We start from the raw sequence: 57,433 nt of genomic DNA on the forward strand, positions 1-57,433 counted from the left end.
CTGGTTTCGGCCACGCAGGTCAACGATGCGCCGACGGGGGCACCGGTGATCAGCGATACCACGCCGACCCAGAACCAGCTGCTGACGGCCTCGCGGGGTACGGTGGCGGACGTCGATGGCACGACGACCTCGGTGTTCGGCTTCCAGTGGCAGTCGTCGAACAACGGCACCACCTGGGGCAACATCGGTGGTGCCACGACGGCCACTTTCACGCCGGGAACGGCGCAGGTCGGGCTGTTCCTGCGGGTGGTCACCAGCTACGTCGATGACAGTGGCTTCAACAACTCGGTGGCGTCGCTGGCGACGGCGCGGGTCGGTGGCATCTTCAACGGCGGGCCTGGCAATGACACGCTGACCGGTGCGGCCGGTGACGACCTGATCAGTGGCGGGGCCGGCAACGACACGCTGAGTGGCGGCGCGGGCAACGACGTGCTCGATGGTGGGGCCGGCAACGACACCATGTCCGGCGGCTTGGGCGATGACACCTTCGTGGTCAGCAATCCCGGCGACGTGGTGAACGAGCAGAACGGACAGGGCACTGACCTGGTCTGGACGACCCTGGCGAGCTACACCCTGACCGCCAACGTCGAGAACCTGGTCTATGGCGGAAGCGGCAACTTCGCCGGCAACGGCAACGTCCTGGCCAACACCATTACCGGTGGCGTCGGCAACGACACCCTGATGGGCGGCGCCGGCGCCGACAACCTGGTGGGTGGGGCCGGCAACGACACGCTGGATGGTGGTTCGGGCAACGATACCCTGGCCGGTGGTCTGGGTGACGACACCTTCGTGGTCAGCGATGCGGGCGACGTGGTGGTCGAGCAGAACGGGCAGGGCACCGACCTGGTGTGGACAACGCTGACCACCTTCACCCTGGGTGTGAACGTCGAGAACCTGAGTTATGGCGGTGCCGCGAGCTTCACCGGTAATGGCAACGCCGTGACCAACGTGATCCGGGGCGGCAACGGTAACAACGTGCTGCAAGGCGGTGCCGGTAACGACATGCTCGTGGGTGGCCTCGGGAACGACACCTTGGGTGGCGGTTCCGGCAACGACACCATGATCGGTGGACAGGGGGACGACATCTACGTGGTGACGGAAGCCGGGGATGTGGTCATGGAGCTGGCGAACCAGGGCGCCGACACGGTGTGGACGAACCTGGCGAGCTACACCCTGGCGGCGAACGTCGAGACCTTGCTGTCGGGAGGCGCCGGCAACTTCAGCGGCACCGGCAATGCCTTGGCGAACACCATCAACGGCGGTGCGGGTAACGACACGCTCAACGGTGGTGCGGGTAACGACACGCTGAGTGGCGGCGCGGGCAACGACACCTTCGTGTTCGGCGGGAACTTCGGCCAGGATCGCGTCCTCAGCTTCGATGCCAACCCGGTGGGTGGCCAGGACCTGCTGAACGTGGCGTCCCTGGGCATCACCGCGGCAAACTTCGCAGCCAACGTGGTGATCACCGATGTCGGGGCGGATACCCGGGTGGCGATCGGCGCCAACAGCATCACTCTGGTGGGTGTGACGGATGCCACCAGCGTGACTTCGGCGGACTTCATCGTCAGCTGAGGAGGCAGCCAGCGCGCACGAAGCGGTAACGAAGAAGGGGTGAAGCACTCAGTGCTTCACCCCTTTTTTCATGGGATGAGGAATCGTCACTTCGTCTGCTTGATATTTCAAACAGCCGGTGCGTATTTTGTACAAGCCGCCGTCCAGAGCGGCCGTAGTGCACAAGGACAACAATCATGACTACCAAAGTCCGCAGCCCGCTCGCCGAGCGTCTGGCCGGGGTTGAAGAAATCGAGTGCGTCACTCCCGACCTGAATGGCGTGATGCGCGGCAAGGTGATGACGGGGGAGGGCTTCCTCTCGGGGCGGCGTTTGCAACTGGCGCGAGGCGTGTTGCTGCAATGCATCATGGGCGGCTATCCGCCGGCCCGCTTCTATGGCAGCGACGATGGTGACTTGGCCTTGGTCGCCGAGCCGAGCCAGGTGCATTGTCTGCCCTGGAGCGAGCGTTCGCGGGCCCTGGCCATCTGCGACGCCCAGGAGTTGGATGGCCGTCCGTCCGGGCTGTCGACCCGCGGTCTGCTGCGAAAGGTGGTGGAGCGCTATGCGACCTACGGCTGGAAGCCCGTGGTGGCGACCGAGCTGGAGTTCTTCGTCTTTGCTCCCAATCCCGATCCGACCCAGACCTTCCTGCCGCCGATAGGCCTGGATGGTCGTCGCGAGGATGGCTGCTCGGCTTTCAGTGTGTCGTCCAACAACGGTTTGCGGCCGTTCTTCGAAGAGGTGTATCGCGGCATGGAAGCCTTCGGCATGCCTCGCGACACCTTCATGCACGAAATGGGCGTCAGCCAGTTCGAGATCAATTTCCTGCATGGCGATCCGTTGCTCCTGGCGGACCAGACTTTCCTGTTCAAGCACCTGCTGAAGGAAGTCGCGCTCAAGCACGGTATCCAGGTGGTGTGCATGGCCAAGCCGTTGCCGCACACGCCGGGTAGTTCAATGCATATCCACCAGAGCGTGGTGACGCTCGACGGCGAGCAGAACATCTTCACTGACGCCAATGGCGAGGCGACCCCGGCCTTTGCCCACTTCATCGGCGGGCAGCAGGCGGCCATGGGAGATTTCACCGCGCTGTTCGCGCCCAACGTGAACTCCTACCAGCGTCTCTGTCACCCCTATGCTTCCCCCAACAACGCCTGCTGGTCCCATGACAACCGTGCAGCGGGCCTACGCATTCCGGCCAGCGCGCCGGTGGCGAGGAGGGTGGAGAACCGTCTGCCCGGCGCCGATGCGAATCCCTATCTGGCCATCGCCGCCAGCCTGGCGGCCGGGCTTTACGGGATGGAACGAAAGCTGCAACCGAGCGCTCCCATCCAGGGTGAATTCGAGGCTCCGGACGAGTTGTTGTTGCCCTGTACCCTGCACGCCGCTATCGAACGTCTGAAACGCAGCGATCTGGCACGTGAACTGTTCGGCAATGAGTTCATCGAAGGCTACATTGCTACGAAGACGATGGAGCTCTGCAGCTTCTTCGATGAGATCACTCCCTGGGAACGGCGCGTCCTCGCTGCCCAGGTCTGATCGCCCCAGGGCCGCCTTTCCGGGCGGCCCTCCCTGTACAAGAAGCCGCCTGGAGCGTCGATGCATCGGATCTGGAAGTCGTTTCGCGCACTGTATTTCGCCACCCTGCTCATGCTGATCGGCTCCGGCCTGCTCAGTACCTACCTCGGCCTTCGCCTCGCTGCGGACAAGGTGGATGGGCTCTGGGTCGGCGCCCTGATGGCGGCCAACTATTTCGGCCTGATCCTTGGCGGCAAGCTGGGGCACCGGCTGATTGCCCGGGTCGGGCATATCCGCGCCTACGTGGCCTGTGCCGGCGTGGTGACGGCGGCCGTGCTCGGGCATGGTCTGATCGACTTCCTGCCGGCCTGGCTGTTCATGCGGATGCTGGTGGGGCTGGGGATGATGTGCCAGTACATGGTGATCGAGAGCTGGCTCACCGAGCAGGCCGACGCCAGCCAGCGCGGGCAGGTGTTCGCCGGTTACATGGTCGCCTCCTACCTGGGCCTGGTGCTTGGGCAACTGGTGCTGGTCCTGCACCCGGGCCTCGGTCCGGAGCTGTTGATGCTCGTGGCGATGTGTTTCGCGCTGTGCCTGGTGCCCGTCGCGCTGACCCGCAAGTTGCACCCGGCGCCGCTGCATCCGGCACCGCTGGAACCGCGTTTCTTCATCAATCGTGTGCCGCAGTCCATGACCACCGTGCTGGTTTCCGGTCTGGTGATCGGTTCCTTCTACGGTCTGGCGCCGCTCTATGCCACCGCCCAAGGTCTGCCAATCAACCAGGTGGGCCTGTTCATGGGGAGCTGCATTCTGGCCGGGCTCCTCGTGCAGTGGCCGTTGGGCTGGCTGTCGGACCGCCATGATCGTGCGGTGCTGATTCGCACCACGGCAGCCTTGCTCGCGGTGTCGGCCTTGCCCCTGGCGATCATGCCCGCCGCGCCGCTGGAGGTGCTGTTCCCGGTCGGCTTCCTGGTCTGCCTGCTGCAGTTCAGCCTCTACCCACTCGCAGTGGCTTTCTCCAATGACCATATAGAAGCCGAGCGAAGGGTGTCGCTGACCGCCATGCTACTGATCACCTTCGGCGTGGGGGCGAGCATTGGTCCGCTGTTGACCGGCGCCCTGATGAAGCTGTTGGGGCCGAACATGCTCTACGCGTTCGTATGCTTCTGCGCCACCGTGTTGGTCCTTCGGGTTCGACCGGATGCGGTTACCGGGTTGCACCGCGTCGACGAGGCGCCGCTGCACCATGTGCCGACGCCCGACAACATGATCAGTTCTCCCTTGGTGGCAGCCCTCGACCCCCGCGTCGATGAAAAAGCGGTGCACGACCAGATGCAGAACGGCGAAGTTCCGCCGCCCGAGCCGTCGCCCGAGGAGATGCCGGAGCAACCGCAGCCCGATAAGTAGTGGCCCAACGCCACATCCCTTTTGCCCAATTATCGACGAGTGCGCCTACCCGAGCTTCAAGCCCAAGCCTGCCTTGGGACTTCAAGGAGGATCTGGTGATGTCGTTGAGCATATCCCTGCATCTGCTGGCCAGCGCTCCGCAGGCCGGCAAGCACCACCCCCGCCTGGTTCCGGAGTTGGGCGAGGAGGGGGTCAGCCAGTTGCATCGGCAATTGGTGGCACGCGTACTCAACCTACCGCCACTGGGCTTCAGTGAGCGGATCTTCTGGATCGAGGATGGGCCGGACGAGGCCCTTGAAGCCCTGGCCGAGGACAACGACTGGATGGTCGTCGGCCAGCCAGTGGGTGACCTGGGGGAGCGAATGCGGCGTATCGCTGCCCTGGGACTTTCCGAAAACGATGCAGTGGTACTCATCGGCCAGCATTGTCCGATGCTGGACGCCGATTACCTCTCGGCCGCCTGCGAGGCGTTGCATGAGCATCAGGCGGTTCTAGGGCCGACGGAAGATGGCCGCTATGGCCTGCTCGGTCTGCGACGTGTCGATCCGCGCCTTTTCGAAGCCATGCCCTGGGGCAGTGACCGGGTGCTGGCCTTGACCTGTGAGCGACTGCAACAACTGGATTGGCAGCATGGGCTGCTGCCGTCGCTCTGGGTAATGGACAGTCCCGAGCATTTACCGCGCCTGGGGCGACTGGGATTCAAGCTCGGGGTCGTCTGAGACAGAAAGGGCCGGACGTGGAAAGCAGCGACCGGCGATTGTGCCTTCCGAATGGCTGTGTCTGCATTAAGTGTTGCAAGTAGGTGCATTGCCCGTAGGAGCTGGCTTGCCAGCGAATGGCCCCGTTTCGCCAGCAAGCTAGCTCCTACAAGGCTCCTGGACCGATGGCCCATCTCTGGCAACAGCTAACGCAGACATAGCCTTCCGAATCGACTGCTAGAAGAGTTCGTCCTTCTCGAAGCGACGCGCTTCGCGCTGCAGTTGGTAGACGAAGCGTTCAACATTGCGCTGCACCAGCCCGCTCATGTTGTGGAAGCGGATGCCGGCAAAGCTCATGCCGAGCTTCTCGTCGAAATGCAGATGGCGCAGCTCCACGGGAGTGGTAATGGGGCCGATGGGCATCCTGGCGCTGAAGCGCTCATAGACCTGTCCGGCTTGCAGGCGACCGCTGAGGTCTCCTTCGAAGCGCAGCTTGCAGCCGGTGGCCGAGATATCCAGCATCACGCCCTTGATCGCCGACGACAGCTTGTCACCGTCCAGTTCGATGGGGACCAACTGGCTCTGTTTCAGGGGGGCGCGAAAGGCGTTACGGCGCTGGTGGTAAGTCACCTCGTCGGGCAGCGGGCACCAGTAGCAACGACCTCCCTCGAACTCGCCGATCGTGGCTGCTTGCTGGGCATCCCAGGCGATTCGCACGCCGTCGTGGAAGCCTTCGACACGGAAGGTTTCGCCATTCTTCAGAAAGCGTTCGCCGTCATTGGGGATCAATTCGTCGAGGGCGATCAGACCACGGTCGCGGTCCACTTCAATCAGGTAGCTCTGGAAGCGCTGGTTCCGGTCGTGGAAGGTGACGATCAGCGGGTCGTGATGCTGCTGCAACAGACGAAGGTTGGCCAGGATCTCTACCGGTGCCTTGAGCACCTTGGGGGGTTGAGGGCCGTTGACTTCGTGGAATGGGTTGGACACGGTCCAGGTCTCTCCGAACACAAACGCGGGTCACACAAAGAATAGTGGCATCGTGCCTCTATGTCTTTGTGCCTTTCTTGTAATGGCTTGTCAGGCCTGGCTGAGCGGGCGCTGCTGGCCGATTCTAGCGGCCGCACCGCGGCTGTCATAGAGGCTGGGCGTGTCACCGCCACGGAGGATGCCGAGCATATTGCCGATCGTCGCCCGATTGGCGCGGATCAGTCGGCCATTGCGCTCGTTGGTCGTCCTGCAGCGCTCCAGCAGCTCACCCAGTTCGTCACTGCGATCAAGCAGTTCCTGGCCCATCGGGGAGCGCTCGGCGAGTTGCTGCAAGCCGCTGCGATCAGCGCTCAGCTGCAGACTGGCCAGCAACTGGCTGCGCTGGCGGCCATGCTGGTCGAGTTGGGCAAGGAGGGGCTGCTTGTCGGCGAGGAGTTTTTCGAGGCGGACGAGGTCGCGCTCACCCAGAACCTGGAATTCTTCGTCCATCAGCTCAAGCAATCGCTTGGCGTGGCCGATATCGTCGGAGAACAGCTGAAGCAGGTTGGTGTCGTGCATACGCGCTCTGGGGCCTTAGCGTCCAAGTTCCCCAGCGCCGCCCGTGGACTAGCGCTGGGATTCGAAGTTCAGCAGCTTGCTGGCCACGCGCTTGCTGTCGACTTGATAAGAGCCGTCGGCAATGGCCTGCTTGAGCTTTTCCACGCGCTCCTTGTCCACAACGGGCAGGTCGCGCAGTTGTTCGCCGGCTTTCTGCAGCACTTGAGCTTCGCTGCTCAGCTGCACGGATTCGCCGCTTTTGGCAGCCGGAGCCTGCTCGCCGGTGTTCTGGGTCGATGCAGTCTGGCCGCTGGTGACGGTTTCGCTCTTGCCGGCCTGGGTGCTGCCGGTACGCCCCGAGTTGGCGGGCGTGGGACCGTTATTGAGCCGGTTGAAGTCGATAACCATGATGCTGAACCTCGGACGCTATTTGGACGCTTACCGTTTTATCGGCCCTGTCCGGGATAACTTTAGAAAATTCTTTCGTACCGGCTGAGTTTAGGAAATCAGCCCTGTCCGGCGCCAGCGGAATCATGCCTACATATCTACCTGAACCTGGCCGGGTCCCTTTACACGGGCCTTGATCACGCGGCCGGAACTCAGGTTGCGTACCCGTATCTGCTCACCCGGCGCGCCCTTGCTCATGGCTTCGCCCGGCATGCGCACATTGATGGCCGAGCCGACGGCGCTGATCACGACCTGGTCGCCCTTGCTCACTACTTCGGCCTGTTCCAGGTGCAACGGAGCCAGCACCTGGTCGGAAACCAGCGAGCGTGTGGTCTTCTGGCCGATGATCTGCCCCGGATCGCTCAGAAACCCCTGATTCAAGGTGCCGACGTCACGTTCGGCCAGGGCCACATCCTGATGAGTGATAGGGACGCCACGACGCAATGCCCGCGTAACCACCACCACTTCGCGATAGAGCTTCACCTGTGCGGGAACGAACACCGTCCAGGGCGAACTGCCTTCACAACTGACTCGCACCGTGACGCGTCCCAGCGGCTGGGCAGGGCTTTCCAGCTTGGCCGTCAAATCCCTGTCGCATTCAGCCAGTCGCAGGCGGGGATCGAGCCGGTTGACCTGGATTTCACTGCGACCCTGGATGTTGCCGCGCTGCAGATATTCTTCGACGGTGAACTCAAGAAAGCCTTCGGCCGTGCCGATAAGTACCTCAGGCGACGTCACAGTCGCACTCGACGCCGGACTGTAGCCGAGGCAGCACAAAGCGGGTAAAACAGCCGCAAGCGGTTTGCGGCGTTTTGCCATCAGGCGTCGGAAAAGCGTCATCATGGTGTTCATGCAAACTTAGAAGCAAGGCTCGTGCCGCCTGCTAGGCTGAAGCGGGCTCATCGACTTGTAATAGGAGTCTGGTCATGGCCGGTGTTTTGGATTCGGTTAACCAGCGTACTCAACTGGTCGGGCAGAACCGCCTGGAGCTGCTGCTGTTCCGTCTCGACGGGCCGCAGCTGTACGGGATCAACGTGTTCAAGGTGAAGGAGGTGCTGCAGTGCCCCCGCCTCACCCTGATGCCCAAGTCCAGTCCGGTCGTACGCGGGGTCGCCAATATCCGTGGGGGTACCATTCCGATTCTCGACCTGTCCATGGCGACCGGTCGCAGAGGCCTCGATGACCTGAAGAACAGCTTCGTCATCATCACGGAATACAACACCAAGGTGCAGGGTTTCCTGGTGCGCTCGGTGGAACGCATCGTCAACATGAACTGGGAGGAGATCCATCCGCCACCCAAGGGCACCGGTCGTGACCATTACCTGACGGCGGTCACCCGGGTCGACAAGCAGTTGGTGGAGATCATCGACGTCGAGAAGATCCTCGCTGAAGTGGCGCCTACCTCCGAGGTGGTGTCCGAAGGCGTGATCGACATCGACACCCAGAGCAAGGCTGTGAGCAAGCGGGTCCTGATCGTTGACGACTCCTCCGTCGCGCGTAAACAGGTGATCCGCTGCCTGGAAACCGTCGGCGTCGAGGTCAAGGCGTTGAACGACGGCCGCCAGGCCTACAACTACCTGCGCGAGTTGGTGGAGGAGGGCAAGGCGCCGGAACAGGAACTGCTGATGATCGTTTCCGACATCGAGATGCCGGAGATGGACGGCTATACCCTGACGGCGGAGATCCGCAACGATCCGCGCATGCAGAAGTTGCATATCCTCCTGCATACTTCGCTCTCGGGTGTGTTCAACCAGGCGATGGTGAAGAAGGTCGGGGCAGATGACTTCCTCGCCAAGTTCAAGCCGGATGACCTGGCCGCGCGAGTCGTGGAACGCATCAAGGTAACGGACGGGGGCTGATTCGGCCCCCTGACAAGGAAACAGATCGGTGAGGCGCCCTTAGTGTCTTCAGGCAATGTGGAGTTCGAGCAGTTCCGGGTGTTCCTGGAAAAGACCTGCGGCATCCTGCTGGGCAGCAACAAGCAGTATCTGGTCTCCAGTCGGCTGAACAAGCTGATGGAGCAGAACGGCATCAAGACGCTGGGTGAACTCACCCAGCGCATCCAGGGTTTTTCCCGTGGCGGCCTGCGCGAGCAGGTCATCGATGCCATGACCACCAACGAAACCCTGTGGTTTCGGGATACCTATCCCTTCGAAGTGCTGAAAAACCGGGTCCTGCCCGAGCTGATCAAGGCCAACCCGAACCTGCCGTTGCGCATCTGGTCGGCGGCCAGCTCGTCGGGACAGGAGCCTTTCTCCATTTCCATGACGATCGACGAGTACGAGAAGGTCAACCTCGGCCAGCTCAAGGCCGGCGCGCGCATCGTCGCCACGGACCTGTCCAGCTCGATGCTCACGGCCTGTCGCTCTGGCGAGTACGACAGCCTGGCCATGGGGCGCGGCCTCTCGCAGGACCGTCTGGTACGTTATTTCGACCCGAAAGGGCCGGGGCGCTGGGCGGTCAAGCCGGCCATCCGCAGCCGCGTGGAGTTTCGCCCGCTGAACCTGCTGGACAGCTACGCCGCCCTCGGCAAGTTCGACATCGTCTTCTGCCGCAACGTGCTGATCTACTTCTCCGCCGAAGTGAAGAAGGACATCCTCACCCGCATCCACGCCACCCTGAAACCGGGCGGCTACCTGTTCCTCGGTGCGTCCGAGGCGCTGAACGGCTTGCCGGACCTCTACCAGATGGTCCAGTGCAGCCCGGGGATCATCTACAAGGTGAAATGAAAGAGGGAGGCCAATGGCCTCCCTTTTATCAGTCACTCATGAAGGAGCCAGCTTGCTGGCGAACCGTAATTCGCGAGCAAGAACCAGGCGTCCCCCCTCTCCTACACCAGGGTCAGCTTCACGTTGATATTGCCGCGCGTGGCGTTGGAGTACGGGCAGACAATGTGCGCCTTGTCCACCAGCTCCTTGGCGACCTGCTTGTCCAGCCCGGGCAGTGAAATCTTCAGTTCGACTTCGATGCCGAAACCTGTCGGCAGGGTGCCGATGCCCACGGCGCCTTCTATAGAGGTGTCCTCGCTCAGCGTGATCTTTTCCTTGCCGGCGACGAACTTCATGGCGCCAAGGAAGCACGCCGAATAACCTGCGGCGAAAAGCTGCTCGGGGTTGGTGCCGTCGCCTCCGGGGCCACCCAGCTCCTTGGGCGTCGTCAGCTTCACATCCAGCACGCCATCCGAGGACACGGCGCGACCTTCACGACCACCATAGGCTTCGGCATGGGCGGTATACAGGGCTTTCTCGATGGGCATGGCGCGTCTCCGGTTAGAGGAAGAGACAAGCAAGCCTAGTCAAAGGATCGGATCTGCCCAGCGCCGTCCGACTGAAAAGGTTGTGTCTGCACCACCTGTAGGGGCGATTTCAATCGCCAAGCAGGCCGCAGGTCTGCCCGGCAGCGGCAGTTGCGCCAAGTGTTGTAGGAGCCGGCTTGCCAGCGAATGGCTCCTGTTCGCCAGCAAGCTGGCTCCTACAGGGAGGTCGCGGACATGGCGACTGAAAACGCGCCTCAGGCTGTCAGCCAGTCGATGAACAGGGCGAAGAGTTCGGCCTGGGAGCTGATTTCCAGCTTGGTATAGAGATTCTTGCGGTGCATGCGCACGGTTTCCGGGGAGATTTCCAGCACCTTGGCGCTGGATTTGGCCGAGTGTCCACGCAGCAGCAGGTGGGCGATCTCCCGTTCGCGTTCGGTCAGGCGGTCGCTGCCGAAGTTCATGAAGGCCTCGCGTATCTGCTGGTTCAGCGCCGCAGACGGTGCCGTGTGCATGGGCGCAGGTCCATGGCCATCAAGGCAGCGCATCAGTCCGCCGCGCTCGTCGAACTGGCGCATCAGTTCGCGCACCAGTGGGTGCGCAGTCCGTAGCAGCGCAAGTTCTTCCTGGCTGAAGCGTGCCCCACTGCGGCCCTGGTACACGCAGAGGGAAACCTTGCGCTGGCCACCCAGGTCGACGATGAAATGGGCGTCTTCCACCGAGCCGCATTTGAGGTAGTTGGTGCGGTAGTACTCGCTGCTGAAGAAGTCGTCCGGGGCGATTTCCGAAAGGTGGTAGAAGCCTTCGGCCAAGCCGTTCTCCATGGCCAGGCAGAAGGGGTCCAGCAGGTAGCCGCGAGCGTAGTAGCGCTCGATCAGCGCCTCGCGATACTCGGTGGGAATGCCGCACTGGTAGAGCGGTCGCGGGGCTAGTCCCTTGCACTCCAGGCCCAGCAGCACCGATTCGATGGGCACCAGGTTTCGCAGTGCGTCGATCAGGTGCTCGCAGAATGAAGGTTCCGCGACGCTGGCCATGGCCCGTGCCAGCCCTGCATGCCAGGCATGCAGGGTGGCGGGGGTGGTTTTGTCAGAAGCGGTCTCGGTCATGTCCGGCAGTCTACTGGCGTCGCCAGGTAGCGGCCAGACTCCCTCAACTGCCGGCATAGTCGCCACTTCGCGCGAGGTCGGCAGCGGTTTCCAGAATCGCCTCGCGCAGCGTGTCGACGATCTCGTCCACCTGGGCGCGGGTGATGGTCAGCGGCGGCGACATCACGTTCAGGTGCACGATGGGGCGCACCAGCAAGCCCCGTTTCTGCGCCCTCAGGTGAATCTGTTCGCCGATGTTCAGTTCATCGGGGAACAGGGTCTTGCTGGCCTTGTCGGCGACGAACTCGACGCAGGCCATCAGCTTCTTGCAGCGCACGCTGCCCACCAACGGCAGGTCCGCGAGCGTATGCAGGCGTTCCTCCAGGTAAGCCCCCACGTCGTCCACATGGGCCAACAGGTTTTCCCGCTGGATGATCTCGATGTTCTTCAGCGCGCTGACGCAGCTCACCGGGTGGCCGCTGTAGGTGAAGCCATGGCTGAAGCAGCGGCCCTTGCCCGGCTCGCCGATCACCTGCCAGATGCGCTCGGAGAAGATGCAGGCGCCCAGCGGCAGGTAGCCGGACGTCAGGCCCTTGGCAGTGGTGATGATGTCCGGGACCACGCCGAATACTTCTTCCGAGGCGAAGAAAGCGCCCAGGCGGCCGAAGGAGGTCACCACCTCGTCGGAGATATAGAGCACGTCATGGCGCTGGCAGACCTCCCACATGCGCTTGTGGTAGCCGGCCGGCGGGATGATCACGCCACCCGAACCCATGATCGGCTCGGCGAAGAAGGCACCCACCCGGTCCGCGCCCAGGGTGAGGATCTTGTCCTCGAACTCGTTGACCAGGAACTCCAGGAACTGCGCCTCGTCCATGCCCGCTGGCGCCCGGTAGGGGTTGGGGCAGGAGATGTGGTGGATGCGGTCCTTGAGGAAGTCGAACTCCGCCGGACGATCCGCCGCCTTGCCACCCAGGGACATGGTCAGGAAGGTGGAGCCGTGGTAGGCGTTGATACGGGTGATGACGTGTTTCTTTTCCGGCTTGCCACGGCAGTTCTGGTAGTACTGCACCAGGCGGTAGGCGGTATCCACGGCGGTGGAGCCACCGGTGGTGAGGAACACGTGGTCGAGGTCGCCCGGCGCCAGCTCCGCCAGCTTCTCGCAGAGTTCGATGGCCTTGACGTTGGCCATGTCGCAGAACGGGTTGGAGTAGGCCAGTTGGCGGACCTGGTCGGCGATGGCTTCGGCCATTTCCTCGCGGCCCAGGCCGATGTTGGTGCACCACATGCCGCCCACGGCGTCCAGGTAGCGATTGCCAGCGGTGTCGTAGATATAGGCACCGCTGCCGGCCGCGATGTTCAACGCGCCATTTTCCCGGTGGTCGTCGAAGACGTGGTAACCGTGCATGTAATGCGCCTTGTCGGCGGCCACCAGGCGCTCATCGTCGAACTGGGCGAAGAAGTCGGTGTTTGGGGTGTTCATGGTCGTTACCTTTCCGTACAGGGCAGTTCAAATCATTTGCCGGTCTTGACCGCATTCCAGGTGCGGGTGATCAGGCGCATGGCCTTCTGCGGCTGGGTTTTCTGGGTGAAGAGCCGGGCACGCGTCGTGTCGTCGGGGTAGATCGCCGGATCGTTGCGCACCTCGGCCGCTACCAGCGGTGTGGCAGCCTTGTTGCTGTTGGCGTAGCGGATGTAGTCGGTGACCTGGGCGATCACCTTGGGCTGCAGCATGTATTCGATGAACTTGTGCGCGTTCTCCACATGGGGCGCGTCCTTGGGGATGTAGAAGTCATCGAACCAGATCAGCGAACCTTCCTTGGGAATGAAGTAGTCCAGCTTCACTTTGGCGCCGGCTTCCGTGGCACGCGCCTGGGCGGTGGCGTAATCGCCGGACCAGGTCATGGCGATGCACTGGTCGCCGTTGGCCAGACCGTTGAGGTAGCTCATGGAGTCGAACTTGCGGATGTAGGGACGCACCTTCATCAGCAGGTCCTGGGCGGCCTTGAGGTCCTCGGGCTCCGCGCTGTTCGGATCACGCCCCAGGTATGCCAGCGCCAGCGGGAGCACATCAGTGGGGGAGTCGATCAGGGTCACGCCGCAGTCGGCGAAGCGCGACACGATCTCGGGGTCGAAGACCATCGCCAGGGAGCCGATTGGCGCATCAGGCATGCGCGCCTTGATCATGTCGACGTTGTAGGTGATGCCGTTGCTGCCCCAGGTGTAGGGCGCCGAATAGGTCACGCCCGGATCGAAGTGTTCCAGGCTGGCCAGGACCTGTGGGTCGAGGTTGCCCCAGCTGGGCAGGCGGCTCTTGTCCAGCGGCTGGAAAACCCCCGCCTTGAGCAGCGGCGGCACCAGGGCGGCGTTGAGCACCACCAGGTCGTAGCCGGAGCGGCCGGGCAGCAGCTTGCCCTGAACGGTCTCATAGGAGTCGAAGGTGTCGTAGACCACCTTGATCCCGGTGGCCTTTTCGAACTCGGCGAGGGTGTGCTCGCCCATGTAGTCCGACCAGTTGTACAGGCGCAGGGTGTTGCTGTCGTCCGCCGGGCTCAGGGCCGGCAACAGGATGAGCGTCGTGCCGAGTGCTGCGACCAGGGTCTTGTGCATATCGGTTCACCTCTATTGTTGTTATCGAATCGCCTCGCTACCTACTTTGTGCCCCTTGGGCGATAGCGGCCATAACCCGAACGGGTAGGTGGGGGCGGCGTCCTCCTGTACAGTCGTTCAGAACCTGTCCATGATCTGCTGCGCATCGCGAGAGCATGAACGGGCTCTACGAATCGCCGGACCACCACAGGAGCTTTCGGCATGACAACCCAGGATGTGCGCTACTCCCGCCTGGACCCCGAGTTGCGCAAGGCGCACCTGATCGAAGCGACCCTCATCTGCCTCAAGCGCCATGGTTTCCAGGGCGCCTCCATCCGCAAGATCTGCGCCGAGGCTGGCGTGTCGGTGGGGCTGATCAACCATCACTACGCGAGCAAGGATGAACTGGTCGCCGAGGCCTACCTGGCCGTCACCGGGCGGGTGATGAAGCTCCTGCGCGACGCCATCGACGATGCCCCTGCCAGCCCACGGCCGCGGCTGTCGGCATTCTTCCAGGCGTCCTTCAGCGCAGAACTGCTGGACCCCCAGTTGCTCGAAGCCTGGCTGGCCTTCTGGGGAGCGGTGAAGACCGCCCAGGCCATCAACCTGGCTCACGATCAGTCCTACGGCGAGTACCGGGCCATCCTGGCCAAGGTGCTCACCGAACTGGCACTCGAGGAAGGCTGGCAGGGTTTCGACGCCGAGCTTGCCGCGATCAGCCTCAGCGCCTTGCTCGATGGGCTCTGGCTGGAGTCCGGATTGAACCCGCACACCTTCACGCCAGCACAAGGTGCGCAAATCTGCGAAGCCTGGGTGGACGGTCTCCAGGCTGGCGGCATGCAGCGCTTCCTGCGTCCCGTCGGCGCCTGTTGATCGATCGTTCAGCGGGCGATAACCTCCAGCCACTCCAACAATAAGATCGCCCCGCCAAGCAGCGGCGGCGGAGGGCATTTGCAATGGCTCCCAGTGTGCTGATCGTCGACGACGATCCGCTGATCCGTGAACTGCTCCAGTCCTACCTCGCCCAGGAGGGCTACCAGGTACGATGCGCCAGCACCGCCGAACAGGCCGAAGCCTCGCTGGCGGAAAGCCCGGTCGACCTGGTGATGCTCGACATCCGCCTGCCGGGCAAGGACGGCCTGACCCTGACCCGCGAGCTGCGCGTGCGCTCGGAGGTCGGCATCATCCTCATCACCGGCCGCAACGACGAAGTCGATCGCATCGTTGGTCTTGAATGCGGCGCCGACGACTATGTAGTCAAACCCCTGAATCCCCGTGAGCTCGTGTCCCGCGCCAAGAATCTGGTGCGCCGTGTACGTCATGCCCAGCAACCGGTCGCCGCCGCCCCGTCCACCCAGCTCAAGCGTTTCGCCGGCTGGACGCTGGACAACGATCGGCGCCGCCTGATCGACCAGGACGGCAGCGAAACCCTGCTCACCCATGGCGAGTTCCAGTTGCTCAGCGTCTTCCTGCGCAATGCCGGGCACACCCTCAGCCGCGACCAGTTGATGGACCAGATCCGCAACCGCGAATGGCTGCCCAACGATCGTTCCATCGATGTGCTGGTAGGGCGACTTCGCCGAAAGCTGCGCGACGATCCGGCCGAGCCGCAGCTGATCATCACCATCCACGGCGCGGGTTATCTATTCACCGCCACGGCCAGCGCCGCCTGAGCCCATGGCGCGCGCCTGGCTGCTGGCCATCCTCCTGTTCTGCGGTGCTGCCCAGGCCGCGCCTGCGGTGCGCTACTGCGACTACCCGGTCTATCCGCCGATTTCCTGGAGTGACGGCAAGCAGGTACGCGGCCTGGCGCCGACCGTGGTCAAGGCGGTGTTCGCCAGACTCGGCCTGGACGTGGACGTGGTGGTGCTGGGCAACTGGAAACGCTGCCTGATGGATGCCGCACAAGGGCGGGTAGACGTGGTGCTGGCCTATCGAACGCCCGAGCGCCTGGCCGACCTGGCCTTCGCCGATGTGCCCGTGCTGCGCGAAGAAGTGGCGGTCTTCTACAACCGCAAGCACCCACTCCAGGTGGACAGGTTGGAAGACCTCAAGCGCTATCGTGGCGGCCTGTTGTTCGGTGAGAGCTATGGCGACGCCTTCGACCAGATCGTCGTCCGCGCCGGCAATATTGAATGGGTCTCCGATAGCCAGCAGAACTTCGGCAAGCTGATCCGTGGACGCATCGATTTCATCCCCTACGAACGGCGCACCGGCCTGTTGTACATCGAACACCTGCTTGGCGGTGCTGACATCCGGGCGCTGCCCCTGACCCTGGCCGTCGACCACCTGCGCCTGGCGGTGTCCCGGCAGTCCCCGCTCGCCGCGCGCATGGCGGAGATCGACGCCGAGTTGCAGCGCCTGGCCGACGGCGGCGAGATCGAGCGCTGGTTGGCCGAGAGCGAAGCCACCTATCGCGACATGGTCGCCCAGCCGGAGTCCCGGCCATGACTGCACCGAAACCTGCCAGCGGCCTGCTGCGCCGGCTGTTGCTGTTCATCCTGCTGTTCAGTCTGTGCTTTACCCTTGTCGCCAGCGCGGTACAGCTGCACCTGGAGTACCGCCGCGAGATGCGCGACATCGAGGCGCGACTGGAGCTGATCCGCGTCGGCTACCTGGCCAGCTTCGAACGCAGCCTCTGGGACCTCAACCAGGAGCAGTTGAAGATGCAGCTGCGCGGCCTGGCGGACTTTCCCGACATCGCCCGAGTGCGCCTGACCAGTGCCGATTTCGACCTGCAGGAAGGCGCCAGCGAGCCCGCCGGCCCGCTGCGCCGCGCGAGCTTTCCACTCTCCTACCAGCCCCCCAGCGGTGAACGGCGCCAGCTCGGTGAGCTGGAAGTCGCTGTTGACCTCGGGGCTGTCTACCAGCGCCTTTATGCCACCGGTCTTACCAGCCTTCTGTGGATGGGGATCTTCCTCTGCGGCCTTGCCGTGACCCTTTCCTGGCTGTTCCACCGCCTGGTCACCCGTCACCTGCAGGTGATGGCCGACTTCGCCCGCCGGGTCGGCGCCGGTGACTGGTACGAGGCGTTGCATCTGGATCGCCGGCCCGGCCGTGGCGCCGACGAGATCGATACGGTTGCCCAGGCCCTGGATGACATGCGCCGGGCCATCCTCGACGACATCCAGCGCCGCGAGGAAGACCGCGCCGCCTTGCAGGGCATGGTGGAGCGGCGCACTGCCAGCTTGCAGCGGGCCAAGGAAGACGCCGAGACCGCCAACCTGGCCAAATCGCGTTTCCTTGCCACCATGAGCCATGAGATCCGCACGCCGCTCAACGGCATCCTCGGCATGGCAGAACTGCTGCGGGGTGCTTCGCTGGATGAGCGCGACGGCAAACGCCTGGAGGCCCTATACAAGGCCGCCGAAGGCTTGCTGGCGATCCTCAACGAGGTGCTCTATTTCGCCCGCCTGGAAGAAGGGGAGGGCCGGCCCGAGCTGGTCGACTTTTCGCTGCCGGCGCTGTTGGATCAGGTGCTGACCTTGCTGGAACCGCGGGCCAGCGCCAACGGCACTATCCTGCGTACGCGCATCGACGCCCGGGTGCAGGGCCGCTGCTACGGTGCCGAGCAGTTCCTGCGTCAGGTGCTGAGCAACCTGCTGGCCAACGCGGTGAAGTTCACCGAAGAGGGGGAGATCCTCGTCGAGGTGCAATTGCTGGAAAGCCGGGATGCGGGACAACGCTTGCGCATCAGTGTCACCGACGACGGGATTGGCATCGCCCCGGAGCTGCAGACGAAGATTTTCGAGCGCTTCACCCAGGCCAGCGAGGCCGTGGCCCAGCGCTACGGCGGCACTGGCCTGGGGCTGGCCATCAGCAAGCGTCTGGTGGAGCTGATGGGCGGGCGGATCGGTGTCGAGAGCGTGGAAGGCGAGGGCAGCTGCTTCTGGTTCGAGCTGGAGCTGGCTGCCGCGCGAAACCTGCCTTCCGTTCCGAATGTCGTTCCGCAGCAAGAGCCACTGGATGTGCTGGTGGTGGAGGACGTCGCACTCAACCGCGAGGTGGTGTCCGGGCTGCTGGAGCGCGACGGCCATCGGGTCACCCTGGCCGAAGACGCTGAACCGGCGCTGCGGGTGTGCCGGCAGCGGCGCTTCGACCTGATCCTCCTCGACCTGCACCTTCCCGGCATGTCCGGCATCGACCTGTGCCGGCTGATCCGTGCCGATGAACAAGGCGCCAACCGCAGTAGCCGCATCCTTGCGTTCACCGCCAGCCTGCAGCCGGCGCTGGTTCGCAGTTGCCTGGATGCCGGCATGCAAGGTGCGCTGGCCAAACCGCTGAAACTCGATGACCTGCGCCGGGCACTGGCCGGGCAGGGGGGGACGCAGGATAGCGATGGCGCGGCCGAATTGCTGGACCGGCAATTGCTGGATACCCATCGTGGCCTGCTGGGCGAGCAGAAGGTCCAGGGGCTGCTGGTCATGTTGCGGCGCATGCTCGATGAACAGCGTGCGGGCCTGCTGGAAGCCCTGGTCGCCCAGGACTGCGCCGAAGTTGGACACCTCTCCCACCGCCTCGCCGGCAGCAGCGAATCCCTTGGCCTGCGGGCTTTGGCGACGTGCCTGCGGGAGCTGGAAACCCTGGCGCTGGTCGGTGATGCCAACGCCCTGCAGGCGCTGAAGCCGCGTCTGGAAGAACTGTTGGTGCGTTCGACGGAGGTGCTGGACGCACAGCTGCAAGGCGCTTCGTAGGAATCGAACAAATTCCTTACGACTTTTTACAACTTCGATCCCCACGTACAACGGGGTCTTACAAGTCCTTCCAATAATCGGTCCGAACCGCGTCCAACGCGGTCCTCGTGGCCTATTGGAGACAAGAATAATGACCCGCAAAGCCCACCTGTCCCGCCACCTCCATTTGGAGGTGCGTCATGTCTGAAGATCGCATCCAGCTCACTCGCGCGCTGAAAAGCCGCCACATTTTCATGCTGTCCCTCGGCGGCGTGATCGGCACCGGCCTGTTCATGGGCTCGGGCGTCACCATCAACCAGGGTGGCCCGGCCGGCGCCGTGCTGGCTTATCTGGTAGCCGGCGTGCTGATGTACCTGGTGATGGTCTGCCTCGGTGAGCTCTCGGTGCAGATGCCGGTATCCGGCTCCTTCCAGGCCCATGCCACCCGTTACATCGGTCCCGGTACCGGCTTCATGATCGGTTGGGTGTACTGGATGAGCTGGGCCACCACCGTCGGCCTGGAGTTCACCGCTGCCGGCATGCTCATGACCCGCTGGTTCCCCGATGTGCCCATCTGGTACTGGTCGGCACTGTTCGTGGTGGTGCTGTTCTCCCTCAACGCCCTGGCCACTCGTGCCTTCGGTGAGGCGGAGTACTGGTTCTCCGGAATCAAGGTGGCGGCCATCCTCGGCTTCATCATCGTTGGACTCCTGGCAATCTTCGGCGGCCTGCCGCTGGCCAGCGGTGAGCCGGCCCCGATGTTCTCCAACCTGATCGGCGACAGCCTGTTCCCCAACGGCCTTTCCGCGGTGTTCGCCGTGATGATGGCGGTGGTCTACGCGTTCCAGGGCTGCGAGATCATGGGCGTGGCCGCAGGTGAAACCGACCAGCCGGAAAAGAGCATCCCGCGCGCGGTGCGCAACGTGGTGTTTCGCGTGCTGATCTTCTATGTGCTCGCCATCGTCGTGCTGTCGGCCATCGTGCCCTGGCAACAAGCCGGCCTGATGGAAAGCCCCTTCGTCCAGGTCTTCGACATGGTGGGCATTCCCTTCGCCGCCGACCTGATGAACTTCGTCATCCTCACCGCCATCCTCTCGGTGGGTAACTCGGGTCTCTACGCTTCCACCCGCATTCTCTGGGCCATGTCCAAGACCGGGATGGCACCACGCAGCCTGACAACACTCAGCAAGCGCGGTGTACCGCTGCGTGCCCTGAGCATCACCCTCTGCTTCGCGCTGCTGTCGCTGCTGACCAGCGTGGTGGCCGCCGACACGCTGTTCATGGTGCTGATGGCCATCAGCGGCATGGCCGGCACCGTGACCTGGATCGTCATTGCCCTGGCCCAGTACCGCTTCCGTCGCGAGCACTACAAGGCGGGCGGTACCGTCCAGGACCTCAAGTACGCAGCGCCGTTGTACCCCTTCCTGCCGCTGGCTTGCATCCTGCTGTGCAGCTCGCTGTTCGTCTTCCTGGCACTGGACCCGACGCAGCGCCCGTCGCTCTACTGGGGCTTCGGCTTCGTCGGTGTCTGCTACGCCGTCTACTTCTTCCTGCAGTTCAAGCGTCAGCGCCAGGCGATGGTCGCACCTGCGGTGTAACACCAGCGCGAACGTCCGGGGGTCAGGCCTGCGGCCTGATTGGCGAATGAATTCGCCCCTACAGAAAGCGTGCAAGTCTTCAACTCCACACTGACTGCCCCCTCTCCCTTTGGGGCGAAGAGGCACGCCTTCGGAAGCACTGCTTTCGGTGCCGATGAGCGCCAGATCGCGAAGCGATCTGGCCGGGGCGCAGAGCGGGGTTGGGGTGAGGGTGGCCAATCCTCCGCTCGAGATTCTTGCCCGGCTTGCGTCGGTTCCGAGTTGTTCAAAGATGTAACAAGCGTCGTTTCCACTCCGCTTTCATTCGAATAAATTGCATTAAAAACAAGCACTTAAGTATGTGTTGCGGCGTTACATACCTCAAATGGGCAGGATTGCCGCCTTCCTGAACACTCGTTTAGGATCGCCCTTAATTCCTCATCACCAATCACAACAAGACGAGGGTTGCGATGACCACCTTGCTCAGCCAGGTCGAAGCCGGTGTCGCCCGGATCACCCTGAACCGCCCCCAACAGCGCAATGCGCTGGATATTCCCACCCTGAACGCCCTGCTCGAACTGCTAGCGGCCCATGAGGCCGATCCGGCCGTGCGCGTTGTGCTGCTGACCGGCGAAGGTCGCAGCTTCTGCGCGGGCGCAGACCTCGCCGAATGGGCTGAGGCCGAAGCGCGGGGTGAGCTGGAAACCTACGGCTGGACCGAAGCCGCCCACGCCCTGATGGGCCGGCTGCATGGCCTGGCAAAACCCACCATCGCCGTCATCAATGGCACGGCTGTCGGTGCGGGAATGGACCTGGCGCTGTGCTGCGATTTCCGCATTGCCGGCGCTTCGGCGCGCTTCAAGGCCGGTTACACCGGCATGGCCTACTCGCCGGACGCGGGGGCCAGTTGGCATCTGCCACGCCTGATCGGTGGCGAGCAGGCCAAGCGTTTGCTGTTCCTCGACGAACTCTGGAATGCCGAACGGGCCCTCTCCGCAGGACTGGTGGGTGAAGTCTGCGCTGACGAGCAACTGCAGGCCGTCGCAGGTGAGTTGGCTGCGCGCCTGGCTGTTGGTCCCACCTTCGCCTTTGCCCAGGCCAAGGCGCTGATTCGCGATGGCGCCAGCCGCAGCCTCGCCCAGCAACTGGAAGCCGAACAGGCCGCCGGGTTGCTCTGTGGCCGCAGCGAAGACGCCGCCGAAGCGCTGCGCGCCGTGGCCGAGAAACGTTCCCCTCAATTCAAAGGCCGCTAAGCGCGGGCAGGTGACTCCCATGGATTTCAAACTGACCCAGGAACAGGAAATGCTCGTCGAGGCGGTGAAGAGCTTCGTCGAGAAGGAACTGCTGCCCCATGAAGAGGAAGTGGACCGCGCCGATGCCGTGTCCCCGGAGCTGGCCGCGCAGATTCGCGGCAAGGCGCTGGCGGCCGGTTTCTATGCCTTCAACATGCCGGAAGAAGTCGGTGGCGGCGGGCTCGACTACCTGTCCCAGGCTTTGGTCGAGCGCGAGCTGTCCAAGGTGTCCTGGGCGCTGCACGTTTTCGTCGCGCGGCCCTCGAAAATCCTCATGGCCTGCAAGGGCGAGCAGATCGAGCAGTACCTGCTGCCCAGCATCCAGGGCGAGAAGATCGACTGTTTCGCCCTGACCGAACCGGGCGCCGGTTCCGACGCCAATTCCATCAAGACCCGCGCGGTGCGCGATGGCGATGATTTCGTCCTGAACGGTGCCAAGCACTTCATCAGCCATGCCGGCCACGCCGACTTCGCCATCGTCTTCGCCGTCACCGACACCTACGAGCACAACGGCAAGAAGCGTAATGCCGTCACTGCCTTCCTGGTCGACAAGGGCACCGCCGGCATGACCGTGCGCCGTGGCCCCCGCTGTGTCAGCAACAAGGGCTACCACACCTACGAGATCTTCTTCGATGACTGCCGCGTGCCGGCCTCCAAGGTCCTTGGGGAAGTGGACAAGGGCTGGGAAGTGGCCAACGCCTGGCTCACCGCCGGCCGTGTGATGGTCGCCGCCAACTGCGTCGGCCAGGCCCAGCGTGCCCTCGACCTCTCGCTGCAATGGGCCGCCGACCGCAAACAGTTCGGTCAGCCCATCGGCACCTATCAGGGCATCTCTTTCAAGCTCGCCGACATGGCCACGCAGATTCGCGCGGCCGAGCTGATGACCCTGCACACCGCCTGGAAGATGGACCAGGGCAGCATGACCGACGGCGAAGCCGGCATGGCCAAGCTCTTCGCCAGCGAAGTGCTGGGCAAGGTGGCCGACGAGACGGTGCAGATCTTCGGCGGCATGGGCCTGATGGACGAAGGCCCGGTGGAGCGCATCTGGCGCAACGCGCGGATCGAGCGCATCTGGGAAGGCACTTCGGAAATCCAGCGCCACATCATTTCCCGCGAACTGCTGCGGCCGTTGCTGCGCTGACGCTTTCGTTCCCCTCTCCCTTGGGGAGAGGGGCTAGGGGTGAGGGAAATCCGGCAAAACCTATTCCGAGATCCGACATGAATCGAGACAACCTCAAGCGCCTGCTGGCGCCCCGGCACCTGGCCTTCATCGGTGGTCGCAGCATGGCCCGCGCCCTCAAGCGCTGCGCCGAAGGTGGCTTCGCCGGCCAGATGTGGCTGGTCAATCCGCAGCACGCCGAGCTGGAAGGCGTGCCCTGCGTGGCCAGCGTCGCGGACCTGCCGTGCGGGCCGGACGCGGTGTTCATCGCCACCAACCGTGAACAGACGCTGAACAGCGTCGCAGCCCTGGCCGCCAAGGGAGCAGGCGGCGCCATTTGCTACGCCTCCGGCTTCGCCGAAACCGGCGCCGAGGGTCAGGCTCTGCAGGCGCAGTTGCTGGCAGCGGCCAATGACATGGCGCTGCTCGGACCCAACTGCTACGGCCTGCTGGACTACCTCCACGGCGCCGCCCTCTGGCCGGTGGCCCACGGTGGCCAACTGGTGGAGAAGGGCGTGGCCGTGCTCACCCAGAGCGGCAACTTCGCCTACAACCTGTCCATGAGCGACCGCTCCCTGCCGATCGCCTACATGGCCTCGGTGGGCAACCAGGCGCAACTGGGCGTGGCTGAGCTGATGGATGTGCTGCTGGACGAACCCCGCGTCACTGCCATCGGCTTGCATCTGGAAGGTCTGAAGAACGTACCGGGCTTTGCTCGTGCCGCGCACAAGGCCCTGGAGAAGGGCATCCCGATCATCGCCCTGAAGACCGGCGTCTCGAAGATCGGCGCCGAGTTGGCTCTCAGCCACACCAGCTCCCTGGCCGGCTCCGATGCGCTGTACGACAGCCTCTTCGAGCGCCTCGGGGTGATCCGCGTCAGCGGTCCGGTGAGTTTCATGGAGACCCTCAAGGCCGCTGCCTGCGGCAAGTTGCCTGCCGGCCCCGGCCTGATTGCCCTGGCCTGCTCCGGCGGCGATGCGGGTCTGATCGCCGACTACGCCGAAGTCAACGCACTGCAACTGCCGAAGCTGGACGACGGCCAACGCCGCGAGCTGGCACAGGTCCTGCCGGGCTACGCCAACATCGCCAACCCGCTGGACTTCACCACCGCCATCTGGGGCGACGGGGAAGCCCTCGCACGCATGCTCGACAGTGCGATGAGCAGTCCTGCTGACGCCGCGCTGCTGGTGCTCGATTACCCGGGCGAGGAGACCGGAGAGCGGCCCCAGTGCGACCTGCTGCTGGAGCTGTACTGCGAAGCCCTGGAGCGCCACGGCAAGACCGGTTTCATTGCCTCTGCCTTCCCGGAACTGCTGCCGGAATCCGCCCGCGAGTACCTGCACGCCCGTGGCGTCGCTGCCTTGCAAGGCGTGGAGGACGGCCTGGCCGCCTGGGGCCGGATCGCCGCCTACAAGCAACGCCGTGAAGCACTGCTGGCCCGGGGCGAGTCGGCCCTGGTGCCCCTGAGTCCATCGCCTCTGGCCGGTGGCGAGTTGCTGGATGAATGGCAATCCAAACAGGCCCTGCGCACCTTTGGCCTGCCAGTTCCGCAAGCGCTGCTCAGTACGCCGGAACGTGCCGTGGAGGATGCCGGCCAGCTTGGCTACCCGCTGGTGCTGAAAGCTGTCAGCGCAGACCTGCCACACAAGACCGAAGCCGGCGCCGTGGCCCTCAACCTGCGTGATGCCGAAGCGCTGCAACGGGCCCTGGGCGAAATGCGGCAACGCATTGCCGCCTACGCACCGGGCGTGGCCTTCGACCAGGTACTGCTGGAGCGCATGGCTACACCGCCACTCGCGGAGCTGATCGTGGGCGTCAAGCGCGAGGAAGGGTTCGGCCTGGCCCTGGTGATAGGCGCCGGCGGCATTCTCGTCGAGTTGCTGAAGGACAGCCGCAGTCTGCTGCTGCCCACCAACGATGCCGCGATCCGCGATGCCTTGCTGAGCTTGCGCAGTGCGCCGCTGCTCACCGGCTTCCGTGGTCGCCCTGCGGCACACCTGGACGCGCTGGTGGCCGCCATTCGCTCGGTGGCCGACTACGCCTGCGAGAACGCCGGACGCTTGCTGGAGCTGGATGTGAATCCGCTGCTGGTCGGCGCCGATGGTGCCGTGGCGGTGGATGCGCTGATTCGTATCGCGGAATGACGACTCTCCTGTAGGAGCCAGCTTGCTGGCGAAACTCTTGTGTTTAGCCGTTCGCGAGCAGAGCTCGCTCCTACAGGTTCTGGCATCGATTCGAGGAGACACCTCATGCAACACCAGAACACTCTCACCGGCGGCCAGGCCCTGGTTCGCCTTCTGGCCAACTACGGCGTGGACACCGTGTTCGGCATCCCCGGCGTGCATACCCTGGAGCTGTATCGCGGCCTGCCCGGCAGCGGCATCCGGCATGTGCTGACCCGCCACGAGCAAGGCGCAGGTTTCATGGCTGACGGCTATGCACGGGTCAGCGGTAAGCCGGGTGTGGCCTTCATCATCACCGGTCCGGGCGTGACCAACGCGGCTACCCCCATCGGCCAGGCCTACGCCGATTCGATCCCGATGCTGGTCATCTCCAGCGTCAACCACACGGCGAGCCTCGGCAAAGGCTGGGGCTGCCTGCACGAAACTCAGGACCAGCGCGCCATTACCGCCCCCATCACCGCGTTCTCCGCCGTGGCCCTGACCCCGGAAGATCTGCCTGAGCTGGTGGCGCGCGCCTATGCCGTGTTCGATGGCGAGCGTCCGCGTCCGGTGCATATCTCGGTTCCGCTCGATGTGCTGGCCGCCCCGGTAGCGCGTGACTGGACTGCCGAGGTGGTACGCCGTCCCGGCCGGGGCGTGGCCGATGGCGAATCCCTGGACGCTGCCGCCAAGCGACTGGCGGCAGCCACGCGGCCGATGATCATTGCCGGCGGTGGCGCGCTGGAAGCAGCGGGTGCCGTGCAGGCACTCAGCGAGCGCCTGGGCGCTCCGGTGTTCACCAGCGTGGCCGGCAAGGGACTGTTGCCGCCGGATGCCCCGCTCAATGCCGGTGCCAGCCTTTGCGTAGCGACGGGATGGGAGATGATCGCCGAGGCCGACCTGGTCCTCGCCGTGGGGACCGAGATGGCTGATACGGACTTCTGGCGCGAGCGCCTGCCGCTGTGCGGCGAACTGATCCGCGTCGACATCGATCCACGCAAGTTCAACGATTTCTACCCCTGCGCCGTCGCGCTCAAGGGTGATGCCCGCCAGACCCTTGAGGTGCTGCTGCAGCGCCTGCCGGAAACGAGCAGGGCAGGGGAGGTATCCGCCGCCCGTGTCGCCCGGCTGCGTGAGGCCATCCGCAACGGTCACGCGCCGCTGCAAGGTATTCACCAGTCGATTCTCGACCGCATTGCCTCCACGCTGCCGACCGATGCCTTCATCAGCACCGACATGACCCAGCTGGCCTACACCGGCAACTACGCCTTCGCCAGCCGGGCACCGCGCAGCTGGTTGCACCCCACCGGCTACGGCACCCTCGGCTACGGCCTGCCGGCCGGCATCGGTGCCAAGTTCGGCGCACCGGAACGGCCCGGCCTGGTGCTGGTGGGGGATGGTGGTTTCCTCTACACCGCGCAGGAACTGGCGACCGCCACGGAGGAACTCGACAGCCCGCTGGTGGTGCTGCTGTGGAACAACGACGCCCTGGGCCAGATCCGCGACGACATGTTGGCCCTGGATATCGAGCCGGTGGGCGTGTTGCCGCGCAACCCGGACTTCGCCGGCCTGGCCCGCGCCTTCCATTGCGCCGTGAAGCAGCCCCGCAGCCTCGACGAACTGGAAGACGACCTGCGCGCAGGCTTCGGCCACCCCGGCGTCACCCTGATCGAACTGAAACATGCCTGTGCTCGTTGAGCACGAGGCAAGGAGTTGAACATGCGCTTTTCCGACCTCACCCAACGTATTGCCGGCGACGGCGCGGCGGCCTGGAACATTCACTACCGTGCGCTGGAACGCCAGGCCCGCGGTGACGACATCCTCCTGCTGTCGGTCGGCGATCCTGATTTCGACACGCCGCAACCGATCATCCAGGCGGCCATCGACAGCCTGCTCAACGGCAACACGCACTATTCCGACGTGCGCGGCAAGGCCACCCTGCGCCAGCGCATCGCCTCCTGGCACAACCAGCGCAGTGGGCAGACCGTCGGCCCTGACGAAGTGGTGGTCTTGGCCGGTGCGCAGTGCGCGTTGTTCTGCGTTGTGCAATGCCTGCTCAATCCGGGTGACGAGGTCATCGTCGCCGAGCCCATGTATGTCACCTACGAAGCCGTGTTCGGCGCCTGCGGCGCGAAAGTGATCCCGGTGCCGGTACGTTCGGAGAACGGTTTCCGCATCCAGGCGGAAGACGTGGCTGCCGCGATCACTCCGCGCACCCGTGCCCTGGCCTTGAACAGCCCGCACAACCCCTCCGGCGCCAGCCTGCCGCGTTCCACCTGGAACGCCCTGGCCGAACTTTGCATCGCCCATGACCTGTGGATGATCTCCGACGAGGTCTACAGCGAGCTGCTGTTCGAGGGTGAGCACATCAGCCCGGCCAGCCTGCCGGGCATGGCCGAGCGCACCGCGACCATCAACAGCCTGTCCAAGTCCCACGCCATGACCGGTTGGCGGGTGGGCTGGGTCGTAGGCTCGAAGGAGTTGTCCGGGCACCTGGAGAACCTCGCCCTGTGCATGCTCTACGGCTCGCCCGACTTCGTTCAAGATGCCGCCTGCGTCGCACTGGATGCTCGCCTGCCTGAGCTGGAAGCCATGCGCGAGGCCTATCGGCAGCGGCGCGACCTGGTCTGCGCGAGCCTGGAAGGCTGCCCCGGCTTGCGTGCGCTGAAACCGGACGGCGGCATGTTCGTGATGGTGGATATCCGGCCGACGGGGTTGTCCGCTCAAGACTTTGCTGATCGGTTGCTGGACAACCATGGCGTGTCGGTACTGGCGGGTGAAGCGTTCGGCCCCAGCGCGGCCGGCCATATTCGCCTGGGGCTGGTGCTGGGCAGTGAGCCGCTGCAGGAGGCCTGCCGCCGCATTGCCCGCTGTGCAGCCGAACTGATTGATCAACTAGAAATCGCATGAATGAAGGTTTGCGTTGCGCGGCGAATCCCTCATCGTTGGGCTTCGCTGCGCTCTGCACCAACCTACGGACAGTGCCATAAGGACCACCCATGAAGATTCTGATCGTCCATGCCCACCCCGAGTCGCAGTCGTTTTGCAGCGCCTTGCGCGATCTCGCAGTGGAAACCCTGCAAGGGCAGGGGCATGAAGTCCGCCAGTCCGACCTCCACGCACTGGAGTGGAACCCGGTCGCCAGCGCCGCCGATTTCAGCGAGCGGCAGAACCCGGATTACCTGGTCTACGCCCTGGAGCAGCGCGAAGGTGTGAAGGCCGGCAAGATTGCACCGGACATCCAGCGCGAGCTCGACAAGCTGCTCTGGGCCGACCTGCTGATCCTCAACTTCCCGCTTTACTGGTTCTCGGTGCCGGCCATCCTCAAGGGCTGGATCGACCGGGTGCTGGTATCCGGCATCTGCTACGGGGGCAAACGTTTCTATGACCAGGGCGGCCTGGCCGGCAAGAAGGCGCTGGTGACCCTGACCCTGGGTGGCCGCGAGCACATGTTTGGCGACGGCGCCATCCACGGCCCGTTGGAAGACATGCTGCGTCCGCTGCTGCGTGGCACCCTGGCCTACGTCGGCCTGGAGGTCCTGCCGCCCTTCGTGGCGTGGCACGTGCCCTACATCAGCAACGATGCCCGCCAGGATTTCCTCCGCACCTATCAGGATCGCTTGCAGGGCCTGGAGCAGGATGTGCCGCTCGAGTTTCCCCGGCTCGACCAGTTCGACGACAAGTTGTACCCATTGCCTCGTTGAGTGCACCAAGGCCGCCCCAGGGCGGCCTTCTTTTTTCCGGATCACCTCTCTTGTAGGAGCGAGCTTGCTCGCGAAAATCCCGAGCACGATTCTTCGCGAGCAAGCTCGCTCCTACCTGTTCTCTCGCCGGATGCCCCGGCAAAGCGGCAACCGGCGGCAAATAGCCCTTGCCGCTTTGCCGCCCGGCCCCTGTCCATTGCCGCTTTTTGCCGCCCTTCATTGCATCAAGCTACTGAAAACAAAGGGAAAATTGTTTTGGCACGGCCTTTGCTGAATGTCAGGTAAGCAAACCAGATTGCCACTGGCAAAGGTTCCGGACATGAGCATCAGCTTCGAAAAGGCCCTCGGCATCCACCAGCAAGCCCTCAGCTTCCGCGCCCAGCGTGGCGAGGTGCTGGCGAACAACATCGCCAACGCCGATACCCCGAACTACAAGGCTCGTGACCTGGACTTCGCCAGCGTGCTGGCCCAGCAGTCGGAGAAAGCCGCCCACGGCAGCTTCCAGGCCGCACGTACCAACGAGCGCCACATCGTCGCCGAAGGTTTCGACATGGCTGACGCCTCGCTGAAGTACCGCATTCCGTTCCAGGCGGCCGTCGACCAGAACACCGTCGACGCCCAGTTGGAGCAGTCGAACTACACCGAGAACGCCATGCAGTTCCAGGCCAGCTTCACCTTACTCAACAGCAAGTTCAAAGGGCTGATCGGCGCCCTGCGCGGCGAATAACGGAGAGCCAAGCCATGTCACTGTCCAGCATCTTCAACATCGCCGGCACCGGCATGAGTGCCCAGAACACTCGGCTGAACACCATCTCCAGCAACATCGCCAACGCCGAAACCGTTTCCTCCAGCCTCGACCAGACCTACCGCGCCCGCCACCCGGTGTTCGCCACCATGTTCCAGGACAGCCTAGGCAACGGCGACCGCGGCTCGTTGTTCGCCGACCAGGATCAGTCCGGCGCCGGCGTCCAGGTACTCGGCGTGATCGAGGACCAGAGCACCCTGACCCCGCGCTACGAGCCGAGCCACCCTGCGGCCAACGCGGATGGCTACGTCTACTACCCCAATGTGAACGTGGTCGAAGAGATGGCCGACATGATTTCCGCCAGCCGGTCCTTCCAGACCAACGTGGAAATGATGAACACCGCCAAACAGATGATGCAGAAAGTGCTGACCCTGGGTCAGTGATAGCGCGCGAGGGAACAGCATGAGTGTCAGCAACGTAGCGTCCACCGATGGCCAGTCGTTTCTCGACCAGTACGCCATCAAGAACGAACCCAAGAGCAAGGACCTCGGCAAGAACGAGTTCCTGGAACTGCTGGTCGCCCAGTTGAACAACCAGGACCCGTTGTCTCCCCAGGAGAACGGCGAGTTCATTGCCCAGCTGGCGCAGTTCAGTCAGGTGGAAGGCATCGAGAAGCTCAACTCCAGCATGGGTTCGCTGCTGTCTGGCTACCAGTCTTCGCAGGCGCTGCAAGCCTCGTCCCTGGTGGGTCGCAAGGTGATCGTGCCGAGCGAGAAGGCCGTGGTGGACACCGCGGAAACCTTCAAGGCCAGCGCCAACCTGCCCATTTCCAGCAGCAACGTCTGGGTCAACGTCTACGACAGCGCCGGCACCCTGGTGAACCGCGTCAACCTTGGCGAGCAGCCTGCCGGCAGCGTGAGCTTCATGTGGGACGGCAAGGACTCCAGCGGCAAGGTCATGCCGCCTGGCACCTACAAGTTCGAAGCCCAGGCCCAGTACGGCGGTGAGACCAAGGCCCTTTACACCATGCTGCCGGCCAACGTCGATAGCGTCACCCTCGGCCAGAACGGCGGCGAACTGATGCTCAACCTCGCGGGCATCGGCAGTGTCGGGCTCTCCAAGGTCCAGGTCATCGGTCAGTAACTTCCCGGTTCAGAGCGCCGGGAAGCACCGGCAAAGGAGATAGAAATGGCGTTCAACATCGGTCTCAGCGGCCTGCGCGCAGCGACCAGCGACCTCAATGTCACCGGTAACAACATTGCCAACGCCGGCACCGCGGGCTTCAAGCAGTCCCGGGCGGAATTCGCCGACGTCTATGCCGCTTCCGTGCTGGGTACCGGCAAGAATCCCCAGGGCAGTGGCGTGCTGCTGGGCGACGTGTCCCAACTCTTCAACCAGGGCAACATCAACTACACGCAGAACGCCCTGGACCTGGCCATCAACGGCAATGGCTTCTTCCAGACCAGTAACAATGGCGAGGTCAGCTATACCCGTGCCGGTTACTTCGGAACCGACCGCAGTGGCTATATCGTCAACAACTTCGGCTACCGCCTGCAGGGCTACGGCATCGACGGTAACGGCAACGTGCAGAACGGCGTGATCAGCGACCTGCAGGTCCAGACTTCCAACCAGGCACCCAAGGCCACCACCGAAGTCGCCCAGAAGTTCAACCTGAACTCCACCACCAAGGCGCCGACCAACACCCCGTTCGATCCGAGCGACCCGACGACCTACACCTCGTCCACCTCGGTCAACATCTATGACTCCCAGGGCAATGCCCACGTCATGACCCAGTACTTCATCAACAACTCGGACCCGGCCGCGACGCCGCCGGTGACCAACAACTGGACCATGGCTGTGCTGGTGGATGGCCGCAATCCGTCCAACCCGACCAGCACCGACCCGCACACCACCAACCTGCTGTTCAATGCCGACGGCAGCCTGAACACCGCCGGCATGGCGGCGGGTGGCGAGCTGAACTACGACCCGGCCACTGGGCTGATGAACCTGGACGACTGGGTACCCGCCGTGTCCGATGGCGGCACGCCCGCCAACTGGTCGGCCAACGGCGCCACCGCCGACGCCGGCGGCATCAGCGTCGATATCCGCGGCTCCACCCAGTACTCCAGCGCCTTCGCGGTGAACAGCATCAGCCAGGACGGCTACACCACCGGCCAGTTGGCAGGTCTGGAAATCGACGACACCGGTGTGATCTTCGCCCGCTACACCAACGGCCAGTCCAAGGTGCAGGGCCAGGTGATCCTCGCCAGTTTCGCGAACGTCCAGGGCCTGACCCCGGTCGGCAAGACCGGCTGGGTGCAATCGTTCGAGTCCGGTGAGCCCATAGTCGGTACACCCCGTTCCGGCACCCTGGGTGCTCTCCAGGCCGGCGCACTCGAAGACTCCAACGTTGAACTGTCGGACCAGTTGGTGAACCTGATCGTCGCCCAGCGCAACTACCAGGCGAACGCCAAGACCATCCAGACTGAAGACGCGGTAACCCAGACCATCATCAACCTGCGTTGATGAGCGGCTGCATGCTCTTTATGTAGGAGCGAGCTTGCTCGCGAAGGTTTGCCCATTCGCTGGCAAGCCCGCTCCTAGTGGCGGCAAATCCCCTTGCCGCTGGCGGCATCCCCTCGCCGCCAGTGCTTTGACAAGGCCCTGCAAAGGGCCTTTTTCTTTTTGTAAAAATCCTTTTATTTCAATGGTTTGTTTGTGATTTTCGGGTTTGGCACGCGGCTTGCTGGGTAGCTTGCAAAGCGCCAAGGGCGGCAACGCCCACTCGGAGAGATTCATGGACAAGATGCTTTATGTCGCAATGAGCGGAGCCAGCCAGAACAGCCTGGCCCAGCGTGCTCATGCCAACAACCTGGCGAACATCTCGACTTCCGGTTTCCGCCGCGATTTCGAGCAGGCGCGATCCATGCCGGTGTTCGGTGACAGCTTCCCGTCGCGGGTCTATGCCATGACCGAGCGCCCCGGTACCGACTTCACCCCCGGCGCCCTCCAGGAAACCGGCCGTGACCTGGATGTCGCCGTGGAAGGGGAGGGTTGGGTTGCGGTACAGGCCCCCGACGGCAGCGAAGCCTATGTGCGCACCGCCAGCCTGCAGATCGATGCCCTTGGCCAGCTCCGCACCGGCAATGGTTTGCCGGTCATGGGCAATGCCGGTCCCATTGCCATTCCGCCGGAGCAGAAAGTCGAGATCGGCCAGGACGGCACCATCAGCATTCGTGCTCTGGGCGAGGCGCCCAACGTGGTGGCCGAGGTGGACCGCATCAAGCTGGTCAACCCCGATCCCAAGCAGCTGGAGAAGGGCGCCGACGGCCTGATCCGCGTCAAGGACCCGCTGCAGCCGGTGCAGGCCGACGCCAATGTCCGTGTGACCTCCGGATTCATCGAAGCCAGCAACGTGAACGCCGTGGAAGAGATGACCGCGATCCTCTCGCTGTCCCGCCAGTTCGAGCTTTCCGTGAAGATGATGCGTACCGCCGAAGACAATTCTTCGGCAATGGCGCGGGTCTTGCAGTTCAGCTAATCACCAGTACGCGGCGCCATGATTCCGGCGCCCGAGGAGAAGAAAATGCTTCCGGCACTCTGGGTCAGCAAGACCGGCCTGTCCGCCCAGGACATGAACCTGACCACCATTTCCAACAACCTGGCGAACGTTTCGACCACGGGCTTCAAGCGCGACCGCGCCGAGTTCGAGGACCTGCTGTACCAGATCCGTCGCCAGCCGGGTGGCCAGACCAGCCAGGACAGCGAACTGCCCACCGGCCTGCAATTGGGTACCGGTGTGCGCATCGCCGGCACCCAGAAAATCTTCACCCAGGGCAGTCTGCAAACCACCGAGCAGCCGCTGGACATGGCCGTCAATGGTCGTGGCTTCTTCCAGGTGCTGATGCCCGATGGCACCGTCGCCTACACCCGTGACGGCAGCTTCCACCTGAACTCCGACGGCCAGATCGTCACCTCCCAGGGCTTCGCCCTGGAGCCGGCCATCGTCCTGCCCGCCGAAGTGCAGACCTTCACCGTGGGCGAAGACGGCACCGTTTCCGTGACCACTACTGGCAACCCCGCTGCCCAGATCATCGGCAATATCCAGACCGCCGACTTCGTCAACTACGGCGGCCTGCAATCCATCGGCAACAACCTGTACCTCGAGACCGCCGCCAGTGGCGCGCCGCAGGTCGGCACGCCGGGCCTGACCGGTCTGGGCGTGGTGCAGCAGAACACCCTGGAGAACTCCAACGTCAGCGTGGTCGAGGAGCTGGTGAACATGATCACCACCCAGCGTGCCTACGAGATGAACTCCAAGGTCATCTCCACCGCCGACCAGATGCTCGCTTTCGTCACGCAGAACCTGTAACGCCCTGAGGTAGTTGTCATGAACCGGCTGATCATTCTCCTCCCGCTGCTCGGCATCACCCTGATCCAGGGCTGTGTGCAACCTGCGCCGCGACCGAACGATCCCTACTACGCGCCCGTGCTGCCGCGCACTCCGCTGCCTGCTGCACAGAGCAACGGCGCGATCTACCAGGCCGGTTTCGAGACCAACCTCTATGACGACCGCAAGGCCTATCGCGTGGGTGACATCATCACCATCACCCTCAACGAGCGTACGCAGGCCAGCAAGAACGCCAACTCGCAGATCCAGAAGGACAGCAACGCCAACATCGGCCTGACTTCGCTGTTCGGCGGTGGCGTTTCGGTGAACAACCCCAATGGCGGCCTCAATCCGCTGGATGCCGCGCGCCTGTCCCTGGATGCGGAATACAACGCCAGCCGCGATACCAAGGGTGATTCCAAGGCGGGGCAGAGCAACAGCCTGTCCGGTTCCGTCACCGTCACCGTGTCCGAAGTGCTGCCCAACGGCATCCTCGCGGTTCGCGGCGAGAAGTGGCTGACCCTGAACACAGGTGACGAGCTGGTGCGCATTGCCGGCATGGTCCGCGCCGATGACATCGGCACCGATAACACCGTGCCGTCCACTCGCGTGGCCGATGCGCGCATTACCTATTCCGGCACCGGCGCTTTCGCCGACGCCAGCCAGCCGGGCTGGTTCGACCGGTTCTTCATGAGCCCGCTGTTCCCGTTCTGATGAGGCCGACCATGAAGCGACTGATCACCGCCCTCTGCTTGCTGCTTGCCGCCGGCGCGGCCCAGGCCGAGCGCCTGAAGGACCTGGCGAGCATCCAGGGCGTACGGACCAACCAACTGATCGGCTACGGCCTGGTGGTCGGCCTGAACGGCTCGGGTGACCAGACCACCCAGACGCCGTTCACCCTGCAGACCTTCAATAACATGCTGGCGCAGTTCGGCATCAAGGTGCCGGCCAACGTCGGTAACGTGCAGCTGAAGAACGTCGCGGCGGTGTCCATCCATGCCGACCTGCCGCCCTTCGCCAAGCCGGGCCAGACCATCGACGTGACCGTTTCCTCCATCGGCAACGCCAAGAGCCTGCGCGGCGGCAGCCTGCTGATGTCGCCGCTCAAGGGTATCGACGGCAACGTCTACGCCATCGCCCAGGGCAACCTGGTGGTGGGCGGATTCGATGCCGAGGGCAGCGACGGTTCCAAGATCACCGTCAACGTTCCGTCCTCTGGGCGCATTCCGTCCGGCGCTACCGTGGAACGCCCTGTGCCGAGCGGCTTCGAGCAGGGCAACTTCCTCACCCTGAACCTCAACCGCCCGGATTTCACCACGGCGAAGAATATCGTCGACAAGCTCAACGAACTGCTCGGACCGGGTGTCGCCCAGGCCGTGGATGGCGGCTCGGTACGGGTCAGTGCGCCGCTGGACCCGGGCCAGCGCGTGGACTACCTGTCGGTGATCGAGAACCTGGAGATCGAAGCGGGCCAGGCCGTGGCCAAGGTCATCATCAACTCGCGAACCGGCACCATCGTCATCGGCCAGAACGTGAAGGTGCAGCCAGCCGCCGTGACCCACGGCAGCCTCACCGTCACCATTACCGAGGACCCCATCGTCAGCCAGCCGGAAGCCTTCTCCGGCGGCGAGACCGCGGTAGTGCCGCGCTCCCGGGTGAATGCCGAGGAGGAAGCCAAGCCGATGTTCAAGTTCGGCCCCGGCACCACCCTCGACGAAATCGTGCGTGCAGTTAACCAGGTGGGCGCTGCGCCGTCCGACCTGATGGCCATCCTGGAAGCGCTGAAGCAGGCCGGTGCCCTGCAGGCCGACCTGATCGTGATTTAAGGGAAAGGCGATGAACTCGAAACTCTCCACAGGGCTCGCCTCCGGTTCCAAGGTGGACAGCGGCGCCTACACCGACCTGAACCGGCTCAGCCAGTTCAAGGCCGGCAAGGATCGCGACAGCGAGGGCAACATCCGCAAGGTCGCCCAGGAGTTCGAGTCGCTGTTCCTCAATGAAATGATGAAGTCCATGCGCCAGGCGGGTGAGGCCTTCGCCGAAGGCAACTACCTGAACAGCAACGAGACCAAGACCTACCAGGAAATGCACGACCAGCAGCTGGCCGTGACCCTGTCCAAGCAGGGCGGCGTCGGCCTGGCCGATGTGCTGGTCCGGCAGCTGTCCAAGACCAACAAGTCGACCGGACCCAATCCCTTCGCCCAGGTGCAATCCGGCGTCCAGGCCAACTGGCCGGCGCAGGGCAGCAAGCAGGTGGCGAACGCCGAAACATCGAGCTTTGCGGAACGTGACGACTCCAAGCTGCTCAATCAGCGCCGCCTGGCACTCCCCGGCAAGCTGAGCGATCGCCAGGCGGCGGGCATCGTGCCGTCGCCCGAACAACTCGCCGGCACCTCGCTGGCCGGCAAGGACTGGACTCCGGCTCAGACTTACGCCGCGCCTGAGCGCGAAGCGGTCGGTGCCGAGGCGGCGGAAAGCGCCAAGGGTGCGGGCAAGCGCGTCTTCGCTTCGCGCAATGAATTCATCGACACCCTGCTGCCGATGGCCGAGAAGGCCGCCGAGCGAATCGGCGTCGACCCCCGTTACCTGGTGGCCCAGGCAGCGCTGGAAACCGGCTGGGGCAAGTCGATCATCCGCGAAGGCGATGGCACCAGCAGTCACAACCTGTTCGGCATCAAGGCCCACAAGAGCTGGGACGGCGATTCCGCACGGGTGATGACCACCGAGTACAAGGGCGGCAAGGCGGTCAAGGAAGCGGCGTCGTTCCGTTCCTACAACTCCTTCGAGCAGAGCTTCCACGACTACGTGAGCTTCCTGGAGAACAACGACCGCTACGACAAGGCGCTGAACTCCGCCGACAACTCCGAGCAGTTCGTCCGCGAGCTGCAGAAGGCCGGTTACGCCACCGACCCCCAATACGCCCGCAAGATTTCCCAGATTGCCCGCGGCATGCAGGTTTACCAGGCCGTTGCTGCAGTCGACAGCACGACCACCAGGATATGAGGCTTGAGTCATGGCTGACTTACTGAACATTGGCCTGTCGGGACTGCGCGTGAGCCAGACGCAGCTCACCGTCACCGGCCACAACATCTCCAACGTCAATACGCCCGGCTTCACCCGGCAGAGCGCGACGCAGTCCACGACACTGCCGCAGTTCTCCGGCTCGGGCTATATCGGTAGCGGCGTAACCCTGACGGATATCCGTCGCAGCTACAGCGAGTTCCTCACTGCGCAGCTGCGCAACACCACCTCACTGAGCAGCGATGTGGATGCCTACAAGAGCCAGATCGACCAGCTCGACTCGCTGTTGTCCGGCACCACCACCGGCATCACGCCGTCGCTGAAGAGCTTCTTCGCGGCCATGCAGACCGCTGCCGAAGACCCCGCCAATATGCCGGCGCGGCAATTGGTGCTGTCCGAGGCCGAAGGGCTGGCGCGACGCTTCAACACTGTCTACGACCGGCTGAGCGCGCAGAACGACTCGCTCAACAAGCAGATGTCGTCGGTGGCGGACCAGGTGAACCGCCTGGCCGGCTCCATCGCCAGCCTCAATGACGCCATCGCCGTAGCCTCCTCCAATGGCCAGGTGCCCAACGACCTGCTGGACTCGCGCGAGGAAGCGATCCGTCAGCTTTCCACCTACGTGGGCGTCAGCGTGGTGCCGCAGAGCGACGGCACCCAGAGCATCTTCGTCGGCACCGGCCAGCCGCTGGTGGTGGGTAGCTCCGCCAACCGCCTGGAAGCGGTGCCTGGCAAGGGCGACCCCAGCCGCTTCGAACTGGAGTTCGTCAGCGGCGATTCCCGCCAGGGCGTCACCACGCTGCTCAGCGGTGGCGAACTGGGCGGCCTGATCCGCTACCGCAGCGAGACCCTGGACGCCAGCCTGAACACCCTGGGACGCCTGGCCATGTCCATCAGCGACCAGGTCAACACCCAGCTCGGCCAGGGCCTGGACCTGAAGGGGAAAGTGGGCGCGGCGCTGTTCGGCAACTACAACGACCCGGCCCTGGCGGCACTGCGGGTCAAGGCGTTCGCCGGCAACAGCAATGCCCAGCCCGTGCTGAACATCACCAATACCAGCCTGCTCAACACCAGCGACTACCAGATGGAATACGACGCCACGGCGACGCCGCCCTATATGGTGCGCCGCCTGAGCGACAACCAGCAGATGGTGGTCAGCGACAGTACCCCCTCGGGCACCCTGACCATCACGGACAGCGCGGGCCGCGACCAGGGCTTCCAGATTGCCCTCGGCGTGCCGCCGCCCACCACGGGTGACAAGTTCATCCTGCAGCCCACGCGTACCGGCGCCAAGGACATCGCCGCCGTGCTGGACCAGGCGGACCAGTTGGCCTTCGCCGCGCCCCTGCATTCGGAAGCGAATGTGCAGAACAAGGGTACCGGCGCCATCGGCCAGCCCAACATCACCAATACGCTGAACCCTATGAGCCAGGCGCACCTGGCGGCGATCTCGTCCATCACCATGAACTACACGGCTGGTACGCCGGGAAGCCTGAGCTTCTCCGGCCTGCCGCCTGGCGTGACCATCAGCCAGCCGCCGTCGGGAACCCTGAGCGTGACCCCGGGGCAGACCAATCAGCTGAGCTACACCGTGTCGGTCACCACCGGTACTCCGGCCACCACGCAGGAATACCAGATCACTCAGAGCTTCAGTGGGCGCGCGGAAACCGGTGACACCTTCAGTCTCGCCATGAGCAGCAACGGTGTGTCCGACAACCGTAACGCGCTCAAGCTGGTGGATTTGCAGACCAAGGCCGCCGTTGGCGTGGACGCCCTGGCGGGTGGCAGCGGCTCCAGTTTCACTGACAGCTACGGCGACCTGGTGGAGCGGGTGGGCACCCTGACCGCCCAGGCGCGGGTGGACAGCGAAGCCAGCACGGCGATCCTCAAGCAAGCCACGGACAACCGCGACTCGCTCTCGGCAGTGAGCCTGGATGAAGAGGCGGCCAACCTGATCAAGTTCGAGCAGTACTACAACGCTTCGTCGCAAGTGATTCAAGTTGCCCGAAGCCTGTTCGATACCTTGATGAGCACCTTCCGCTAACGGAGCCCGCCATGCGCATTTCCACGATCCAGCAATACAACAATGGCGTGTCGGGCCTGCAGCGGAACTACGCGAACGTCACCCGCACCCAGGAACAGATCAGCACCGGCAACCGCATCCTCACGCCGGCGGACGATCCGGTGGCCTCGGTGCGACTCCTGCAGCTCGATCAGCAACAAGGCGTACTCGATCAGTACGCCTCCAACCTGACCGCAGCCAAGAACAGCCTGACCCAGGAAGAAGTGACACTGAACTCGGTCAACACCGTGCTCCAGCGCGTGCGCGAACTGGCGGGCGAGGCCGGTAATGGCGCCCTCAGCACCGAGGACCGCAAGGCCATCGCGGCCGAACTCAAGGAGCGCGAGGACGAGTTGCTGAGCCTGATGAACACCCGCAACGCGCGGGGCGAGTACCTGTTCTCCGGCTTCCAGGGCAAGACCCAGCCCTTCGTGCGCAACGCTGACGGCAGCTACAGCTACGAGGGCGACGAAGGCCAACGCAAGCTGCAGATCGCCAGCTCGCTGCAGGTTCCCATCAGCGACAACGGCAAGCGCATTTTCGAGAACGTCATCAATGCCGGGCGGCTGGACAGCGCCGTGACCAACAGCCCCGCTGGCTCCACGCTGAGCCCCTCGGCGCCGTTGGTGCAGGACGAAGTGGCCTTCACCGGCAACCCTCCTTTCCCCGATGCCGGTGTACAGATCGTCTTCGGCAACCCCGACCCCAACAGCTACGAAATTTTCGCTGTGGGGACGACCACACCGGTACTCGGGAGCGGCGCCATCGACACCGATGACAAAACCGACGACCAGGTGGTGTTCCGTGGCGTCAGCATCAAATTCGACGGCGTTCCCGTAGGCGGCGAGACCGTCGAGGTGACCGCCCAGCCGAATCAGCAGAAGCAGGGCATCCTCGACACCATCGCGAACCTGCGCATGGCGCTTGAGAACGCTCCCAACACGCCAGCCGGCAACAACCTCGTCCGCGACTCCGTCGCCGAAGCCCTGACCAACCTCGACAACGGCATGACCGTGGTCGACTCAGTGCGTGGCGACATCGGCGCTCGCCTGAACGTGGTCGAATCCACCCTCACCGACAACGAAGACGTGACCCTGGTGAACCAGTCCATCCAGGCCGACCTGCGGGAACTGGACTACGCCGAGGCGCTGTCGCGGCTGTCGTTCCAGTCGATCATTCTCGAGGCCTCACAGCAGAGCTACGTGAAGATTGCGGGGCTGAGTCTGTTCAACAAGCTGGGATAGGGTGGGCGCACCCCCTATCCATTTCCTCTTGCGCTAAAGCCCCGTACTCCGGGGCTTTTCTGTTCTCAGCCGATGTTGGCTGACATTTTGCTTCGTCGTTACCGATGGGCGTCTCGACGCCAGAAATCTGTTGTGGCGTACCAGTGCGCCTGGCGAACAAGACCCCTGGACGACATTTTCCAGCATGGGGCGGATGGTTTTTTGACGGATGCGAAGCATGAAGGCTGAGGCACTCGGATTCTCAAGCAAGGCGGGAACCCTGGAAGCGTTGAAGGGGCGGCTGCATTCCGCCACCCTGCTACCCCAGGTGCGCATCCTCGTGGGGGATTGGCGCTCGGACTCCGCAAGTTGCCTGAAGCGAGCCTTGGCCCAAGGCTGGCCGCTCATGGCCACCCGGAGCAGCAGCAGTCAGGAAGATGGCGAGTTTGCGTCCGCCGCCGGCCAGTACGATTCGCAGCTTAACGTCAGCTCGGTAGGCCTCGAGTCCGCCATCAATGCGGTGATCGAGTCCATGGGCGGCGCATCGGCGCTCCCCTCGGACGAAGTGTTCGTCCAACCGATGTTGGTGGATGTCGCGCTGTCCGGCGTCGGCTTCGGCCTGGACCCGACCAGCGGCGCGCCCTATTTCGTCCTCAATTACGATGACGCCAGTGGTAGTACTGAAAGTGTGACCTCCGGACGCTCCAATGAGGTCCAGACCTTCTATGCCCATCACACTGCGCCTGTGGTTTCGGAACCGCTGGGGAAGGTGATCCAGTTGCTGCGGGAGCTGCAGACGCTGTTCCAGACGCCGGCGATCGACATCGAATTCGCGCAGGAGGAGGGCGGTGAACTCTACCTGCTGCAAGTGCGGCCGCTGATCATGCGTGCGGAGCCCGCCGATCCCGAAACCCATGGGCGCATCGTCCGGTTGATTCACGACCGTATCGCCCAGGGTATTCGTCCGCAGCCGTTCCTCCATGGTGAACGCACCGTGTATGGCGTGATGCCGGACTGGAACCCGGCTGAGATTATCGGTGTACGTCCCAGACCGCTGGCGCTGTCGCTGTACCGAGAACTGGTGACCGACATGATCTGGGCCTACCAGCGCAACAACTACGGCTACCGCAACCTGCGCAGTTTCCCGCTGATGCTGCATTTCCATGGTCTGCCGTATATCGATGTACGCGTCAGCTTCAACTCCTTCGTGCCGCGCGATATCGATGGTCCGCTGGCTGACAAGCTGGTCAACTACTACATCGAACGGCTGCTGGAAGCGCCGAACCTGCATGACAAGGTGGAGTTCGAAATCGTCTTCTCCTGCTACACGCTGGACCTGCCCAAGCGCCTCGCCAAGCTGCGGGACGCCGGCTTCAGCGAAACCGAATGCGAGCGTCTGGCCGACAGCCTGAGGAATCTGACTAACAGGATCGTCCACAACGAGACCGGTCTTTGGCGGGCGGACCAGGAAAAACTGGACACCCTTCTGGCACGACGCGAGGAGATCCTTGGCGCCGATACCGACCCCGTCACCCGCATCTACTGGTTGCTGGAGGATTGCAGTCGCTACGGCACCCTGCCGTTCGCGGGCCTGGCTCGCGCCGGTTTCATAGCCGTGCAATTGCTGCGCTCCCTGGTGGAAGTAGGGGTGCTGAACAGCGAGGAATACGATGCGTTCCTCAACGGCCTGAATACTGTCAGTGGCCAGATGACCCAGGACCTGGCCCAGCTGGACAAGACCACCTTCCTGGCCCGTTATGGGCACCTGCGTCCGGGCACCTATGACATCCTCTCGCCTCGCTACGACGAGACGCCGGACCTGTATTTCGACTGGACACGCCCACTGTCCGGCGAGGCCAAGCGAGGCGCGCGTTTCGCATTGTCCCTGGAGCAAATGCGCCAGATCAGCAAGCTGCTTGCCGAGCACGGCCTGGCTCACGATGTGGTGGGCTTGTTCGATTTCCTCCAGGCCGGCATCGAGCTGCGCGAGTACGCAAAGTTCGTCTTCACCCGCAACCTTTCCGATGCGCTGTCCCTCTTCCGCGAATACGGCCACAGCCTTGGCTTCAGCGCCGAGGACATGTCCTTCGCCAGCATTCAGGTGATCAAGGAGTTGCATGCAGCGAGCGCCGATCCCGTAGATGCCATTGCAGCCAGCATCAGGGAAGGACGCCGTCGTTTCGCCGAAACCTGCCAGGTGATACTGCCGCCCCTGATCACGCGGCCGGAGGATGCGTTCGCCTTCCACCTGCCGCAGAACGAACCCAACTTCATCACCCATGCCCAGGTGACCGGGGCAGTGGTATCCCACGAGGGCCGCGATCAACTGGAAGGCGCGATAGTCGCCATTCCGAGCGCCGATCCAGGCTTCGACTGGCTGTTCTCACACCGGATCGCGGGGTTCATCACTGCTTATGGCGGGGTCAATTCCCATATGGCGATTCGTGCCAATGAACTGGGCCTGCCCGCAGTAATCGGTGCCGGCGAGGTGCTTTATCGCAAGTGGGCCGCAGCCGAAGTGTTGAAGGTCGACTGTGCCAACCGGCGCGTCGAGGTACTGCGTTGAAGACCGTATTGCTGAGTCAGCGGGTCGACATTCTCGCGAGCCGTGGCGAGCGCCGCGATGCTGTGGACCAGCGCCTGGTGGCGTGGCTGGCCGAGTGTGGCTACCTGGCGGTACCCGTGCCGAACCAGCCGGAACGCGTAGCGCTGTACTGGGACCGGTTGCGCCCCCATGGCGTGGTGCTGTCGGGCGGCAACGACCTGGCTTCGCTGGGCGGAGACGCCCCGGAGCGCGACATTACCGAGCGGGAGTTGCTGCGTCTGGCCCAGGCGTCAGGACGACCCCTGTTCGCCCTGTGTCGAGGCATGCAACTGCTGTTGGACAGCTTCGGCGTTCCCCTCGAACGCGTGGAAGGGCACGTGGCCAGCCGCCACGACCTCCTGCTGGACGGCACTCCGCATCAGGTGAACAGCTTTCACAGCTGGGCCGCGCGGGAGGTGAACGAGCAGTTCGTGGTGCGGGCGCGAAGCGCCGATGGCGTGGTGGAGGCTGTGCGGCATGCGAATTTACCGCTGCACGGAGTGATGTGGCACCCCGAGCGGGAGGCCGAGTTCAATGCCCTGGATCGCCAACTGCTGGTGAGCAGCCTTGGTTGAGCCGAGTGAGAAGAGACATGGACCGACGGACTGCAGGGCATGTCCGCGCGGGACGGATTCAAGACTGGAGACTTCATGACAGCTGCAATCATCCTGGCTGCCGGGCGCGGCAGCCGAATGCGTGAACTGACCGCCGAGCAGCCCAAATGCTTCGCCCGCCTGCATGGCCGGCGCCTGCTCGACTGGCAGCTGGACGCCATTCGGGGCGCGGGTATCGATTCGGTCTCGATTGTGCGCGGCTACCTGCGCGAGGCCTTCGAGGAGCCGGTGCACTATTTCGAGAATGCGGCCTGGTCGAGCAGCAACATGGTGCGCACGCTGCTGCAGGCCCGGGAGTGGTTGCAGCAGGAGGATTGCATCGTCAGCTACAGCGATATCGTCTACACCCCGGCCACGGTCTCCGCACTGATGAACACCGAGGGTGACCTCGCGATCGCATACGACCCGGCGTGGTTGCAGCTCTGGTCACAACGCTTCGCCGACCCCCTGGCCGATGCCGAGAGCTTCCGCCTCAATGGCGATGTGTTGGAAACCATCGGCGAACGTTGCGCCAGCGTGGATGAGATCCATGGCCAGTACATGGGCTTGCTGAAGTTCACGCCCAGCGGGTGGCGAAAGGTGGCCGAACTCCTCGAGGGCCACAGTGAGGCAGAGATCGACCGTCTCGACATGACGAGTCTGTTGCGCAAGGGTTTGGCCGCCGGTTGGCGGATTCACCTTTGCCCGGTGGTCGGTCCCTGGGGAGAGGTGGATGAGCCGGGAGATCTGGCGCTCTATCACCGCATCATTCCTGCCGTGGACCTCACCGAGGGCGCACGGCAGTGAGCCGCGTCGTCTGGATCACCGGGCTTTCCGGCGCCGGCAAATCAACACTCGCGACGGCCGTGACCGAGTGCCTGCGCGCCCAGGGCGATGCGGTGGTGATGCTGGATGGCGACCAGTTGCGGGAAGTTTTCGGGGCGGTGGCCAATTCGGCCGGCAACCATGGTCGGGAAGGTCGTCTTGCACTGGCAATGCAGTACGCGCATCTGTGCCAGGTCATCGCTCGCCAGGGACTGACAGTGGTGATCGCCACCATTTCGCTGTTCCGGGAGGTTCATGAATGGAACCGGACCAACCTGCCGGGCTACTTCGAGGTGTATCTGCGGGTACCCCTGGAGGAGCTCCAGCGGCGGGACCCCAAGGGTATCTACCGACGCTTCGCGACCGGCGAGATCAGCCACGTAGCAGGCCTGGATTTGCCCATCGATGAGCCGCAGGCCGCCGATTGGGTCGTGGAATTCGAACCGTCCCTCGCACCTGAGGCGACGGCGACTGCATTGTTGAATCAACTGAACAAAGGGCTACCTGCATGAAGACTGAATGGGATTACACCTCCTTGGCCGACGCCTACCTCAAGCGCCCGGATTACTCGGATGCCGCCATCGACGCGATGCTCGCCATTGCGGGGCTCGAGTCGGGCAAGGTCTGTGACGTCGGAGCAGGGGTGGCGCACCTCACCCTGATGCTGGCCGCGCGCAAGTTCGACGTCACCGCTGTCGAGCCCAACGACGCAATGCGCGCCAACGGCATCAAGCGTACGGAACGACTCGCCAATGTGCGCTGGTTCGAGGGCACTGGCGAACAGACCGGCCAGGAGACTGGCGCCTTCGACATGGTGACCTTCGGCAGCTCGTTCAACGTGTGCGACCGGCAGCAGGCGCTCAAGGAGACCGCGCGCATCCTCAAGCCCAACGGCGCGTTTGCCTGCATGTGGAATCATCGCCGTCTGGACGACCCGATCCAGGAAGAGATCGAGAGCATCATCAAGCGGGCGGTGTCCGGCTACGGCTACGGTACGCGCCGCGAAGACCAGACCGCGGTCATCGAGTCATCCGGGCTGTTCGGTCCCGTGGTGCATCTGGACGCCGGTGTGCTGCATCAGCAGACTGTCGCGGAATGTGTCGAAGCCTGGCGCTCCCACGCAACGCTGGCGAGGCAAGCGGGCAGCGGCTTCCACGCCGTGGTGCAGTCCATCGAGGATTTCCTGAAAGGCCTTGGTACGGACAGCATCGACATTCCCTATTCGACCAATATCTGGGTTGCCCAACTGGCCTGATGCAGGCCTAGGCGACCCCGTGGTTCGTGCGCATATACGGAGCCCGCTGATGCTGCCGATCAATGACCTGGCCCGACATAACGGGCCCCTGGACGCTCAGCTGCGATCGGCTATCGATCGCGTGCTGGGGCGTGGCTATTACATCCTGGGTCCGGAGAACCAGGCGTTCGAGAAAGAATTCGCCTCCTATCTGGGCGTTGTCGGCGCCGTGGGTGTCGGTAACGGCACCGATGCCTTGACCTTGGCCTTGCGGGCCCTCGGTATTGGCCTGGGTGACCAGGTCATTACAGTCGCGAATGCCGGCATGTATGCCAGCACTGCAATTCGGGCCGTCGGGGCTGAGCCGCGCTTCGTGGATATCGAGCCCGTGCATCTGCAGATGGACGTCGCGCAACTGGAGGCCGCTATCTCGTCCTCCACACGCGCCGTGATCCTCACCCACCTCTACGGTCGCATGGCGGATGTCGAGACGGTACGTGAGCTGACGCGGCGGCGCGGCGTAGCGCTGATCGAGGATTGCGCCCAGTCCCACGGTGCGCGCCTGCAAGGTCGTTGCGCCGGCTCCTGGGGTGACCTGGCGACCTTCAGCTTCTATCCCACCAAGAACCTCGGGGCGCTGGGGGATGGCGGCATGGTGGTGGGCCAGGACCAGGCCCTGCTGGAGCGCGTGGCCAGGCTGCGCCAATACGGTTGGACGTCCAAGTACTGTGTCGAGGAAAGCGGAGGGGCCAATAGTCGCCTCGACGAAATTCAGGCCGCTGTTCTGCGCGAGAAATTGCCGCGACTCGACGCCTGGAACTCGCGGCGCCGCGAGATCGTCCAGCGTTATCGCGCAGGGCTCGCCCACTTGGGCTGGCAACTACCGGCGGAGCCGGGCGAGGAAAGCGTCGCGCACCTGTTTATCGTCCGAATGGCGAAGCGCGAAGCAATCCGCCAGGTGCTCAAGGAACAGGGCATAGGCACCGATGTGCATTACCCCATCGGCGACCACCAGCAGCCGGCCTATGCCTTGGCGCAGGCGCTGCCGGTGACTGAACGGACCAGCGAGCAATTGCTGACCCTGCCGTGTTTCCCGGAAATGCTCGACGAGGAAGTCGACCAGGTGATCAAGGCGTGTGAACTGGCAATGGAGCAGGTGGCCTGAATGAACTACTACGTGCATCCTCAGGGCCTCTGCGAGAGCCAGGATATCGGTGAGAACACCCGCGTCTGGGCTTTCGCCCATGTCCTGCCTGGTGCCCGCATCGGGACGGAATGCAATATCTGCGACCACGTGTTCATCGAGAACGATGTGGTCCTCGGTGATCGAGTCACGGTCAAGTGTGGCGTGCAGCTGTGGGACGGCCTGCATGTTGCCGATGATGTGTTCATTGGCCCCAATGCGACCTTCACCAACGACCGCTTTCCCCGCAGCAAGCAATACCCCGAGCAGTTCCTGCAGACGCGCATCGAACGCAATGCCTCCATTGGCGCCAATGCCACCATCCTGCCGGGCATCACCATCGGCCAGTCGGCCATGGTGGGGGCGGGGGCGGTGGTCACTCGCTCGGTACCGCCCCACGCCATAGTTGTTGGCAATCCGGCGTGCATCGTGGGCTACGTCACCAACAACGACAAACAACGCAGTGCGGCGCCATCCATCGGCCGGGCGGAAGCCGGTGCGGGCTCTTCCGTCAGGGGCGTTGTGCTGAACGAGTTCCCAGTATTCCAGGACATGCGCGGCGCGTTGACCGTGGGCAACTTCCCGGCCGAGATCCCCTTCGTGCCGAAGCGCTACTTCATGGTCTTCGACGTGCCCAGTCGGGATGTGCGCGGCGAGCATGCCCATAAGACCTGTGAGCAGTACCTGATCTGTGTACATGGCAGCGTGCGAGTGGTGGCCGACGATGGCGTCAACCGCGAGGAGTACGTGCTCGACAGCAAGCGCAAGGGGCTCTATTTGCCCGCATGGACCTGGGCGAGCCAGTACGCCTACAGCCAAGACGCAGTCTTGCTGGTGTTCGCTTCCCACGAATACGACGCGGATGATTACATCCGCGACTACGAAGAATTCATCTCGCTGACGGCCGAGCGGAGTGCAATTGCATGAGTCGCGATGTCATCTGTTATTGCTTGCACGTGTCCCACGTGCTCAACCTTGGCCGCATTCCAGCCCTGCTGGCCGAACGGGGTTGGCGGGTGCGCTGGCTGAATGCGTTTCCGGCCGAGTCCTTCCCACTGGAACGGGCCGCCGGTGTCGAGTACGCCTTCAATATGTCCTTGGCGGAGCTCGGTGAACTGGAGTCGGATCTCTACCTGTCTCCGTATGTAGGTCAGAGCAGCCACTTCCCGGCCAGGGCCAAACGTGTGCATTTCCTCGTATCCCTCACCAGCCTGGAAGGGGTGTACGACGAGTCGATGTTCGACCATTACGACGCCATTGCTTGTGCAGGACGCCATCAGGTCGAAGAGTTCGAGGCCCTTGGCCGTCGCCGCAACTGGCAGGGCAAGCAGCTCCTGCCAGTGGGTTATCCGAAGCTGGACGGACAGCGCCGGCAGCTTGCCGAGTCGTCCCTGGCTCCGCCCGAGGATGCGCTGACCGTGGTGTTTGCTCCCACGCACGCCTACTACATCAACCAGGGCTACTCGGTGCTGCGCAATCATGGTGAGCAGATTGTCGAGTCCATGCTGGCTGACGGTATTCGCGTGGTGTTCCGGCCCCACGTGGAATCCTGGAGGGATCAGGACAAACCGGTGGTGGAAGGCATCGTCAAACGCTTCGGCTCCAACCCCAGCTTTACCGTGGATCGTTCGGGCAACTACTTCGACCAATACGCCCAGACGAACCTGATGCTGACCGATATCTCCGGCACCGGATTCACCTACGCCTTCACCTTCGGCCGCCCGGCACTGTTCTTCGCACCGGACGCTGCGCAGGAGCGCGGCAAGCGCGGAATCCAGTTCGAGCGTCGCGCCAACATCGGTCTGGTTGTACGCGGCATCGACGAGTTGGTGCCCCGCTTGCGCCTCGCGCAACGCCATTGCAGCTTCCTCCATGGGCAGATCGCCCAGTTCCGCGATTGGCTGATTTTCAACATCGGGGAAAGCGAAGCGCGTTTTGTCGAAATAGCCGAGACCCTGGTCGCCGGGTTACCCGCGACTGATGGACGGAGGGCCTGACTGTGGAAAACACCATGTCCAACCATTCCCAGCCGGATATCACCGTCGCGGTGATGTCCTACAACAACGCCGCCTACATCGGCGAGACCGTCGAATCGGTGCTGGCGCAAACCGGGGTGTCGTTCGAGCTGATCGTCCTGGATGACTGCTCGAGCGACGGCAGCGTCAAGATCCTGGAGCGCTACAGCGGGGATCCGCGTTTCCGCTTCGAGGTGAATCCGCAGAACCTCGGCATGATGGGCAACTACAACCGCTGCCTGGAGATCGGAAGCGGGCGCTACGTTGTGGTCCTGGGCTCGGACGACCTGATTTACCCGGGCCATTTGGAATCGCTGTTCTCGGCACTGGAGCTGCACCCCGAGGTCCCGCTGGCCTATACCCAGTGCAACTGGATCGACGAGAACGGCAAGCTGCTGCGTTACGCCGACCATCCCGGCCATGCACCGCATTCCTACTTCGGCGGCCGGGACGAAGTGCTCGACCTACTCCGTCACGACAACTACATCACGCCTTCGGCCATCATGCTGCGGCGTAGCATCTTTGATCGGATCCGCCTCCCGGACGGCCATATTCACTACATGGACATGGTTGCTGGTGACTGGGAGCTGTGGAGCCGCATCGCCCGGTCATTCCCGGACTTCGCTTTCCTGCGTCAGGCCACCGTGGGCTACCGCATCCACGGCGGCCAGGTTTCCCAAAGCTTCTACGCCTCGGAGAAACCGCTCGCCGAACATACGCGAATCCTGGAACTCAATCTGGCCGATGAAGCCGTTCGCTCCAGGGCGGCAGCAGAACCGGATGGCATCTGGCGACTCTACCAGTCGCGGCTCGATGCCTATCCGCAGGCAATCACTGAGAAGTACCGTGAGCGCGCGAACGCTATTCGTGCCGCGCTGCATCCCAGCGCCACGCTCAAGATGCGCCCCGATGCCCCGTTCTTCTCCGTAGTTCTGACCACTTACAACCGTCCGCAGTTGTTGGTCTTCGCCCTGCGCAGCCTGGCTGAACAGCGCTTCCGCGATTTCGAAGTCATCCTCGTGAACGACCACGGCGACCCCGTCGAGTCGGTCCTCAGCGAGTTCGATCTGCCCATCACCTATATCTACAAGGGGCGCAACGAGGGGTTGTCCGCTGCGCGGAACACGGCGTTGCGTGTGGCGGAAGGGCGGTTTGTCACCTACCTCGACGACGATGACCTCTACCTGCCGGATCACCTGGCGCTGCTGGCCCAAACCTTCGAGCGCCAGCCGCAGTGCGTGGCGTACACCGGCGTGGAGTACATCAACGAACGCCTGGAGGACGGCAAGCGTGTCGAGCTTTCCCGAACCGATCCGTTTGCCCATGAGGTATTCGATCGAGAGCGGCTGTTCATCCAGAACTACATTCCGGTCAACACCTGGGCGCACCCACGTGCGCTCCTCGCGGATGTCGGTGAGTTCGACACCGGCCTGACGGCGTTCGAGGACTGGGACATGTTGCTGCGCCTGGCTGCGCGCTATCCCTTCGTCCACCTCCCGCAGGTGACTGCTGAAGTTCACCTGAGGGATGCACCTAACACGGGCAGCGACCACATGCTCGGCCGTGAGCAGAAGAACTTCGGCGGGCTTTACCAGGAATTGTACCGGCGGCACTCGGACCTCGGCAGCGACGCTGTTCGTCGTGGGCGCCGCGAGGTGCTGCGACGCTTCGGCATTGCCGGTACGAGCACGATCCGTACGGCGAACCTGACCGAATGGCTGCAGCGGCGTTCGCTGTCGCCCTCGCAGAAGCTGCTGGTCGAGGAACGCTTGCAGGACCAGGGCGGCGCTCCGATGTTCGGCGTGCTGGTGCTCGACCTGTCAGGCGATGCTGCCAGGGTCGCGGCGTCACTTGCGACCCTGAAAGGCCCGCACAATTCGTACGAGAACATCCAGCCCGTACTGCTGACGGTTGAGCCGGACGTGGCGCCTGATTTCAAGGGGCCTGTGATCCAGGTGACGGCCGAAGGCTGGATCGGCGCCGTCAACAACCTGGTCGCCGAGTCGTCCTTCGACTGGCTTGCGCTGATCACCGCCGGTGACGAGCTGACGGCCAACGGCCTGCTGATTGCCAGCCTTGAGCTGCTCACGGCGCCGGAGTGCCGGGCGATTTATTGCGACAGCCTGTATCGCCAGCCGGACGGTAGCCTTGGTGCGGCCTTCCTGCCCGCGTTCAACCTGGATTACCTCTTGAGTTTCCCAGCCGGTATGGGACGCAACTGGCTGTTCCGCCGCGATGTACTGCTTCAGGCCGGCGGCTTCGACGCGGCGTATTCGCAGGCTCCAGAGTTCGAATTGGTCCTGCGTCTGATCACCCTCGGCGGACTGGCGGGGCTGGGACAGGTTGCTGAGCCCCTGCTGATCACCGACTCGCCGCAGGTCGTCGACGTGGAAGACGAGAAGCGGGCGATCGTCGAACATCTGCGGGCGCGGGGTTACGAACACCCGGACGTCCAATCGGATCTGCCGGGGCGTTACCGTGTGCGCTACGGGCATCCGCAGCAGCCCCTGGTTTCGTTGCTGATCCTCGCGGGCGATCAACTGCCCCGTCTGCAACGCTGCGTCGAAAGCCTGCTGGAAACGACTGGTTACGCTCGCTACGAACTATTGCTGATCGAGCGTGATGACACCACGCCTGAGGTCCGCGAGTGGCTGCATGCCCTCGAGGGGCTGGGTGAGGAGAGGGTGAGGACGATCCGGCCCGGCGCCGTGAAGTCCGCCGCATCTGCTGCACTCAATGTTGCAGCGTCCCAGGCTCGAGGGGATTACCTGCTGATGCTCTCGCCGGACACTGCGGTGATCGACCGCGACTGGCTGGACGAGTTGCTCAACCATGCCCAGCGTCCTGAAGTGGGCGTGGTGGGCGGCAAGCTGCTGGGCCGGGATGGCAAGGTCCGGCATGCCGGCCTGATTCTCGGCCTGGAGGGGCCAGTGGGCCGGCCATTCGTAGGCCAGGCTCTGGATGCCCCTGGCTATATGCAGCGGCTGCAAGTCGACCAGGACTACAGCGCGGTGAGTCTCGACTGCCTGATGATCCCCCGCGACCTCCACGAGGCGCTGGGCGGACTGGCCGAGGATGTGCCGGAACGCTATCTCGACGCCGACCTCTGCCTGCGGGCCAGGCAGGCGGGCTACCTCACCGTCTGGGCTGCCCATGCGAAGCTGATGCTCGACGGCGAGGCCCCTGGCATCGCTTCGGCAGAGGAGAGCGACGCGCTTTACGAGAAATGGCTGCCCGTGCTGGCGCGTGACCCAGCCTACAACCCGAACTTCTCCCTGGCGCAGCCCGGTGGTTTCAAGTTGGCCGACACCGCGCTGTCCTGGCGGCCGCTGTCATCCTGGAAGCCGCTGCCCACCGTGCTGGCCCATCCGGCCGACCTGTATGGCTGCGGCCATTACCGTGTCATCCAGCCCTTCACCGCGTTGCAGCAGGCCGGGATAGTCGATGGCGCGCTCTCCGTCGGACTCATGCATGTGACCGACCTGGAGCGCTACGACCCGGACACGCTAATCCTGCAGCGGCAGATCGGTGACGAGCGTCTGGAAGCCATGCGGCGGATGAAGGCGTTCTCCCGTGCCTTCAAGGTCTACGAGCTGGACGATTACCTGCTCAATCTGCCGATGAAGAGCGCTCACCGGCAGCACATGCCAAAGGACATTCTCAAGTCCCTGCGGCGTGGGTTGAGTTTCGTCGATCGCTTCGTGGTTTCGACCGAACCTCTGGCCGAGGCGTTCGCGGGTATGCATGACGACATCCGCGTCGTCGAGAACCGTCTGCCGCCAAGCTGGTGGCAGGGCCTCCAGGGCTTACGCCGAGTTGGCGCAAAGCCAAGGGTCGGCTGGGCAGGTGGTTCGAGCCACACCGGCGATCTGGAGTTGATCGAGGACGTTGTCAAGGAACTGGCGGGCGAGGTGGAGTGGGTCTTCTTCGGTATGTGCCCCGATTCCATTCGCCCGTACATCCATGAGTACCACCCCGGTCTGCCCATCGAGCAATACCCGGCGGCGCTGGCTCGTTTGAATCTGGATCTGGCCCTGGCTCCGGTGGAGCCGAACCTGTTCAACGAGTGCAAGAGCAATCTGCGTCTGCTGGAGTACGGTGCCTGCGGCTTCCCGGTGATCTGCAGCGATATCCGTTGCTACCAGGGTGACCTGCCAGTGACCCGTGTGAAGAACCGCTTCAAGGACTGGGTGGAGGCGATTCGCATGCACCTGGCCGACCTGGATGCCACCGCCTGCATGGGTGACGAGCTTCAGGCCGTGGTTCGCCGGGACTGGATGTTGGAGGGTGGCAACCTCGAGCTTTGGCTCAAGGGCTGGACGTCCGGTTCGCACTGACGCCGAAGTCGAAGCTGACAAGGCCCCGCATATGCGGGGCCTTGTCGTTTCCGGAGCGGGGCAGGGCATCCTGCCGGTTCGGTCAGCATCCCACCCTCAAGTTTTCGGGATGCCGGTCGAAAAGCTGAATGGATGGCGGACGTTGGTTTGGCAAGCCCCGGGTAAGAAAATTTTCTGAATGCCCCTAAAGCTTCCTCCGACACCGCCGATACGAAGTACGAATGCGAACTTTATGGGTGCCTGGGCGATGCCCGCCCAAGGTCGCAAGCTCAGGCAAACACGCAGTCCTCGGAGGACACCACCATGGCTTTGACCGTCAACACGAACATTGCTTCTCTCAATACCCAGCGCAACCTGAACACCTCCTCCCGTGCGCTGGACACTTCCCTGCAGCGTCTGTCCACCGGTTCCCGCATCAACAGCGCCAAGGACGACGCCGCCGGCCTGCAGATCGCCAACCGTCTGAGCAGCCAGATCAACGGCCTCGGCGTTGCGGTGAAGAACTCCAACGACGGCATCTCCATGGCGCAGACCGCTGAAGGCGCTCTGCAGCAGTCCACCAGCATCCTGCAGCGTATGCGTGACCTGTCGTTGCAGTCGGCCAACGGTTCCAACAGCACCGAGGAACGCAAGGCCCTGAACGACGAAGTAACCGAGCTGAAGAAAGAGCTGGATCGTATCTCCAACACCACCACCTTCGGTGGTCGCAAGCTGCTCGACGGCACCTTCGGCACCACCACCTTCCAGGTGGGCAGCGCCGCCAACGAAACCATCAGCGTCAAGATCGACGAGATGAGCACCGAGTCCCTGGAGGCCACCTACACCTCCGGTGCCGTTGCTTCTGGCTCCATTGCCACCGCAGCCGCCAACGCCTCCGGCGCCATTGCCATCTCCGTCACCATGGCTGGCGGCCAAGCGCGTAGCTTCAGCGCCACCTTCGCCAGCGGCGCCACTGCAGCTGAGCAAGTACAGGCCCTGGCCACCGTGATCAACGACGCCAACGTCGGCGTGGGTGCCTTCGTCAACGACGCCGGTGGCATCGATCTGGTTTCCGCCCTGGCTTCCGGTACCGCCGACGGCAACATCCAGTCCCTGAGCTTCGCTTCGGGCGCCAGTGTTTCGGCTGCAGAGACCGCTGCCAGCGGTGGTACCGCCATGAACCTGACCGCAGTGACCACTGGCAACCAAGTGAAGGACATCGACCTGACCGAAGTTTCCTCTTCTCAGGAAGCGGTGATCATCATCGACCAGGCTATCCAGTCCATCGACGCCCAGCGCGCCAGCCTCGGTGCTGTGCAGAACCGCTTCGAGAACACCATCTCCAACCTGCAGAACATCGGTGAGAACGTGTCGGCCGCCCGCGGTCGTATCCAGGACACCGACTTCGCAGCGGAAACGGCTAACCTGACCAAGAACCAGATCCTGCAACAGGCAGGTACCTCGATCCTGGCCCAGGCCAACCAGCTGCCGCAGGCGGTCCTCAGCCTCCTGGGCTAAGGCCCGGACGAGGCAAGGCGGTAAACGCGGGGGGAAGTGCTTGGCGCTTCCCCCCTTCTTGCCATTTGTGAGGTGAGCACAAAATGGATATCGGAATAGTCAACCTGACGGGGAAGGGCGTGAATGCCACTCCAGCCGGCAATGCCCAGGTTCGCGGCCCGGCGGAGAAGGAAAGCCCCGAAAAGGTGTCCGAGCAGGCACGGCAAAAGTCCGAGGCCGAAGAGCGCGAGCCGGTCGAAGCCGCCGCCTCTAGCATCCAGGAGTTCGTCCAGAGCATTCGCCGCAACCTGAACTTCGACGTTGACGACAGCAGTGGCCGGGTCGTGGTGCAGGTGACCGATTCGGAGTCGGGTGAGGTCATTCGCCAGATTCCTTCGGAAGATGCACTCAAACTGGCAGAAAGCCTGTCGGAAATGCGCAGCCTGCTGTTCAAGGCCGAAGCCTGACTCGCACGCTGGTACCGCCGTGCTGCATGGCACGTTTCTTGACTGCTTTATCGAATATTGGAGCAGGCGTCAGACGATTGGCGAGGTAACGGAAAAATGGCTGGCATAACCGGACTCGGTTCGAACATCAACATCGACGACATTGTTAAGGCACTGACGGACGCTGAGAGAGCGCCCAAGGAGTCTCAACTGACGCGGGTGGAGAAGGCCGCCACTTCGAAGTTCTCCGCCGTCGGCCAGCTCAAGAGCGCCATCAGCGATTTCCAGACTGCGCTGAAGGACCTTAACTCCAGCGACCTGTTCTCCAAACGTTCGGCGAAATCCAGCAATGTCGATTTGGCGACCGTCTCCGCCACCAACAAGGCAAGCTCGGGAACCTACCAGGTCACGGTCGAGAAGCTCGCCACCGCCAGCAAGGTCGGCACCGCCACCTTCGCCAAGGACGCAACCGCTGCCGCAGCCGGTACGCTTACCGTCAAGCTGGGGCCGAATGATCGCGGCATCGATGTGCAGGTTGCCGCCGGAGCCACCCTCTCCGAAATCCGCGACAGCCTGAACAAGGCGCTCAAAGACAAGGGCGTCAGCGCCAACATCGTCAGCAACCCGGCAGATGGCACGTCGCGCCTGGTGCTCAGCTCCAACACAACCGGTACCGGCAAGGACATCTACGTCCAGGCTTCGGCTGGCCTCGAAGCTTTCCGCATTGGAAATTTCGCCGACAACGATCCGACTTCCAGCCCCAGTGGTGCCCTGACCGCGCTGGACGGCAACAATGCCGCCAGCAGTGGCTACATCTCCCAGGCACAGGATGCGGAATTCACCATTGATGGTTTGAGCCTGCGCAGCGCCAGCAACACAGTGTCCGACGCGATTTCCGAGGTCACCCTCAACCTGGTCAGTGCTGAGCCCGGCAAGAAGTTCAAGGTAACGGTCGAGCAGGACACTGCGACCGTGAAAGGCAACATCAAGAAGTTCGTCGATGCCTATAACAAGCTGATGGGGGTGACCAAGACGCTGACGTCGGTGACCTCGGTCGGTGAGGACAAGGCTCCCGTGACTGGCGCCCTCGTGGGCGATGCCACGGTGCGCTCGGTGGTGTCCACCGTGCGCAACGAACTGGTGAATCCGTCGGGTCAGAAGGATGGCATCTCCTTGCTGTCCGACCTGGGTATCACCACCCAGAAGGACGGTACGCTGAAGATCGAAGACTCAAAACTCGACAAGGTCCTCAGCACCCAGTACGAAGCCGTCGCCGGATTCTTCACCGGCGAGAAGGGCCTGACAGCTCGGATGAACGCGAAGCTCGACGTCTATACAGAGACCGGGGGCATCCTTGCCAAGCGCCAGGACGGCCTGCAGGACACCCTCAACTCGGTTACGGACCAGCGCACCAAGCTCAACCAGCGAATCGAACAGGTCCAGAAGCGCCTGTATGCCCAGTACAACGCCATGGACTCCCTGATCGCCAGTCTGAAGCAGACCAGCGACCGGATGAGCCAAGCCCTTTCCAACCTCCCCGGTGTAGTCAAGCAGAGCTAAGCAATGGCCAATCCAATCGATACCTACAAGCAGGTCAAGACCAGCCAGGAAGTCACCCCCTACCGTGCGGTGCAGCTCTTGCTCGATGGTGCCCTGGAGCGCCTGTCGCTCGCCCGGCATGGCCTGGAAACCGGCAATCCGGAAGTGCGTGGCATGGCCGTGGGTTCCACCCTCAGCATCATCGGCGTGCTTCAGGCCAGCCTGGACAAGCAGCTCGGCGGCGAGATCGCCGAGAACCTTGATGCCCTCTACGACTACATGACCCGTCGCCTGTCCCGCGTCGCCCTGGACAATTCGCCGCGTCCCATCGATGAGGTCGAGGCTCTGCTGCTGGAGATCAAGCAGGCGTGGGATTCCATCGGTCCGGAAGTGGAAACACCGGTCGCTGCGGAAATTTCCTGATATCCGCAAAACTGCGGGCTAAAGCTCTCGCGGGTGCTGCCGATACCTTGGGTATCACAGCCCGACACACGAGCGAGAGCGAACATGAACGCGATGGCGGCCCTCAAGCAGTACCAGTCCGTGAACACCCAGGCCCAGGCCGTGGATGCCAGCCCTCATCGGCTGATCCAGATGCTCATGGAAGGCGGCCTTACCCGCCTGGCCCAGGCTCGCGGTGCCATCGAGCGTGGTCAGCTCGCGCAAAAAGGCGAGCTGATCGGCAAGGCAATCGCTATCATTGGCGGCCTGCGTGATGGCCTGAACTTCGAGCAGGGCGGCGATATCGCGGCCAACCTCGATGCACTCTACGAGTACATGGTGTCCCGCCTGCTGGAAGCGAACCTGAAAAGCGACGCTGCGCTGGTGGACGAAGTGGCAGGGCTGCTGCGCAACGTGAAAACCGGATGGGATGGCATCGCCCAGTGATGCCGTCCGGGGTGGCAGGAGAATTCCAATGAATGCATCAGTCCAGCGTCTTGAAGCAACCGGCAGCGCCTTGCGCGATGCTCTGGCTCGCCAGGACTGGGCCGCCATCGGTGAGTTGGACCAACTCTGCCGCCAGGCGGTCGACGACGCCATGGTCGATGCCGTGGACGATGGCGAAGTACTCGGCGCGCGTCTGCAGGAACTGCTCTCGCTCTATCGCGAGCTGGTCGA

At 63.5% G+C, this 57,433-nt stretch carries 52 protein-coding genes (1 of these 52 cut by a window edge); 43 read left to right on the plus strand and 9 right to left on the minus strand.

The window, feature by feature from the left end; genetic code table 11:
• The 4 genes from DM872_RS16970 to DM872_RS16985 all read left to right on the plus strand — a co-directional run.
• Positions 1–1,572: calcium-binding protein (locus DM872_RS16970; RefSeq protein WP_179060569.1), on the plus strand; the 1,572-nt coding region annotated here is incomplete at its 5' end.
• A gap of 278 nt (positions 1,573–1,850) precedes the next feature.
• Positions 1,851–3,092, plus strand: a complete 1,242-nt coding sequence (locus tag DM872_RS16975) for a glutamine synthetase family protein (RefSeq protein ID WP_179060719.1) — start codon at positions 1,851–1,853, stop codon at positions 3,090–3,092.
• A 60-nt stretch (positions 3,093–3,152) separates the two neighbouring features.
• Positions 3,153–4,478, plus strand: coding sequence for an MFS transporter (locus DM872_RS16980; RefSeq protein ID WP_179060570.1), 1,326 nt, complete (start codon positions 3,153–3,155; stop codon positions 4,476–4,478).
• A 98-nt stretch (positions 4,479–4,576) separates the two neighbouring features.
• Complete coding sequence (locus DM872_RS16985) at positions 4,577–5,197, plus strand: TIGR04282 family arsenosugar biosynthesis glycosyltransferase (RefSeq protein ID WP_179060571.1); 621 nt, start codon at positions 4,577–4,579, stop codon at positions 5,195–5,197.
• Positions 5,198–5,413: 216 nt separating this feature from the next.
• Here DM872_RS16985 and DM872_RS16990 read toward each other — a convergent pair whose 3' ends face one another.
• The 4 genes from DM872_RS16990 to flgA form a co-directional block, all read right to left on the minus strand.
• Entirely contained in the window at positions 5,414–6,163 is a 750-nt protein-coding gene (locus tag DM872_RS16990; RefSeq protein ID WP_179060572.1) for a flagellar brake protein, read from the minus strand.
• Positions 6,164–6,253: 90 nt separating this feature from the next.
• Entirely contained in the window at positions 6,254–6,721 is a 468-nt protein-coding gene (locus DM872_RS16995; protein WP_179060573.1) for a flagella synthesis protein FlgN, read from the minus strand.
• 48 nt (positions 6,722–6,769) lie between these two features.
• Entirely contained in the window at positions 6,770–7,108 is a 339-nt protein-coding gene (gene flgM / locus DM872_RS17000) for a flagellar biosynthesis anti-sigma factor FlgM (RefSeq protein ID WP_179060574.1), read from the minus strand.
• Between the two features lie 129 nt (positions 7,109–7,237).
• Positions 7,238–7,999, minus strand: coding sequence for a flagellar basal body P-ring formation chaperone FlgA (gene flgA / locus DM872_RS17005; protein WP_179060575.1), 762 nt, complete (start codon positions 7,997–7,999; stop codon positions 7,238–7,240).
• Positions 8,000–8,073: 74 nt separating this feature from the next.
• Here flgA and DM872_RS17010 point away from each other — a divergent pair, with 74 nt between their 5' ends.
• Positions 8,074–9,006, plus strand: coding sequence for a chemotaxis protein CheV (locus DM872_RS17010; RefSeq protein WP_120649892.1), 933 nt, complete (start codon positions 8,074–8,076; stop codon positions 9,004–9,006).
• Positions 9,007–9,048: 42 nt separating this feature from the next.
• Positions 9,049–9,876, plus strand: a complete 828-nt coding sequence (gene cheR / locus DM872_RS17015; protein ID WP_179060576.1) for a protein-glutamate O-methyltransferase CheR — start codon at positions 9,049–9,051, stop codon at positions 9,874–9,876.
• Between the two features lie 101 nt (positions 9,877–9,977).
• Here cheR and DM872_RS17020 read toward each other — a convergent pair whose 3' ends face one another.
• The 4 genes from DM872_RS17020 to DM872_RS17035 form a co-directional block, all read right to left on the minus strand.
• Positions 9,978–10,403 carry an organic hydroperoxide resistance protein gene (locus DM872_RS17020; protein ID WP_179060577.1) on the minus strand — a complete coding sequence of 142 codons (426 nt, stop codon included), beginning with the start codon at positions 10,401–10,403 and terminating at the stop codon, positions 9,978–9,980.
• Positions 10,404–10,657: 254 nt separating this feature from the next.
• A complete protein-coding gene (locus tag DM872_RS17025; protein WP_179060578.1) occupies positions 10,658–11,506 on the minus strand; it encodes a helix-turn-helix transcriptional regulator in 849 nt (282 codons plus the stop codon).
• Between the two features lie 43 nt (positions 11,507–11,549).
• The gene (locus tag DM872_RS17030) at positions 11,550–12,968 is read right to left on the minus strand and encodes an aminotransferase (protein ID WP_179060579.1); all 1,419 of its coding nucleotides are present in this window, start codon (positions 12,966–12,968) and stop codon (positions 11,550–11,552) included.
• A gap of 32 nt (positions 12,969–13,000) precedes the next feature.
• Positions 13,001–14,095, minus strand: coding sequence for a polyamine ABC transporter substrate-binding protein (locus tag DM872_RS17035; RefSeq protein WP_179060580.1), 1,095 nt, complete (start codon positions 14,093–14,095; stop codon positions 13,001–13,003).
• Positions 14,096–14,296: 201 nt separating this feature from the next.
• Here DM872_RS17035 and DM872_RS17040 point away from each other — a divergent pair, with 201 nt between their 5' ends.
• The 15 genes from DM872_RS17040 (at position 14,297) to flgE (ending at position 31,912) form a co-directional block, all read left to right on the plus strand.
• On the plus strand, positions 14,297–14,947 hold the full coding sequence (locus DM872_RS17040) for a TetR family transcriptional regulator C-terminal domain-containing protein (protein ID WP_179060581.1): 651 nt from the start codon (positions 14,297–14,299) through the stop codon (positions 14,945–14,947).
• A gap of 83 nt (positions 14,948–15,030) precedes the next feature.
• A complete protein-coding gene (locus DM872_RS17045) occupies positions 15,031–15,747 on the plus strand; it encodes a response regulator (RefSeq protein WP_179060582.1) in 717 nt (238 codons plus the stop codon).
• Between the two features lie 4 nt (positions 15,748–15,751).
• On the plus strand, positions 15,752–16,525 hold the full coding sequence (locus tag DM872_RS17050; RefSeq protein ID WP_179060583.1) for a substrate-binding periplasmic protein: 774 nt from the start codon (positions 15,752–15,754) through the stop codon (positions 16,523–16,525).
• A complete protein-coding gene (locus DM872_RS17055; protein ID WP_179060584.1) occupies positions 16,522–18,768 on the plus strand; it encodes an ATP-binding protein in 2,247 nt (748 codons plus the stop codon). The genes DM872_RS17050 and DM872_RS17055 overlap by 4 nt, the downstream gene beginning before the upstream one ends.
• Before the next feature lie 179 nt (positions 18,769–18,947).
• Complete coding sequence (locus tag DM872_RS17060) at positions 18,948–20,345, plus strand: amino acid permease (protein WP_179060585.1); 1,398 nt, start codon at positions 18,948–18,950, stop codon at positions 20,343–20,345.
• 449 nt (positions 20,346–20,794) lie between these two features.
• Positions 20,795–21,577 carry an enoyl-CoA hydratase/isomerase family protein gene (locus tag DM872_RS17065; RefSeq protein WP_179060586.1) on the plus strand — a complete coding sequence of 261 codons (783 nt, stop codon included), beginning with the start codon at positions 20,795–20,797 and terminating at the stop codon, positions 21,575–21,577.
• A gap of 19 nt (positions 21,578–21,596) precedes the next feature.
• Positions 21,597–22,757, plus strand: a complete 1,161-nt coding sequence (locus DM872_RS17070; protein ID WP_179060587.1) for an acyl-CoA dehydrogenase family protein — start codon at positions 21,597–21,599, stop codon at positions 22,755–22,757.
• Between the two features lie 77 nt (positions 22,758–22,834).
• A complete protein-coding gene (locus DM872_RS17075; RefSeq protein ID WP_179060588.1) occupies positions 22,835–24,919 on the plus strand; it encodes an acetate--CoA ligase family protein in 2,085 nt (694 codons plus the stop codon).
• A gap of 105 nt (positions 24,920–25,024) precedes the next feature.
• Complete coding sequence (locus DM872_RS17080; protein ID WP_179060589.1) at positions 25,025–26,635, plus strand: 5-guanidino-2-oxopentanoate decarboxylase; 1,611 nt, start codon at positions 25,025–25,027, stop codon at positions 26,633–26,635.
• Between the two features lie 21 nt (positions 26,636–26,656).
• Complete coding sequence (locus DM872_RS17085; RefSeq protein WP_179060590.1) at positions 26,657–27,847, plus strand: pyridoxal phosphate-dependent aminotransferase; 1,191 nt, start codon at positions 26,657–26,659, stop codon at positions 27,845–27,847.
• Between the two features lie 89 nt (positions 27,848–27,936).
• Positions 27,937–28,641: an NAD(P)H-dependent oxidoreductase gene (locus DM872_RS17090; RefSeq protein ID WP_179060591.1), complete on the plus strand. Its 705-nt coding sequence runs from the start codon at positions 27,937–27,939 to the stop codon at positions 28,639–28,641.
• A 319-nt stretch (positions 28,642–28,960) separates the two neighbouring features.
• Positions 28,961–29,368: a flagellar basal body rod protein FlgB gene (flgB, locus tag DM872_RS17095; RefSeq protein ID WP_179060592.1), complete on the plus strand. Its 408-nt coding sequence runs from the start codon at positions 28,961–28,963 to the stop codon at positions 29,366–29,368.
• A gap of 14 nt (positions 29,369–29,382) precedes the next feature.
• On the plus strand, positions 29,383–29,829 hold the full coding sequence (flgC, locus tag DM872_RS17100; RefSeq protein ID WP_179060593.1) for a flagellar basal body rod protein FlgC: 447 nt from the start codon (positions 29,383–29,385) through the stop codon (positions 29,827–29,829).
• A gap of 19 nt (positions 29,830–29,848) precedes the next feature.
• On the plus strand, positions 29,849–30,529 hold the full coding sequence (gene flgD / locus DM872_RS17105; RefSeq protein WP_179060594.1) for a flagellar hook assembly protein FlgD: 681 nt from the start codon (positions 29,849–29,851) through the stop codon (positions 30,527–30,529).
• A gap of 45 nt (positions 30,530–30,574) precedes the next feature.
• Positions 30,575–31,912, plus strand: coding sequence for a flagellar hook protein FlgE (flgE, locus tag DM872_RS17110; RefSeq protein WP_179060595.1), 1,338 nt, complete (start codon positions 30,575–30,577; stop codon positions 31,910–31,912).
• A gap of 18 nt (positions 31,913–31,930) precedes the next feature.
• Here flgE and DM872_RS17115 read toward each other — a convergent pair whose 3' ends face one another.
• The gene (locus DM872_RS17115) at positions 31,931–32,185 is read right to left on the minus strand and encodes a hypothetical protein (RefSeq protein ID WP_179060596.1); all 255 of its coding nucleotides are present in this window, start codon (positions 32,183–32,185) and stop codon (positions 31,931–31,933) included.
• On the opposite strand from DM872_RS17115, the gene flgF reads away from it, so the two are divergent.
• From flgF to DM872_RS17225, 22 genes are all read left to right on the plus strand, one after another.
• On the plus strand, positions 32,184–32,927 hold the full coding sequence (flgF, locus tag DM872_RS17120) for a flagellar basal-body rod protein FlgF (protein WP_179060597.1): 744 nt from the start codon (positions 32,184–32,186) through the stop codon (positions 32,925–32,927). The two genes, DM872_RS17115 and flgF, sit on opposite strands and share 2 nt — an antisense overlap.
• Before the next feature lie 45 nt (positions 32,928–32,972).
• Positions 32,973–33,758, plus strand: a complete 786-nt coding sequence (gene flgG / locus DM872_RS17125; protein ID WP_179060598.1) for a flagellar basal-body rod protein FlgG — start codon at positions 32,973–32,975, stop codon at positions 33,756–33,758.
• 18 nt (positions 33,759–33,776) lie between these two features.
• Complete coding sequence (flgH, locus tag DM872_RS17130; protein WP_179060599.1) at positions 33,777–34,490, plus strand: flagellar basal body L-ring protein FlgH; 714 nt, start codon at positions 33,777–33,779, stop codon at positions 34,488–34,490.
• An 11-nt stretch (positions 34,491–34,501) separates the two neighbouring features.
• Positions 34,502–35,602: a flagellar basal body P-ring protein FlgI gene (locus tag DM872_RS17135; protein ID WP_179060600.1), complete on the plus strand. Its 1,101-nt coding sequence runs from the start codon at positions 34,502–34,504 to the stop codon at positions 35,600–35,602.
• A gap of 10 nt (positions 35,603–35,612) precedes the next feature.
• The gene (gene flgJ, locus DM872_RS17140; protein WP_179060601.1) at positions 35,613–36,779 is read left to right on the plus strand and encodes a flagellar assembly peptidoglycan hydrolase FlgJ; all 1,167 of its coding nucleotides are present in this window, start codon (positions 35,613–35,615) and stop codon (positions 36,777–36,779) included.
• A gap of 10 nt (positions 36,780–36,789) precedes the next feature.
• Positions 36,790–38,841: a flagellar hook-associated protein FlgK gene (gene flgK, locus DM872_RS17145; RefSeq protein ID WP_179060602.1), complete on the plus strand. Its 2,052-nt coding sequence runs from the start codon at positions 36,790–36,792 to the stop codon at positions 38,839–38,841.
• An 11-nt stretch (positions 38,842–38,852) separates the two neighbouring features.
• Positions 38,853–40,103: a flagellar hook-associated protein FlgL gene (gene flgL, locus DM872_RS17150; RefSeq protein ID WP_179060603.1), complete on the plus strand. Its 1,251-nt coding sequence runs from the start codon at positions 38,853–38,855 to the stop codon at positions 40,101–40,103.
• Between the two features lie 217 nt (positions 40,104–40,320).
• Positions 40,321–42,648: a PEP-utilizing enzyme gene (locus DM872_RS17155; RefSeq protein ID WP_179060604.1), complete on the plus strand. Its 2,328-nt coding sequence runs from the start codon at positions 40,321–40,323 to the stop codon at positions 42,646–42,648.
• Positions 42,645–43,241: a gamma-glutamyl-gamma-aminobutyrate hydrolase family protein gene (locus DM872_RS17160; protein ID WP_179060605.1), complete on the plus strand. Its 597-nt coding sequence runs from the start codon at positions 42,645–42,647 to the stop codon at positions 43,239–43,241. The genes DM872_RS17155 and DM872_RS17160 overlap by 4 nt, the downstream gene beginning before the upstream one ends.
• A gap of 75 nt (positions 43,242–43,316) precedes the next feature.
• A complete protein-coding gene (locus tag DM872_RS17165) occupies positions 43,317–44,066 on the plus strand; it encodes a phosphocholine cytidylyltransferase family protein (protein ID WP_179060606.1) in 750 nt (249 codons plus the stop codon).
• Complete coding sequence (locus DM872_RS17170) at positions 44,063–44,596, plus strand: adenylyl-sulfate kinase (protein WP_179060607.1); 534 nt, start codon at positions 44,063–44,065, stop codon at positions 44,594–44,596. Before DM872_RS17165 ends, DM872_RS17170 begins: the two co-directional genes overlap by 4 nt.
• On the plus strand, positions 44,593–45,339 hold the full coding sequence (locus DM872_RS17175; RefSeq protein WP_179060608.1) for a class I SAM-dependent methyltransferase: 747 nt from the start codon (positions 44,593–44,595) through the stop codon (positions 45,337–45,339). Before DM872_RS17170 ends, DM872_RS17175 begins: the two co-directional genes overlap by 4 nt.
• 49 nt (positions 45,340–45,388) lie before the next feature.
• Positions 45,389–46,483 (plus strand): DegT/DnrJ/EryC1/StrS family aminotransferase, encoded by a 1,095-nt coding sequence (locus tag DM872_RS17180; protein ID WP_179060609.1) that lies wholly within the window; start codon positions 45,389–45,391, stop codon positions 46,481–46,483.
• Complete coding sequence (locus DM872_RS17185) at positions 46,484–47,428, plus strand: WxcM-like domain-containing protein (protein WP_179060610.1); 945 nt, start codon at positions 46,484–46,486, stop codon at positions 47,426–47,428. It abuts the gene before it with no gap.
• Positions 47,425–48,498 carry a CDP-glycerol glycerophosphotransferase family protein gene (locus DM872_RS17190; RefSeq protein ID WP_179060611.1) on the plus strand — a complete coding sequence of 358 codons (1,074 nt, stop codon included), beginning with the start codon at positions 47,425–47,427 and terminating at the stop codon, positions 48,496–48,498. The genes DM872_RS17185 and DM872_RS17190 overlap by 4 nt, the downstream gene beginning before the upstream one ends.
• Before the next feature lie 14 nt (positions 48,499–48,512).
• The gene (locus tag DM872_RS17195; RefSeq protein WP_179060612.1) at positions 48,513–52,853 is read left to right on the plus strand and encodes a glycosyltransferase; all 4,341 of its coding nucleotides are present in this window, start codon (positions 48,513–48,515) and stop codon (positions 52,851–52,853) included.
• Between the two features lie 303 nt (positions 52,854–53,156).
• Entirely contained in the window at positions 53,157–54,350 is a 1,194-nt protein-coding gene (locus tag DM872_RS17200; protein WP_179060613.1) for a flagellin, read from the plus strand.
• An 83-nt stretch (positions 54,351–54,433) separates the two neighbouring features.
• The gene (locus DM872_RS17205) at positions 54,434–54,796 is read left to right on the plus strand and encodes a flagellar protein FlaG (RefSeq protein WP_179060614.1); all 363 of its coding nucleotides are present in this window, start codon (positions 54,434–54,436) and stop codon (positions 54,794–54,796) included.
• A gap of 96 nt (positions 54,797–54,892) precedes the next feature.
• The gene (gene fliD, locus DM872_RS17210) at positions 54,893–56,335 is read left to right on the plus strand and encodes a flagellar filament capping protein FliD (RefSeq protein ID WP_179060615.1); all 1,443 of its coding nucleotides are present in this window, start codon (positions 54,893–54,895) and stop codon (positions 56,333–56,335) included.
• A 3-nt stretch (positions 56,336–56,338) separates the two neighbouring features.
• Entirely contained in the window at positions 56,339–56,737 is a 399-nt protein-coding gene (fliS, locus tag DM872_RS17215) for a flagellar export chaperone FliS (RefSeq protein WP_179060616.1), read from the plus strand.
• Positions 56,738–56,821: 84 nt separating this feature from the next.
• Positions 56,822–57,202: a flagellar export chaperone FliS gene (gene fliS, locus DM872_RS17220; RefSeq protein ID WP_028626539.1), complete on the plus strand. Its 381-nt coding sequence runs from the start codon at positions 56,822–56,824 to the stop codon at positions 57,200–57,202.
• Positions 57,203–57,230: 28 nt separating this feature from the next.
• A protein-coding gene (locus DM872_RS17225; protein ID WP_179060617.1) for a flagellar protein FliT crosses the window boundary here: on the plus strand, positions 57,231–57,433 show its 5' portion. Its footprint extends 94 nt past the window's final position; only the first 203 of its 297 coding nucleotides appear in the window; it begins with the start codon at positions 57,231–57,233; the stop codon falls past the right edge of the window.

The organism is Pseudomonas taiwanensis (assembly GCF_013393345.1).
In the GTDB taxonomy this organism is placed as follows: Bacteria; Pseudomonadota; Gammaproteobacteria; order Pseudomonadales; family Pseudomonadaceae; genus Metapseudomonas; species Metapseudomonas resinovorans_C.

What these genes read in the sequence shown, in the direction of transcription:
- DM872_RS16975 (WP_179060719.1), top strand. Translation starts at nt 1,851, where the DNA reads ATGACGGGGGAGGGCTTCCTCTCGGGGCGGCGTTTGCAACTGGCGCGA.
- DM872_RS16980 (WP_179060570.1), top strand. Translation starts at nt 3,153, where the DNA reads ATGCATCGGATCTGGAAGTCGTTTCGCGCACTGTATTTCGCCACCCTG.
- DM872_RS16985 (WP_179060571.1), top strand. Translation starts at nt 4,577, where the DNA reads ATGTCGTTGAGCATATCCCTGCATCTGCTGGCCAGCGCTCCGCAGGCC.
- DM872_RS16995 (WP_179060573.1), bottom strand. Translation starts at nt 6,721, where the DNA reads ATGCACGACACCAACCTGCTTCAGCTGTTCTCCGACGATATCGGCCAC.
- flgM (WP_179060574.1), bottom strand. Translation starts at nt 7,108, where the DNA reads ATGGTTATCGACTTCAACCGGCTCAATAACGGTCCCACGCCCGCCAAC.
- flgA (WP_179060575.1), bottom strand. Translation starts at nt 7,999, where the DNA reads ATGAACACCATGATGACGCTTTTCCGACGCCTGATGGCAAAACGCCGC.
- DM872_RS17010 (WP_120649892.1), top strand. Translation starts at nt 8,074, where the DNA reads ATGGCCGGTGTTTTGGATTCGGTTAACCAGCGTACTCAACTGGTCGGG.
- DM872_RS17020 (WP_179060577.1), bottom strand. Translation starts at nt 10,403, where the DNA reads ATGCCCATCGAGAAAGCCCTGTATACCGCCCATGCCGAAGCCTATGGT.
- DM872_RS17025 (WP_179060578.1), bottom strand. Translation starts at nt 11,506, where the DNA reads ATGACCGAGACCGCTTCTGACAAAACCACCCCCGCCACCCTGCATGCC.
- DM872_RS17030 (WP_179060579.1), bottom strand. Translation starts at nt 12,968, where the DNA reads ATGAACACCCCAAACACCGACTTCTTCGCCCAGTTCGACGATGAGCGC.
- DM872_RS17035 (WP_179060580.1), bottom strand. Translation starts at nt 14,095, where the DNA reads ATGCACAAGACCCTGGTCGCAGCACTCGGCACGACGCTCATCCTGTTG.
- DM872_RS17040 (WP_179060581.1), top strand. Translation starts at nt 14,297, where the DNA reads ATGACAACCCAGGATGTGCGCTACTCCCGCCTGGACCCCGAGTTGCGC.
- DM872_RS17045 (WP_179060582.1), top strand. Translation starts at nt 15,031, where the DNA reads ATGGCTCCCAGTGTGCTGATCGTCGACGACGATCCGCTGATCCGTGAA.
- DM872_RS17050 (WP_179060583.1), top strand. Translation starts at nt 15,752, where the DNA reads ATGGCGCGCGCCTGGCTGCTGGCCATCCTCCTGTTCTGCGGTGCTGCC.
- DM872_RS17055 (WP_179060584.1), top strand. Translation starts at nt 16,522, where the DNA reads ATGACTGCACCGAAACCTGCCAGCGGCCTGCTGCGCCGGCTGTTGCTG.
- DM872_RS17060 (WP_179060585.1), top strand. Translation starts at nt 18,948, where the DNA reads ATGTCTGAAGATCGCATCCAGCTCACTCGCGCGCTGAAAAGCCGCCAC.
- DM872_RS17065 (WP_179060586.1), top strand. Translation starts at nt 20,795, where the DNA reads ATGACCACCTTGCTCAGCCAGGTCGAAGCCGGTGTCGCCCGGATCACC.
- DM872_RS17070 (WP_179060587.1), top strand. Translation starts at nt 21,597, where the DNA reads ATGGATTTCAAACTGACCCAGGAACAGGAAATGCTCGTCGAGGCGGTG.
- DM872_RS17075 (WP_179060588.1), top strand. Translation starts at nt 22,835, where the DNA reads ATGAATCGAGACAACCTCAAGCGCCTGCTGGCGCCCCGGCACCTGGCC.
- DM872_RS17080 (WP_179060589.1), top strand. Translation starts at nt 25,025, where the DNA reads ATGCAACACCAGAACACTCTCACCGGCGGCCAGGCCCTGGTTCGCCTT.
- DM872_RS17085 (WP_179060590.1), top strand. Translation starts at nt 26,657, where the DNA reads ATGCGCTTTTCCGACCTCACCCAACGTATTGCCGGCGACGGCGCGGCG.
- DM872_RS17090 (WP_179060591.1), top strand. Translation starts at nt 27,937, where the DNA reads ATGAAGATTCTGATCGTCCATGCCCACCCCGAGTCGCAGTCGTTTTGC.
- flgB (WP_179060592.1), top strand. Translation starts at nt 28,961, where the DNA reads ATGAGCATCAGCTTCGAAAAGGCCCTCGGCATCCACCAGCAAGCCCTC.
- flgC (WP_179060593.1), top strand. Translation starts at nt 29,383, where the DNA reads ATGTCACTGTCCAGCATCTTCAACATCGCCGGCACCGGCATGAGTGCC.
- flgD (WP_179060594.1), top strand. Translation starts at nt 29,849, where the DNA reads ATGAGTGTCAGCAACGTAGCGTCCACCGATGGCCAGTCGTTTCTCGAC.
- flgE (WP_179060595.1), top strand. Translation starts at nt 30,575, where the DNA reads ATGGCGTTCAACATCGGTCTCAGCGGCCTGCGCGCAGCGACCAGCGAC.
- flgF (WP_179060597.1), top strand. Translation starts at nt 32,184, where the DNA reads ATGGACAAGATGCTTTATGTCGCAATGAGCGGAGCCAGCCAGAACAGC.
- DM872_RS17115 (WP_179060596.1), bottom strand. Translation starts at nt 32,185, where the DNA reads ATGAATCTCTCCGAGTGGGCGTTGCCGCCCTTGGCGCTTTGCAAGCTA.
- flgG (WP_179060598.1), top strand. Translation starts at nt 32,973, where the DNA reads ATGCTTCCGGCACTCTGGGTCAGCAAGACCGGCCTGTCCGCCCAGGAC.
- flgH (WP_179060599.1), top strand. Translation starts at nt 33,777, where the DNA reads ATGAACCGGCTGATCATTCTCCTCCCGCTGCTCGGCATCACCCTGATC.
- DM872_RS17135 (WP_179060600.1), top strand. Translation starts at nt 34,502, where the DNA reads ATGAAGCGACTGATCACCGCCCTCTGCTTGCTGCTTGCCGCCGGCGCG.
- flgJ (WP_179060601.1), top strand. Translation starts at nt 35,613, where the DNA reads ATGAACTCGAAACTCTCCACAGGGCTCGCCTCCGGTTCCAAGGTGGAC.
- flgK (WP_179060602.1), top strand. Translation starts at nt 36,790, where the DNA reads ATGGCTGACTTACTGAACATTGGCCTGTCGGGACTGCGCGTGAGCCAG.
- flgL (WP_179060603.1), top strand. Translation starts at nt 38,853, where the DNA reads ATGCGCATTTCCACGATCCAGCAATACAACAATGGCGTGTCGGGCCTG.
- DM872_RS17155 (WP_179060604.1), top strand. Translation starts at nt 40,321, where the DNA reads ATGAAGGCTGAGGCACTCGGATTCTCAAGCAAGGCGGGAACCCTGGAA.
- DM872_RS17165 (WP_179060606.1), top strand. Translation starts at nt 43,317, where the DNA reads ATGACAGCTGCAATCATCCTGGCTGCCGGGCGCGGCAGCCGAATGCGT.
- DM872_RS17175 (WP_179060608.1), top strand. Translation starts at nt 44,593, where the DNA reads ATGAAGACTGAATGGGATTACACCTCCTTGGCCGACGCCTACCTCAAG.
- DM872_RS17180 (WP_179060609.1), top strand. Translation starts at nt 45,389, where the DNA reads ATGCTGCCGATCAATGACCTGGCCCGACATAACGGGCCCCTGGACGCT.
- DM872_RS17185 (WP_179060610.1), top strand. Translation starts at nt 46,484, where the DNA reads ATGAACTACTACGTGCATCCTCAGGGCCTCTGCGAGAGCCAGGATATC.
- DM872_RS17190 (WP_179060611.1), top strand. Translation starts at nt 47,425, where the DNA reads ATGAGTCGCGATGTCATCTGTTATTGCTTGCACGTGTCCCACGTGCTC.
- DM872_RS17195 (WP_179060612.1), top strand. Translation starts at nt 48,513, where the DNA reads ATGTCCAACCATTCCCAGCCGGATATCACCGTCGCGGTGATGTCCTAC.
- DM872_RS17200 (WP_179060613.1), top strand. Translation starts at nt 53,157, where the DNA reads ATGGCTTTGACCGTCAACACGAACATTGCTTCTCTCAATACCCAGCGC.
- DM872_RS17205 (WP_179060614.1), top strand. Translation starts at nt 54,434, where the DNA reads ATGGATATCGGAATAGTCAACCTGACGGGGAAGGGCGTGAATGCCACT.
- fliD (WP_179060615.1), top strand. Translation starts at nt 54,893, where the DNA reads ATGGCTGGCATAACCGGACTCGGTTCGAACATCAACATCGACGACATT.
- fliS (WP_179060616.1), top strand. Translation starts at nt 56,339, where the DNA reads ATGGCCAATCCAATCGATACCTACAAGCAGGTCAAGACCAGCCAGGAA.
- fliS (WP_028626539.1), top strand. Translation starts at nt 56,822, where the DNA reads ATGAACGCGATGGCGGCCCTCAAGCAGTACCAGTCCGTGAACACCCAG.